The organism is Corallincola platygyrae (assembly GCF_039544265.1).
In the GTDB taxonomy this organism is placed as follows: Bacteria; Pseudomonadota; Gammaproteobacteria; order Enterobacterales; family Neiellaceae; genus Corallincola; species Corallincola platygyrae.
In genome coordinates, this window is the sequence record NZ_BAABLI010000006.1 from 1 (window position 1) to 57,671 (window position 57,671).

At 48.5% G+C, this 57,671-nt stretch carries 45 protein-coding genes; 25 read left to right on the forward strand and 20 right to left on the reverse strand.

Annotated features, from left to right (window positions below; all coding sequences use genetic code 11):
- Window positions 1-272, forward strand: a 272-nt coding sequence (tnpA, locus tag ABEA14_RS03750) for an IS200/IS605 family transposase (protein ID WP_345338519.1), incomplete at its 5' end; no start/stop codon positions are given.
- A 139-nt stretch (window positions 273-411) separates the two neighbouring features.
- On the opposite strand, the gene astB is transcribed toward tnpA, so the two are convergent.
- The gene (gene astB, locus ABEA14_RS03755; RefSeq protein WP_345338520.1) at window positions 412-1,749 is read right to left on the reverse strand and encodes an N-succinylarginine dihydrolase; all 1,338 of its coding nucleotides are present in this window, start codon (window positions 1,747-1,749) and stop codon (window positions 412-414) included.
- A 198-nt stretch (window positions 1,750-1,947) separates the two neighbouring features.
- Here astB and topA point away from each other — a divergent pair, with 198 nt between their 5' ends.
- The gene (gene topA / locus ABEA14_RS03760) at window positions 1,948-4,578 is read left to right on the forward strand and encodes a type I DNA topoisomerase (RefSeq protein ID WP_345338522.1); all 2,631 of its coding nucleotides are present in this window, start codon (window positions 1,948-1,950) and stop codon (window positions 4,576-4,578) included.
- Window positions 4,579-4,709: 131 nt separating this feature from the next.
- Here topA and ABEA14_RS03765 read toward each other — a convergent pair whose 3' ends face one another.
- Genes ABEA14_RS03765 through ABEA14_RS03775 form a run of 3 tightly spaced genes read right to left on the reverse strand, consistent with a single transcriptional unit; the run spans window position 4,710 to window position 7,807 of the window.
- Window positions 4,710-5,477 (reverse strand): DNA repair protein, encoded by a 768-nt coding sequence (locus tag ABEA14_RS03765; protein WP_345338523.1) that lies wholly within the window; start codon window positions 5,475-5,477, stop codon window positions 4,710-4,712.
- Window positions 5,478-5,537: 60 nt separating this feature from the next.
- Window positions 5,538-6,236, reverse strand: a complete 699-nt coding sequence (locus tag ABEA14_RS03770; protein WP_345338524.1) for a sensor histidine kinase — start codon at window positions 6,234-6,236, stop codon at window positions 5,538-5,540.
- Complete coding sequence (locus ABEA14_RS03775) at window positions 6,233-7,807, reverse strand: response regulator (RefSeq protein WP_345338525.1); 1,575 nt, start codon at window positions 7,805-7,807, stop codon at window positions 6,233-6,235. The genes ABEA14_RS03770 and ABEA14_RS03775 overlap by 4 nt, the downstream gene beginning before the upstream one ends.
- 194 nt (window positions 7,808-8,001) lie before the next feature.
- On the opposite strand from ABEA14_RS03775, the gene cysB reads away from it, so the two are divergent.
- The gene (gene cysB, locus ABEA14_RS03780; protein ID WP_345338526.1) at window positions 8,002-8,976 is read left to right on the forward strand and encodes an HTH-type transcriptional regulator CysB; all 975 of its coding nucleotides are present in this window, start codon (window positions 8,002-8,004) and stop codon (window positions 8,974-8,976) included.
- On the opposite strand, the gene ABEA14_RS03785 is transcribed toward cysB, so the two are convergent.
- Both ABEA14_RS03785 and pabB read right to left on the reverse strand, forming a co-directional pair.
- The gene (locus ABEA14_RS03785) at window positions 8,973-9,551 is read right to left on the reverse strand and encodes an NUDIX hydrolase (protein ID WP_345338527.1); all 579 of its coding nucleotides are present in this window, start codon (window positions 9,549-9,551) and stop codon (window positions 8,973-8,975) included. The two genes, cysB and ABEA14_RS03785, sit on opposite strands and share 4 nt — an antisense overlap.
- Before the next feature lie 4 nt (window positions 9,552-9,555).
- Window positions 9,556-10,932: an aminodeoxychorismate synthase component I gene (pabB, locus tag ABEA14_RS03790; RefSeq protein WP_345338529.1), complete on the reverse strand. Its 1,377-nt coding sequence runs from the start codon at window positions 10,930-10,932 to the stop codon at window positions 9,556-9,558.
- Window positions 10,933-11,307: 375 nt separating this feature from the next.
- Here pabB and ABEA14_RS03795 point away from each other — a divergent pair, with 375 nt between their 5' ends.
- The 8 genes from ABEA14_RS03795 to ABEA14_RS03830 all read left to right on the forward strand — a co-directional run bounded on the left by ABEA14_RS03795 (window position 11,308) and on the right by ABEA14_RS03830 (window position 23,944).
- A complete protein-coding gene (locus ABEA14_RS03795) occupies window positions 11,308-12,819 on the forward strand; it encodes a fumarate hydratase (protein ID WP_345338651.1) in 1,512 nt (503 codons plus the stop codon).
- Between the two features lie 178 nt (window positions 12,820-12,997).
- On the forward strand, window positions 12,998-14,089 hold the full coding sequence (locus ABEA14_RS03800) for an efflux RND transporter periplasmic adaptor subunit (protein ID WP_345338530.1): 1,092 nt from the start codon (window positions 12,998-13,000) through the stop codon (window positions 14,087-14,089).
- A 19-nt stretch (window positions 14,090-14,108) separates the two neighbouring features.
- Window positions 14,109-15,221 carry an efflux RND transporter periplasmic adaptor subunit gene (locus ABEA14_RS03805; protein WP_345338531.1) on the forward strand — a complete coding sequence of 371 codons (1,113 nt, stop codon included), beginning with the start codon at window positions 14,109-14,111 and terminating at the stop codon, window positions 15,219-15,221.
- A complete protein-coding gene (locus ABEA14_RS03810; protein ID WP_345338532.1) occupies window positions 15,218-18,295 on the forward strand; it encodes an efflux RND transporter permease subunit in 3,078 nt (1,025 codons plus the stop codon). Before ABEA14_RS03805 ends, ABEA14_RS03810 begins: the two co-directional genes overlap by 4 nt.
- Before the next feature lie 105 nt (window positions 18,296-18,400).
- The gene (locus ABEA14_RS03815) at window positions 18,401-18,877 is read left to right on the forward strand and encodes a SixA phosphatase family protein (protein WP_345338533.1); all 477 of its coding nucleotides are present in this window, start codon (window positions 18,401-18,403) and stop codon (window positions 18,875-18,877) included.
- A gap of 63 nt (window positions 18,878-18,940) precedes the next feature.
- Window positions 18,941-20,218 (forward strand): CinA family nicotinamide mononucleotide deamidase-related protein, encoded by a 1,278-nt coding sequence (locus ABEA14_RS03820; protein ID WP_345338534.1) that lies wholly within the window; start codon window positions 18,941-18,943, stop codon window positions 20,216-20,218.
- 725 nt (window positions 20,219-20,943) lie between these two features.
- The gene (gene psrA / locus ABEA14_RS03825; RefSeq protein WP_345338535.1) at window positions 20,944-21,618 is read left to right on the forward strand and encodes a TetR family transcriptional repressor PsrA; all 675 of its coding nucleotides are present in this window, start codon (window positions 20,944-20,946) and stop codon (window positions 21,616-21,618) included.
- A gap of 4 nt (window positions 21,619-21,622) precedes the next feature.
- On the forward strand, window positions 21,623-23,944 hold the full coding sequence (locus ABEA14_RS03830) for an acyl-CoA dehydrogenase (protein WP_345338536.1): 2,322 nt from the start codon (window positions 21,623-21,625) through the stop codon (window positions 23,942-23,944).
- Between the two features lie 91 nt (window positions 23,945-24,035).
- Here ABEA14_RS03830 and pyk read toward each other — a convergent pair whose 3' ends face one another.
- Entirely contained in the window at window positions 24,036-25,469 is a 1,434-nt protein-coding gene (pyk, locus tag ABEA14_RS03835; RefSeq protein WP_345338537.1) for a pyruvate kinase, read from the reverse strand.
- 134 nt (window positions 25,470-25,603) lie between these two features.
- Window positions 25,604-26,458: a MurR/RpiR family transcriptional regulator gene (locus tag ABEA14_RS03840; RefSeq protein WP_345338538.1), complete on the reverse strand. Its 855-nt coding sequence runs from the start codon at window positions 26,456-26,458 to the stop codon at window positions 25,604-25,606.
- Between the two features lie 312 nt (window positions 26,459-26,770).
- Here ABEA14_RS03840 and zwf point away from each other — a divergent pair, with 312 nt between their 5' ends.
- The 3 genes from zwf (at window position 26,771) to ABEA14_RS03855 (ending at window position 30,118) form a co-directional block, all read left to right on the forward strand.
- On the forward strand, window positions 26,771-28,237 hold the full coding sequence (gene zwf, locus ABEA14_RS03845) for a glucose-6-phosphate dehydrogenase (protein ID WP_345338539.1): 1,467 nt from the start codon (window positions 26,771-26,773) through the stop codon (window positions 28,235-28,237).
- A gap of 121 nt (window positions 28,238-28,358) precedes the next feature.
- Complete coding sequence (locus tag ABEA14_RS03850) at window positions 28,359-29,321, forward strand: glucokinase (protein ID WP_345338540.1); 963 nt, start codon at window positions 28,359-28,361, stop codon at window positions 29,319-29,321.
- Window positions 29,322-29,467: 146 nt separating this feature from the next.
- Window positions 29,468-30,118 (forward strand): bifunctional 4-hydroxy-2-oxoglutarate aldolase/2-dehydro-3-deoxy-phosphogluconate aldolase, encoded by a 651-nt coding sequence (locus ABEA14_RS03855; RefSeq protein WP_345338541.1) that lies wholly within the window; start codon window positions 29,468-29,470, stop codon window positions 30,116-30,118.
- 90 nt (window positions 30,119-30,208) lie between these two features.
- Here the strand turns inward: ABEA14_RS03855 and gap are convergent, their stop codons facing one another.
- Entirely contained in the window at window positions 30,209-31,204 is a 996-nt protein-coding gene (gene gap / locus ABEA14_RS03860) for a type I glyceraldehyde-3-phosphate dehydrogenase (RefSeq protein WP_345338542.1), read from the reverse strand.
- Between the two features lie 312 nt (window positions 31,205-31,516).
- Between gap and malQ the strand changes: the two genes are divergently transcribed.
- From malQ to msrB, 7 genes are all read left to right on the forward strand, one after another.
- Entirely contained in the window at window positions 31,517-33,718 is a 2,202-nt protein-coding gene (gene malQ / locus ABEA14_RS03865) for a 4-alpha-glucanotransferase (protein ID WP_345338543.1), read from the forward strand.
- A gap of 14 nt (window positions 33,719-33,732) precedes the next feature.
- A complete protein-coding gene (locus ABEA14_RS03870) occupies window positions 33,733-34,926 on the forward strand; it encodes a DUF4032 domain-containing protein (RefSeq protein WP_345338544.1) in 1,194 nt (397 codons plus the stop codon).
- Window positions 34,927-34,962: 36 nt separating this feature from the next.
- Window positions 34,963-37,155 (forward strand): 1,4-alpha-glucan branching protein GlgB, encoded by a 2,193-nt coding sequence (gene glgB, locus ABEA14_RS03875; protein ID WP_345338545.1) that lies wholly within the window; start codon window positions 34,963-34,965, stop codon window positions 37,153-37,155.
- Window positions 37,156-37,221: 66 nt separating this feature from the next.
- Window positions 37,222-39,336: a glycogen debranching protein GlgX gene (gene glgX, locus ABEA14_RS03880; protein WP_345338546.1), complete on the forward strand. Its 2,115-nt coding sequence runs from the start codon at window positions 37,222-37,224 to the stop codon at window positions 39,334-39,336.
- Window positions 39,337-39,390: 54 nt separating this feature from the next.
- Window positions 39,391-40,920, forward strand: a complete 1,530-nt coding sequence (gndA, locus tag ABEA14_RS03885) for an NADP-dependent phosphogluconate dehydrogenase (RefSeq protein ID WP_345338547.1) — start codon at window positions 39,391-39,393, stop codon at window positions 40,918-40,920.
- 141 nt (window positions 40,921-41,061) lie between these two features.
- Entirely contained in the window at window positions 41,062-41,757 is a 696-nt protein-coding gene (locus tag ABEA14_RS03890) for a pyrimidine dimer DNA glycosylase/endonuclease V (RefSeq protein WP_345338548.1), read from the forward strand.
- Entirely contained in the window at window positions 41,757-42,146 is a 390-nt protein-coding gene (gene msrB, locus ABEA14_RS03895; RefSeq protein WP_345338549.1) for a peptide-methionine (R)-S-oxide reductase MsrB, read from the forward strand. Before ABEA14_RS03890 ends, msrB begins: the two co-directional genes overlap by 1 nt.
- 265 nt (window positions 42,147-42,411) lie before the next feature.
- On the opposite strand, the gene ABEA14_RS03900 is transcribed toward msrB, so the two are convergent.
- Window positions 42,412-43,218: a DUF2989 domain-containing protein gene (locus ABEA14_RS03900; protein ID WP_345338550.1), complete on the reverse strand. Its 807-nt coding sequence runs from the start codon at window positions 43,216-43,218 to the stop codon at window positions 42,412-42,414.
- A 329-nt stretch (window positions 43,219-43,547) separates the two neighbouring features.
- Between ABEA14_RS03900 and ABEA14_RS03905 the strand changes: the two genes are divergently transcribed.
- From ABEA14_RS03905 to kdsB, 3 genes are all read left to right on the forward strand, one after another.
- Complete coding sequence (locus tag ABEA14_RS03905; RefSeq protein WP_345338551.1) at window positions 43,548-44,735, forward strand: DegT/DnrJ/EryC1/StrS family aminotransferase; 1,188 nt, start codon at window positions 43,548-43,550, stop codon at window positions 44,733-44,735.
- Between the two features lie 19 nt (window positions 44,736-44,754).
- Complete coding sequence (kdnB, locus tag ABEA14_RS03910; protein WP_345338552.1) at window positions 44,755-45,825, forward strand: 3-deoxy-alpha-D-manno-octulosonate 8-oxidase KdnB; 1,071 nt, start codon at window positions 44,755-44,757, stop codon at window positions 45,823-45,825.
- Window positions 45,826-45,894: 69 nt separating this feature from the next.
- Window positions 45,895-46,641: a 3-deoxy-manno-octulosonate cytidylyltransferase gene (kdsB, locus tag ABEA14_RS03915; protein WP_345338553.1), complete on the forward strand. Its 747-nt coding sequence runs from the start codon at window positions 45,895-45,897 to the stop codon at window positions 46,639-46,641.
- Between the two features lie 95 nt (window positions 46,642-46,736).
- On the opposite strand, the gene glnS is transcribed toward kdsB, so the two are convergent.
- From glnS to fur, 6 genes are all read right to left on the reverse strand, one after another.
- On the reverse strand, window positions 46,737-48,404 hold the full coding sequence (glnS, locus tag ABEA14_RS03920; protein WP_345338554.1) for a glutamine--tRNA ligase: 1,668 nt from the start codon (window positions 48,402-48,404) through the stop codon (window positions 46,737-46,739).
- Between the two features lie 146 nt (window positions 48,405-48,550).
- Window positions 48,551-50,251: a GH3 auxin-responsive promoter family protein gene (locus ABEA14_RS03925; protein WP_345338555.1), complete on the reverse strand. Its 1,701-nt coding sequence runs from the start codon at window positions 50,249-50,251 to the stop codon at window positions 48,551-48,553.
- A 25-nt stretch (window positions 50,252-50,276) separates the two neighbouring features.
- The gene (locus ABEA14_RS03930; protein ID WP_345338556.1) at window positions 50,277-51,395 is read right to left on the reverse strand and encodes a mandelate racemase/muconate lactonizing enzyme family protein; all 1,119 of its coding nucleotides are present in this window, start codon (window positions 51,393-51,395) and stop codon (window positions 50,277-50,279) included.
- Window positions 51,385-52,356, reverse strand: a complete 972-nt coding sequence (locus ABEA14_RS03935; RefSeq protein WP_345338557.1) for an alpha/beta fold hydrolase — start codon at window positions 52,354-52,356, stop codon at window positions 51,385-51,387. Before ABEA14_RS03935 ends, ABEA14_RS03930 begins: the two co-directional genes overlap by 11 nt.
- Window positions 52,349-54,409 carry a serine/threonine-protein kinase gene (locus ABEA14_RS03940; RefSeq protein WP_345338558.1) on the reverse strand — a complete coding sequence of 687 codons (2,061 nt, stop codon included), beginning with the start codon at window positions 54,407-54,409 and terminating at the stop codon, window positions 52,349-52,351. Before ABEA14_RS03940 ends, ABEA14_RS03935 begins: the two co-directional genes overlap by 8 nt.
- A gap of 99 nt (window positions 54,410-54,508) precedes the next feature.
- Window positions 54,509-54,940, reverse strand: a complete 432-nt coding sequence (fur, locus tag ABEA14_RS03945; protein ID WP_345338559.1) for a ferric iron uptake transcriptional regulator — start codon at window positions 54,938-54,940, stop codon at window positions 54,509-54,511.
- Window positions 54,941-55,153: 213 nt separating this feature from the next.
- On the opposite strand from fur, the gene ABEA14_RS03950 reads away from it, so the two are divergent.
- On the forward strand, window positions 55,154-55,597 hold the full coding sequence (locus tag ABEA14_RS03950; protein WP_345338560.1) for a DUF4442 domain-containing protein: 444 nt from the start codon (window positions 55,154-55,156) through the stop codon (window positions 55,595-55,597).
- Window positions 55,598-55,625: 28 nt separating this feature from the next.
- Here the strand turns inward: ABEA14_RS03950 and fldA are convergent, their stop codons facing one another.
- The 4 genes from fldA to ABEA14_RS03970 form a co-directional block, all read right to left on the reverse strand.
- Window positions 55,626-56,150 carry a flavodoxin FldA gene (gene fldA, locus ABEA14_RS03955; protein WP_345338561.1) on the reverse strand — a complete coding sequence of 175 codons (525 nt, stop codon included), beginning with the start codon at window positions 56,148-56,150 and terminating at the stop codon, window positions 55,626-55,628.
- A 63-nt stretch (window positions 56,151-56,213) separates the two neighbouring features.
- Window positions 56,214-56,486 carry a LexA regulated protein gene (ybfE, locus tag ABEA14_RS03960; RefSeq protein WP_345338562.1) on the reverse strand — a complete coding sequence of 91 codons (273 nt, stop codon included), beginning with the start codon at window positions 56,484-56,486 and terminating at the stop codon, window positions 56,214-56,216.
- Between the two features lie 2 nt (window positions 56,487-56,488).
- Window positions 56,489-56,713 (reverse strand): DUF2788 domain-containing protein, encoded by a 225-nt coding sequence (locus tag ABEA14_RS03965; RefSeq protein WP_345338563.1) that lies wholly within the window; start codon window positions 56,711-56,713, stop codon window positions 56,489-56,491.
- Window positions 56,714-56,778: 65 nt separating this feature from the next.
- Window positions 56,779-57,543: an alpha/beta fold hydrolase gene (locus ABEA14_RS03970; protein WP_345338564.1), complete on the reverse strand. Its 765-nt coding sequence runs from the start codon at window positions 57,541-57,543 to the stop codon at window positions 56,779-56,781.
- Between the last annotated feature and the right edge of the window lie 128 nt (window positions 57,544-57,671).

Here is a 57,671-nt window from a genome sequence, read left to right on the forward strand (position 1 = left end):
AAATAGATCATGTGCATTTGGTTGTGAGGATCCCTCCGAGCCTGAGTGTGTCTGAACTGATGGGAACACTCAAAGGAAGAACAACGATAAGGTTATTTAACAAGTTTCCGTATTTAAGAAAGAAGAAACTGTGGGGTAATCACTTTTGGCAACGAGGCTACTTTGTCGATTCAGTAGGTGTAAACGAAGATATCATTCGACGGTATGTTCGATACCAGGATAAACAATCGAAAGAAGAAGAGCAGCGCCAATTACAGTTGGGAGTTAGTTAAAGCAGAAAGGCACCCTTATAGGGTGCCCAAAAGCAAAGCCACCTGCTATGCAGGTGGCTTATTTACTTAAGAATGTCCCGTCCTGAAATAGATCTCCAATGTGTAAACTCATTTTAGGACGGCACAAATGGCTTCAGCTTTAACGCTGAAACTGATAAACGCTACCCAGCTGCAAATGTTGCGTCAGTGCATCCAGCGCCTCGCGGCTTTCTAGCAGCAGGCTAGGGTCAGCTAAATCGGCAAAGCTCACCTCATCCCGATAGTACTTATCAGCCCAATTGTTTAGCGTTTGGAACAACGCATCATCTATCAGGCATGACTGGTTTACTGCCGCTAGTTCTTGTTCGCTCAGGGCTACTCTAAGGCGCAAACAGGCTGGGCCACCACCGTTCTGCATGCTTTGTTTAACATCGAAATAGTGAACCTGTTTAACTGGTGTGTTTCTTGTTACCAACTCATTCAGGTAGGCGTATACCCCTTCGTGCTCCTGGCATTCCGAAGGTGCAATAATAGCCATTTCGCCGCTTGGCTTAGTGATTACCTGGGTGTTAAACAGGTAGGTTTTAATCGCATCTTGAACAGATACTTCGTTGCGTTTAACTTCAATGAAATGGAGCTCATTGTCGCCAAATTTGGTTCTAATTTCGCTTAAAGCTGCTTCTGTGTCGGCAAATGCATCCTGATGATAAAAGAGCACGTTTCCATTGCCGACAGCGATAACGTCGTTATGGAATACGCCTTGATCAATCACATCAGGGTTTTGTTGAATATACACAGCATTGTTTTCACCCAATTCGTGCAGGCGGGCTACTGCCTGGCAGGCTTCAAGCGTATGTCTTGCGGGAAACTTTGTAGGCGCAGGCTGAGATCTGTCAAATGCATGCTTACCGTAAACAAATAATTCAACACCAGCGGTTCCATAATCACTGCACAATCGTGTATGGTTTGCCGCGCCTTCATCGCCGAAAGCGTCATTATCTGGCAAGTGTTGGTGATGCTTAAAGTGCTTGTCTGAGGCAAACACACTTTTTAAGATGCGGCCGGTTGTTTCTGGCTCTAGTGATCGATGGAACTTATTGGCCAGGTTCGCCGGTGTAAAGTGCACTTTTTGATTTGCTGTATCAGCACTCGGAGATACCGTGGCTGCATTTGCAGTCCACATGCTTGATGCTGAACAGCACGCACTGAGAATGGCTGGAGCCTGTTTTGCCGCTTTGGCAAGAACTTCGGCATCAGTGCCAGTAAAACCCAAGCGGCGAAGGGTGTAGATATCAGGGCGCTCTTGCGGGGCCAGAATGCCCTGAGTCATGCCCATGTCATGCAAAGCCTTCATTTTGGCTAGACCTTGCTTCACCGCAGCTCTGGGGTTTGATTTTGCACTGGCATTGGATAGCGAGGCTACATTGCCGACTGAGAGACCTGCGTAGTTATGTGTTGGCCCAACCAGGCCATCAAAATTAGCTTCAAGGTGTTTCATCTATGCTCCGGAGTGGGGCTTTATAGTTATGTGTTAATAGCTGAGCGAACGAGTATAAATAAAAGAAGTGGCTAAACCTATGGTGATGTACGCATCAATCTCACCTATTTGTCATGTTTGATGTTGACAGAAATGTGTAACACAGGTTAACCCTCTATATATAGAAGTCCACAAGCGGACGATTGACGACAGGAAAGTATGTCTAAATCACTGGTTATTGTAGAGTCGCCAGCCAAGGCGAAAACGATTAATAAATATCTGGGCAGCCAGTTCGTGGTGAAGTCCAGTGTTGGTCATATTCGGGATCTTCCCACCAGCAGCAAAGGCAAGGCGGCGTCAGAACGTCAGTCTACAAAAGGCCTGTCTGCTGAAGAGAAGGCAGAGCTCAAGCGAAAGAAAGATTACGCATCCTTGGTTTCCAGAATGGGGATTGACCCAGAAAAGGACTGGGACGCGCATTACGAAGTACTTCCCGGTAAAGAGAAAGTTGTAAACGAACTCAGAAAGATTGCTAACAGCGCCGATCAAATCTATCTCGCAACGGATTTGGACCGCGAAGGAGAAGCGATCGCGTGGCATCTTCAGGAAATCATTGGTGGGGATCCTAACCGCTACAAGCGAGTGGTATTTAATGAGATCACTAAAAACGCCATCCAAGATGCATTTTCTCAACCGGGTGAGCTCAACATTGACCGCGTCAATGCCCAGCAGGCGCGACGTTTTCTCGATCGTGTTGTTGGCTTTATGGTTTCGCCTCTGCTGTGGAAAAAGATTTCCAGAGGCTTGTCTGCAGGCCGAGTGCAATCGGTTGCCGTGCGATTGGTTGTTGAGCGAGAGCGAGAAATTAAAGCTTTTGTTCCTGAAGAGTACTGGAACATACAAGCGGATACTTTGACCGGCAAAGGGCAGTCGTTGCTGCTGGATGCGGTAAAAGTAAGCGGTGAAAAGCTAAAGTTAACCAACAAAGCAGAAGCTGATGCTGCTCTGTCTTATCTCACTAGTGCAACGTATTCTGTTGCTGAACGAGAAGACAAGCCAACAAGCTCTCGACCGTCAGCACCATTCATTACTTCGACATTGCAGCAAGCTGCAAGTACGCGGCTAGGTTTTGGTGTGAAAAAGACCATGACACTGGCACAGCGCCTTTATGAAGCGGGCCACATCACCTATATGCGTACTGACTCAACAAATTTGAGTCAGGAGGCTGTGTCAGCTGCAAGAGAGTTTATTGCTGAGAGCTATGGTGACGCTTACCTACCTGGTAAACCAAACAGCTATGGCAGCAAAGAGGGCGCACAAGAGGCTCACGAGGCAATACGCCCTTCTGACGTGAATAAGCCTGCTGCCGCTCTGGCTGATATGGAGAAAGACGCTGTACGCCTTTATGAGCTGATTTGGCGCCAATTTGTTGCCTGTCAGATGGTGCCGGCGAAGTACGATGCTTCAACAATCAAAGTGACGGCCGGTAATTATGAGTTAACAGCCAAAGGTCGCACCTTACGTTTTGATGGTTGGACGAAAGTGCAACCGCCAAAGGGTAAGAAAGAAGATATCGTGCTACCTGACGTTGCAGTTGGCGAGACCTTGTCACTGCAGAAACTCGATCCGTCACAACACTTCACTAAGCCACCCGCTCGCTACAGTGAGGCGTCTTTGGTCAAAGAGCTGGAGAAGCGGGGGATAGGTCGTCCTTCTACCTACGCATCGATTATTTCGACCATTCAGGATCGAGGTTATGTGCGTGTTGAGCAGCGTCGTTTCTATGCCGAGAAAATGGGAGAAGTGGTCAATGATCGCTTAGTCGAAAACTTCAAAGATCTGCTGAATTACAGCTTTACTGCTGAGATGGAAGGCCGCCTTGATGAAATTGCATCAGGCGAACAAAGCTGGAAGCAAGTACTGGATACCTTCTACGACGAATTTAAGCAGCAGTTGGATAAAGCGGAGCTTCCACCCGAAGAAGGGGGAATGCGTCGCAATGCCATGGTGATGACCGATATCGACTGCCCGACCTGCTCGCGAAAGATGGGTATCCGAACCGCGTCAACAGGCGTATTTTTGGGTTGTGAAGGTTACAACCTGCCGCCTAAAGAACGTTGTACAACAACAATGAACCTAGTGTCTGGGGATGAAGCTGTTGCCATCGAGAGTGATGATGAAGCTGAAGCTCAAGCGCTGGTTCATCGTAAGCGCTGTCCGAAGTGCGGCACTTCAATGGATAGCTACCTCATCGACGAACAACGCAAGCTTCATGTTTGCGGTAATTCGCCGATCTGTGATGGCCACGAGATTGAGCTTGGTCAGTTTAAGATTAAGGGCTATGACGGCCCTGTATTGGACTGTGACAAGTGCGGTTCTGAGATGCAACTGAAGTCAGGTCGCTTCGGTAAATACTTCGGTTGTACAAATAGCGAGTGTAAGAACACACGTAAGCTTCTTAATAGTGGCGAGCCTGCGCCACCAAAAGAGGATCCGGTGCATTTGCCTGAGCTGCCTTGTGAGAAGTCTGATGCTCACTTTGTACTCAGAGACGGGGCGGCAGGTATTTTCCTGGCTGCCAGCACTTTCCCTAAGTCCAGAGAGACACGTGCACCGTTTGTTGACGAGTTGCGTCGATTCCGAGACCGCATCTCGCCTAAGTTCCATTATCTGGCGGATGCGCCGGCAACGGATGACAAAGGAAATCGGTCATTAGTGAGATTTAGCCGCAAAACTAAGACCCAGTATGTAACCAGTGAAGTCAATGGTAAACAAACGGGTTGGATGGCTGTCTATGAAGATGGTAAGTGGCGAGAGCAGAAGCGTTCTGCAACCAAGAAGAAAAAGTAATGGATAGGGCAGGGTTTCCTGCCCTTTCTTTTTTACTGTACGGGACTGAATTAAAGAATCAAAGTTTTCAGCTAACTGAAGCCATTAAAAAAGCCAGCATCTGCTGGCTTTTTACTTCTTGAAGGAGAGGGTTACCACTTTTTCTTGGGTTGGAACAAAACGTCCAAGTCGTCGTGTTCTTTCTCTTTTCTCTTCGAGATCTGTTTATCGCTCTCTTGTTTCACAGAGCTTGCTATCTCTTCCGAAAGCCTCTCTACTTCAGCGATTTTCTCTTGGATATATTGGTCCTGGCCTGTTTGGTTGTGCAGCAAGCGCTCGGCTTTATCTAACAGTTCGCGTGCAGAGCCAAACTGACGCATAGCTCTGGCTGCCAATGCACGCTTAATTGCATTTTCCAGGCTCACTTTCAACTGAATGCGATCCAGGAATTTCTCTTCTCTGGCAAACGTGCTTGGATCGACACGACCTTTGGTATGCTCGGAACGCAATACCAAGCGAAGCTTTTTCAGCGCCTGCACATATTGCACTGCGACTTTTTCGCTATCGGGATAGTTGAAGGAGGCTTCATCTGGCTCGGAGAATTCCTTATTGATTTGTTCAATAGTGATTTCCATCGCCCTAATGCGTTTGCTTATCTCAATGCTCTCCGTTGAAACCTCTAGCAGCGCATTGAGCGCCTCGATGTTTCGCTTGTAGAGCATTAGCGTGACGCTCTTTGTCAAAGGAAGTTTCGATGCATAACTCAGCATCTCTTCTGTCTCATCAATGATCGCCTTTTGGCGGGCCAGCTCGGCACGTCGCTCAGCTTCAACTTTCTCTTTGTGCTGTTGAATGACGTTAACGCCAATCACCAGCAGTAAGAGGATCCCTATTAAACCAAAAACTATATAGAGCGTCATGATCCAGCCCGATTAAAATGAGAGGGTAGTAGCCCCTCTACTTTAACTAAATTCAAATAATTAGGGTAGTCTCAGGGTGAAAACACTACCACCAAGACTACTACTGTTTTTCAATTCTATGGTTCCCGTCAAATCATTGCGTCGATGTGCCGACGCAATGATCTGAGCAAAGAACAAACCCAAGCCTGTGCGGCCGGATTGCATGTTTAAATTGTCCTGCATTGAAGTATGCATCGAGAGCATCTCTTTCGGGTAACCATTGCCGTTGTCACAGATCTCAATTTCTAAAAAACCTTCGCGCTCTCTTGCGGTTATTTGAATCTGGTTCTGTGTATAGCGCATTGCGTTGACCAAAACATCATTGAGTAGTGAGGTGACAAGGTCTTGATCCACGTACCAGCAAAGATCTGGCTCGATGTCTGTTTCTACCTGAATACCGCGAGATTGAATGTAGAGTTGGTTACGCGCGACCAACTCATCGACCAGGTCTTCAATAAAAAACTCTTCAATATGCAGCGGCAGTTGTTGCCTGTCTGCGCGGTAAAGCGCGAGCAGATGTAACAGGTCACCATTCAGACGAGAAGCTTCATAGTGAAGGTTTGCCAGTTCAGGTCCGTACTTGGGGTTCTCATCGGTAATCTGCATTGCCAGCGTATCAAGCGACTGAATAAGCATACACAGGCTATTTTTCATGTCATGGACACTGGTTGCCAGGACAGAGGAGAAGTCGATCGACAGTGGCTGTTTTTTACTGCTCATTTGGGCTCTCTTAATGCAACAAAGCGTTTGACCAATTGCTGCACTCTAGCATGACGGTTGTCATCCTCTGGCAACTTAAGGCTTAAGTTGAGACATGCTTTGCACGCTTGTGTTTCTGTTTTAGATAAGGGCTGAAATTCAGCCTGCTTTAACAGGGCCTGCGCTAGGTTGATAGCGATTGCTAAACTAGTAGGGTGCTGTTGGCGCGCCGCGGCAAAACACTTTACAGCCTCTTTGATATGACCGTCAGAATAAAGCTTAAGCCCTAGTCTGTTGTCTGTGCAGCGCTCCTCTTCATGTTCGGTATTCTCAAGCTGTTTATTAACAGCTAACAAGGCTTCTTCATCGGACATGGCTTTGCACAACGACTGAAACTGCGTAAGTAGCGCATCCTCCTGGACACAGTCCATATTGGAAACCAGCTCCTTTTTGAGTCGCAGATACATCTCTTTAGCGGCTTCCTTTTTGCCTTCAGCCAAAGCTGCTTCAGCTCTAACCGCCATGGTTTCCCATTGCATAAAATGACTTGCGCTGTAGAGCTTTTGGTCCTCTTTGAGCAGGCTTTGCAGTTCGTTAGCTATTTTAACTTTGGCCATGCCCTGACTGGCGTTCATCTTTTCCAGCATGGCTTTTTGCCTGAGAATGAAGTCTTCAGGGGTCTTTAAAGACGAGTTTTTAGCCTGCTTGGTCAACTGTTTCAGATAGCGCACTTTACTATCTAAATCTTGGTTTTTATCAGCGACCAATGCTGCATGACGCAGTCGTTCCAAGCTGCGAGGGCTAACATTTATCGCTTGTTGCAATGCGTCTTGAGCAGCTTGATAGTCCCCAAGATTTTCATGGGCCAAGGCTTTAAGATCCCATGCCTGAACGGCTCTGGTATTTTCCGCTAGTATTGGCTCAACCAGTTTCAGTGCACTTTCTCCGCCTTCAGTTTCCAGTGCCACTTTAACTAGCCCCAATCTTGCCCATAGGATCGGTCTGGCTTGAACTGCAGCATCAAAGATGGTTTTCGCTTTGTCCCATTTTTCCTGGGCAATGTATATTTCTGACAGATACCTGAGTGCAGTGGCTCTCGCTTTGGGCTCTTGTTGTAACTTGAGGGCGATCGCTTCGGCTTTGGCGTAGTTAGATTCATCCAATGCTTTGAGAAGCGGGGTCAGCAACTGCTTCTTTGCCAGCAGTCTATCGATTCGGGTATGTAACGTATTCTTGGTAAACGGTTTGGTCAGATAGTCGTCAGGCCGACACTCTAATGCCCCCATTACCATATGCAGCGAGTTTTCAGCTGATGCCATTAAATAGAGGGTGTCGTGCCTGAGGATGCCTAGTTGACTGAGTTCCTCAAGCAGCTGTTGACCATCTTTACCGTCACCCAGGTTGAAATCGGAGATGACAACGTCATGACGAAATTCACTGTAGAGCGCAAACGCATCTTCGGCATTGCTGGCCAAATCGATCTGCTTTGCTCCAAACTCTTCCAGCATTTTTCTTACGGTCAGACGAAATTCTGAGAAGTCATCAATGACTAAGAATCTGCGTTTGGCATAGCGCTGAAAATGATCGGTCATTGAGTTGGCTGTAGCCAACGGCGTCTCTCCAATCTTCTTTCTCAGCCCAAAGAATTGGCCAAACCATTGAATTGGTAAAGCAAATTCACCATTAAATGCGTGCGAGGTAACGCTTTTTCGTTAAATTAAACTGCTATTGCATATTTTATAGCTTAGAATTTTATGCAAGTGGTAACCAACAGCATCGGTGGGTGATGAAACTACAGCAACTGCGATACATAGTCGAAGTGGTTAACCATAACCTAAACGTTTCCGCGACGGCGGAAAGCCTATATACCTCTCAACCCGGTATCAGCAAGCAGGTTCGAATGCTTGAGGATGAGCTGGGGATCCAGATTTTCGGCCGGAGTGGCAAACACCTGACCCATGTGACGCCTGCAGGTCAAGAGGTGATAAATATTGCCACCAGCATTCTCTCTAAAGTTGAGAGTATCAAAGCGGTTGCCCAAGAGCACACGCAACCTGATCAAGGTGTGCTGAACATTGCTACCACTCATACCCAGGCGCGTTATGCCTTACCCAAGGTGATTAAAGGTTTTATGGACCGGTACCCTAAGGTGTCGCTGCATATGCATCAAGGTACGCCCAGCCAGATCAGTGAAGCGGCAGCGAAAGGGGAGGCGGATTTTGCTATCGCCACGGAAGCGCTGCACCTCTACCACGACCTAGTGATGTTGCCTTGTTATCACTGGACCAGGAGTCTGGTGGTAAGGGCCGATCATCCGCTGGCGCAATGTGACAACCTTACGATAGAAGAACTGGCCAAGTACCCATTGGTCACTTACGTGTTTGGTTTCACCGGGCGTTCTGAGTTAGATACAGCATTTAATCAAGCCGGTATTTCTCCTCGAATTGTGTTTACAGCAACGGATGCTGATGTAATCAAGACCTATGTGCGCTTGGGACTGGGTGTTGGTGTCATCGCTACGATGGCGGTTGATGAAAATGATGACAAGGACTTGGTGGCCCTCGACGCCAGTCATTTGTTTGAGCGCAGCACAACAATGATTGGATTCAGGAAAGGCACTTTTTTGCGAACCTATATGTATGACTTCATCGAGCGGTTTGCGCCGCATTTGACCCGGGATGCAGTGGAGCATGCCATGTTGATGCGAAGTGCTGAGGAAGTTGAAAAGCTATTTGCAGACGCAGACCTGCCGGTACTCTAGGAGCTGGTCTTTGTTTGCTCGGTAGCAAGTTGACCAATCAGGTTGATGAGAACCTGTGCGGTCATTCCCCAGATAAGCCCTTTACTTGATTGCGTGCCAAACACTTCGATATGTCTGCCTTGCAGATTAATCTGTTCGGCACGGTATCTATCAGCGCTTAACACTTCATGAACTGGGAGAGAGAACAAATCGGCAACTTCCCGTTGGTCGGGGTTCATAGAGATGGTGTTTAAAATTGCCAGATAAGGTTGTACGTAAAATCCAGTGCGTGTTTTCAGAGCTGGCAAGCTTCCAATGATGGACAAGTCCTCTCTTGAAAGACCGAACTCTTCCTCTGTTTCACGGATAGCCGTTTCCATCAGATCGATATCTCTTGCTTCTCGTTTTCCTCCAGGAAAGCAGATCTGGTCAGGATGATGTTTCGCCTCTCGGGGCCTGCGCATAAAGAACATCTCTAAATGCTGTTCACCTTGCCACAGTGGAACCAATACGGCAGCCTCTGTTTCATCACCTTTGGCTTGAGATGCTTGTGATTGGTGTAAGTGAAAGCGTGAGAGCAGGGTGTTGAGTTGCATCAGTTCAATCTCCCGACGCCAATATAGGGAGAATCTTCGCGATTTTGTCCTTTGTCTCCTGGTATTCCTCGTCTGCAATTGAGTCATACACCAGACCACCGCCGCCCCAGCAGTGGATCTTACTCTCTTCACAGATGAGGGTACGGATAGCAATGTTGGAATCCAGTTTACCGCAGGCACTGATATAGCCAATCGACCCACAGTAAACGCTGCGGCGGTGAGGCTCCAATTCTTCAATGATCTCCATCGCCCTCACTTTGGGGGCGCCCGTTATTGAGCCTCCTGGAAAAACGGCTCTGAGCAACTCGTAGGCATCTGTACTTCCGGCGAGTTCGCACTCAATGGTACTAACCAGGTGGTGAACGGCTGGGAAGCTTTCAATATCAAACAGCTTGGGAACGACTACCGTTCCGGGTTTGGCAACTTTACTCAGATCGTTTCTTAACAAATCAACAATCATCAAGTTTTCTGCTTTGTCTTTTTCGGCATTTTGTAATGCGAGCCGGGCTTGTTCATCTCGCTCTGGTGAGTTCGAGCGTGGCCTTGTGCCTTTAATTGGCTTGGTTTGGACCTTCTTGTCATCGACACTCAGTAAGCGCTCAGGAGAAACACTTATTATTGCGCCACCGCCTGTTTTGATAAAAGCAGCGAAGGGCGATTGGTTTGCCTTTTGGAGCTTTATGTAGGCATCCCATTCGTTACCTTCATAATCCGCGGTGTAGCGTTGAGCTAGGTTAATTTGATAGCAGTCACCTTGGCGCAGGTAGTGTTTTATACGGCCAAATTTTTCTTTGTACGCCTGTTCGGTCATATTTGATTGCCACTGGGAGACGAGCATAAAAGGTGCATCAGTGGCGCAGCACTCGACATTTTTGTCTAACAACGGCTTTAGACTATCCAAAGCCTGCCTTGTCCAGCCAAACAGGGTCACTTTGCCACTTTCTTGGCAGCGAATGATCCCCTTGTCATAGAGCCCCATAGCCAATTGAGGGAGGGTAATGTCGCTTTCTGCTAGCGTTGGTAGTGTCTCAATGGCCCTGCCCAAATCGTAGCTCAAATAGCCGAGCCATCCTCCGCAGAAAGGGAGCTGATTTGGAGCAATCGCAGGCATCCATTTTTCAGCCTGCGCTCTTAGCAACTCAAATGGATCTTGCTCTATTCGTTCTATATTGCCGTTTCTATGTGTTATCAGGCTTGAGTCACCTTCAAATGTAACCGTGAGCAATGGGTCAAACACCATGATGTCGTAGTGCGCATCCATATGTTGACTGTTTCCAGAATCTAACAGAATCGACCATGGCAAGTCGGAAACCTCTGAAAACAGTTCATGAAGCGTATCTAATTGATCATCAAGTTGATGAAGGTGAAGCGAATTTCTCATATTGGAAGTGTTAAAACGTGCGCTGAGCAGGGTAGTTTGGGTTTGATTACGAGAGTATCATAAGTCGCAATTACAGTGCGCTTCGCTTGAAGGTGTTCAGCCTAGAAATCTGTAAATAATGCCAATCGGAATAAGAGTATGATCTACCAGCGTGAGTTTGAATCACTATAGGCAAGGCAGGTGGTTGAAGGCATAGTTGTTCTACGCCGAAGTTAGCTAACGTGGCATAAAGTGATTTAAAACCCACCCAGGCTTCCTGGTTGACCATATATTTATGCGGATTGATATAAAAGGTTCCCAGTTAAAAACAACAAGGCGGCAGCTTGGAAATAATGACCGCCCTAAATGATCGCAAAAGAAAAAGGTAGCTATGTCATGACTGTCATTCGTCAGCAAGACTTCATTCAAAGCATTGAAGATTCCCTGCAGTTTATCTCTTACTATCATCCGCTCGATTTTGTTCAGGCGATGGAGAAGGCTTACCACGCAGAGGAGAGCCAGGCAGCGAAAGATGCGATCGCCCAAATACTGATTAATTCCCGCATGTCGGCAGAAGGCCACCGGCCTATCTGTCAGGACACAGGGATTGTGACCTGTTTTGTCAAAATCGGCATGAAGGTTCAGTTTGAAGGTGATCTGACGGTTCAGGAACTGGTAGATGAAGGGGTACGTCGTGCCTACAACAACCCTGATAATCCACTACGTGCGTCTATCGTTGCTAACCCAGTTGGCAAGCGCACGAACACCAAAGACAACACGCCAGCGGTTGTGCATGTAGAGATGGTTAAAGGTGACAAGGTTGAGGTTATGGTGGCTGCCAAGGGCGGTGGCTCAGAGAATAAATCGAAGTTTGTCATGCTGAATCCCAACGATTCTGTTGCTGATTGGGTCGTTAAAACCTTACCAGGCATGGGCGCTGGCTGGTGTCCGCCAGGCATGTTGGGACTGGGTATTGGGGGGACCGCAGAAAAAGCGGCTGTACTGGCAAAAGAGTCTTTGATGGATCCAGTTGATATTCATGAGTTGCAGGACCGGGGGCCGCAGAATGATGAAGAAGCGCTGCGCCTGGAAATCTACGAAAAAGCCAACAAGTTGGGTATTGGTGCTCAGGGACTGGGCGGGGTTACCACGGTGCTTGACGTAAAAATAAAAACAGCACCGACTCATGCTGCTAGCCTGCCTGTCGCCATGATCCCTAACTGTGCGGCGACACGCCACGCACACTTCACGCTGGATGGCACTGGTCCAGCGGAGCTAACGCCACCATCCGTCGCTGATTGGCCGGATATCACTTGGGAAGTGGGCGATAATGTTCGCCGTGTAAATGTTGATGAAGTAACGAAAGAAGAGATCCAGACTTGGCGCACTGGAGAGACGGTCCTTTTATCGGGCAAGATCTTAACGGGTAGAGATGCGGCGCATAAACGCATTAAAGATATGCTCGATAAGGGTGAAGGATTGCCTGATGGTGTCGATTTTGAAAATCGCTTTATCTATTACGTTGGTCCAGTAGATGCGGTTGGAGACGAAGTCGTTGGTCCAGCAGGACCTACGACGTCAACTCGCATGGATAAGTATACGGATCTGATGCTGGGACAAACCGGTCTGGTCGGCATGATCGGAAAAGCTGAGCGAGGACCAGCGACAGTCGATTCAATCAAGCAGCACAAAGCTGTTTATCTGATGGCGGTAGGCGGTGCGGCCTATTTAGTTGCCAAAGCGATTAAAAAGTCACGTGTTGTTGCGTTCGAAGATCTCGGAATGGAAGCCATTTATGAGTTTGAAGTTGAGAACATGCCCGTGACTGTAGCTGTTGACTCTACTGGTTCATCGGCCCACGTGAACGGACCTGCGGAGTGGAAAGTTAAACTTCAGGATATTTCTTAATCAATAACTTACCTATTTTTGAGCATTTTGAATGAAAACGCGGCGCTTGCCGCGTTTTTTTGATCCTTATTGGCACTTTATTGGATAAAACTACTCGAAGATCGCAAACATATTGACTAACCTTTCAACTAGTTATGCGAACCCTCTTCGCAGATTTTTAATCACGGTAGGTAAACACATGGCATCTCCCAGCTGGAAACTTGTGGCTGCAGCACTGGTCGGGGCGTTAGCTCTGGCTAATGTCAACGCTATTGCCGATGAAACCACGTCGGCAGCAAAAGACGTCATTCACCCAGTGAAAATTTTCAGGCTTACATCACCCGGCGAGCGCAATATGCGTACTTTCCAGGGGCAAACCGAGGCGAGTGACAGAACAACACTGGCCTTTAGGGTTCCCGGCCAGCTTATCGAGTTTCCGGCACTCGCAGGACAGGAAGTGAAGCAGGGCGAATTACTGGCAAGGCTTGACCCTATCGAATATGAGCTCACGAGAGACAAGGCTGCCGCCAATCACCAGTTGGCACTGGTCGAGTTTAAGCGGACTGAGCGCCTGGTTAAGGACCAGTTGGTCAGTCAGCAGATGCATGACCAGAATCGTACGAATTTGGCGAGAGCTGAAGCGATTTTGGACCAGGCCAAGGCGAATGTGGGTTACACCTATCTAAGAGCGCCATTTGATGGTGTCATCTCTCGTACAGAAGTAGAAAATTGGGATTACGTCAGAGCGAAAGCCTCCATTTTGAATATTCAAGCGGAAGGCATGACCGATGTCATGATCCAAGTTCCTCAAAACGTGGTTACTCAGCTGAGCAGGGAATTTGTGCTCGATTTGAGAGCCTTGGTCAGGTTTGTTGCTCAGCCTAACTACAGTTACTTCGCGGCTGTGACTGAAGTGGATACCGAAGCGGATCCCTCTACGCTGAGTTATGAAGTGACCCTGTCATTACCAACGCCACAGGACTTCAATGTGTCGACAGGCATGACTGTTCAGGTAGAAATTGATATGTCACCTCTTGACCCATTGGCGTCGGACTATTATGTGCTGCCTGAAACTGCGGTTCGAGAGACGGATGGCGAAGCGATTGTTTGGAAAGTGGCGCCTGAGACTATGCAGGTTTCTGCTGTAGCGGTAGAGGTGCTTGGTAAGTCTGGTCGAGATTTGAAAGTAAAGGGTGATCTTTCCAGTGGTGACATGCTAGCCCTTACAGGTACTCATCTACTTGTTGACGGCGCGAGAGTCCGAGAGTGGGTGAGAGAACGTGGATTGTAATGAGATGATAGGTGAACAAATGAAAACCCATTGTGTTACGAAGCGCTCATTACCAACCGCGCTTTTATCTTTGGCTGGGGCTGTTTTACTGAGCGCATGTTCTGAAGCGCCGATAGAACCTAAACTGCCACAAAATGTTCAGGTGTTGCGAGTGGGTGCTGAGCTTCATGGCACCGAGCGAGATTTTCCTGCAGTTATTCAGGCCAATAATCTCAGCACGCTGAGCTTCAGAGTCAGTGGCGAGTTGATTGAGCTGCCGGTGACCTCCGGTATGCAAGTCAAAAAAGGTGACCTGCTTGCCAAGATAGACCCGGCTGATTTTCGACGCCAGGTGACGGATACCGAAGCAACGTTCAAATTGGCTGAGCTGAACTTTGGGCGTGCACAGAAGCTGATTAAAACGGGAGCGATTTCTGCATCAGAACATGACAAGTTGCAGGCCGAATTCCTGATTGCCAAGGCAAACTATGAGATCGCAAAAACGGACCTTGGATTCACTGAGTTAAGGGCGCCCAAAGACGGCACTGTAGGTAGTGTGATCGTCGATAACTATGAGAATCTTCAAGTAGGTCAGGAAGTGCTGTCCCTTCACGACTCGGGCCACTTCGAAGTCCAGGTGAATGTCTCTGAGCAGCTTCTGGCATTAGCTAGAAGAGATACCCCTCAAGACCTTGAGCATCAAGTCACGTTTGAAAGCCTGCCTGGAAAGACTTTCGTAGCACGTAGTTACGAAATGGAAACTGAGAAGGACCCTAATACCAAGTCCTATCGCGCAAAACTCTTGATGGAAAACCCCACTGATGTGCCGATTTTACCGGGCATGAGTGCCGTGGTGACCGTTGATATGAGCAAGATTGAGAGAAACACCTTTGAGGGACTGGTGCTGCCCAGCTCTGCGGTTGTTTTTCAGCCCGATAGTAATGTCGATGGACAGAATGCATTTGTATGGAAATTGGCAGACGATGAAAAAACGGTTGTCATGCAACCAGTTCAAACTGGCCAGCTAAGTAAGGTCGGTATTGAACTGAAAGGTGGCGTCAAACCAGGTGATGTCATTGTCGTTTATGGACAGCAACAGCTGTTTGAAGGTGCCCCGGTAAATGTTGTGTCTGAGAAGGAGATTAATGGATGACCATCGCTGAGTATTCCATTAAAAATAAGGTTATCAGCTGGTTATTGACGCTGATCTTCGCATTGGGTGGCATGGGCGCTTATCTCGGCTTGGGCCAGCTCGAGGACCCTGAGTATACGATTAAAGATGCTGTGGTTGTGACTGCCTATCCCGGCGCATCTCCGCAACAGGTAGAAGAAGAAGTGACCTATAAGCTGGAAATGGCTATCCAGCAGCTTTCCTACGTAGATGAAATAACCTCAATTTCAACTGCTGGCCTGTCTCAGATTACCGTGACCATGCAGAACAAGTACGATAAACATGCTCTGCCACAGATTTGGGATGAGTTGCGTCGAAAAGTCGGTGACATTGCACCTCAGCTACCTCCAGGTGCAGGCACGCCCCTCGTCAATGACGACTTTGGTGATGTTTACGGGGTAATGCTGGCTGTTACAGGCGAGGGGTACACCTACAAAGAACTGAGCAACTATGTAGATTTTCTGAAACGCGAAATCGAAGTTGTTCCTGGTGTCGGTAAAGTGAGTCTGGCAGGTGTTCAGGACGAACAGGTATTTGTCGAAATCTCATACAAAAAGCTATCAGCTTTGGGGATTGCTCCTGACACCATCTTTAATCTGTTAAACGCTCAAAACCTAGTTGCCCCAGCGGGATCGGTGAAACATGAAGATGAGTACATCCGTATCCATTCCACGGGTGAATTTACCAATGTTAAAGAGCTTGAAGATCTGATTATCGCCGGAGCCGGTTCAGATAAGCTGGTTTATCTGCGAGATGTCGCCACGGTTTATCGTGGCTATGAAGAGATCCCTTCAAATATCTACAACTTCAACGGCCAGCAGGCGATTAGTATCGGTATTTCTTTTGCCTCTGGTGTCAACGTGGTGGATGTTGGACGTGCGGTAAAAGCGCGCATGGACGAACTGGATTACACCAAGCCGCTCGGTATGGAAGTTTCATATATCTATGACCAGCCGGGTTCGGTGGCTGTTTCTGTTAAGGGCTTCATACTCAACCTGGTCGCGGCCGTTGCCATCGTTGTTATCGTTTTGCTGTTCTTTATGGGCGTCAAGAGCGGCGTATTGATTGGTCTGATCCTGGCTTTGACCGTATTCGGCAGTTTTATCTTTATGAAGCAGATGGCTATCGATCTGCAGCGTATCTCATTGGGCGCGCTGATTATTGCGCTCGGGATGCTGGTGGATAATGCCATCGTGGTGGTCGAAGGGATATTGATCGGGGTCCAGAAGGGCAAGACCAAACTTCAAGCCGCGGTTGAGATTGTTGAGCAAACCAAGTGGCCTCTGCTCGGCGCGACAGTCATTGCGATTGTAGCTTTTGCTCCGATTGGGTTATCAGAGGACTCTACTGGTGAATTTGCTGGCAGTCTGTTCTGGGTACTGATGATTTCACTGCTGATGTCATGGTTTACAGCTATCACCCTGACACCTTTCTTTGCTGATATGTTCTTCAAGGAAGCTGAGCCAAAAGCTGAAGGGGAGTCAGAAGAAGAGACTGATCCCTATAAAGGTGCGGTATTTACTATTTACAAGAAGCTGCTCGACACCTGCATGAAGTTCAAGTGGGTCACCATTGGAGTTTTGGTTGTGTGTCTGGCTGTGGCCATTGTTGGTTTCGGTAAAGTTCGCCAGGCGTTCTTCCCGCCAGCGACAACCCCTATCTTCCTGGTAGATGTCTGGTTGCCTCAAGGCAGTGATATCCGATACACCCATGAGATCGCCAGTGAAATGGAAATGTGGGCGTTGGAACAAGATGAAGTGAAGCAGGTTACTGTCACCACTGGGCAGGGCGCGCAACGCTTTATGCTGACCTATGAGCCGGAGAAGAGCTATTCCGCATACGCTCAGATATTGGTGAATACCAATACGTCAGAAGAGCTGCGGCCGATGATGAAAAAGCTTCGGGAAGAGTTTGCGGTTAAGTATCCTCAGGTAATGCTAAAACTGCGTAATCTGGAAATTGGTCCTTCGCCTGCAGGTAAAATTGAAGCCAGGTTTATTGGGGCAGATCCAGAAGTCCTCAGAAGTCTTGGTGAACAGGCGAAGCAGATCTTGCGTGAAGATCCTGTCGCAACCAATATTCGTGATGACTGGCGTCAGCGCTCTAAACTAATTCGTCCTGTTTTTGACGAATCATTGGCGCGTCGCGCAGGTGTGAGCCGAAGCGATTTAGACAATACCCTCAACATGAGCTTCGCGGGTCGTAGTGTTGGACTCTACCGTGATGGTACCGACTTGCTGCCAATTGTTGCGCGCTTGCCGGACGAAGAGCGTGTTGATATCACCAACTACGAATCGCTACAGATTTGGAGCCCAACGCTGCAGCAGTACATACCTATTCAACAGGTCGCTCCTCAGTACCAGTTGGTTTGGGAAGACCCCATCATTCAACGTAAAGATCGTAAACGTACACTGACCGTGATTGCTGACCATGATCTGCTTGGCCATCAAACAGCTGCTCAGGTGTTTGAACGAGTACGTGGACCGATTGAAGCGATTGAATTACCGCCGGGTTACTACCTGGAGTGGGGTGGTGAGTATGAGGCTTCTACAGATGCTTCGGTAGCTGTGTTTGGCTCTCTGCCAATGGGCTTCCTGATCATGTTCCTGATCACCGTGTTCCTGTTTAATTCGTTCAAGAAGCCACTGGTTATCTGGTGTTGTGTGCCGCTTGCGATTATCGGTATTACCTTTGGTCTGCTCGCGTTGGATGCCGCGTTTGGCTTTATGGCTCTGCTTGGTGCGCTCAGCTTGGTGGGGATGCTACTGAAAAACGGTATCGTGTTACTCGACCAGATTAACCTTGAGTTAAATAGCGGTGTTGAACCCTACAAAGCAGTGTTCATGTCAGGCGTCAGTCGTGTGCGTCCCGTCTCGATGGCGGCGATCACTACCATCCTGGGTATGCTACCGCTGCTGGGTGATGCCTTCTTCGTTGATATGGCGGTGACCATTATGTTTGGTCTCGGTTTCGCGACAGTACTGACCTTATTGGTTGTTCCTGTGCTGTTTGTCGTTTTCCACGGCTACAAGTATCGTCCGCTGAACGAGCTGTAACCACTCCTCGTTTGTTTAAAGCCCGGCTAATATGCCGGGCTTTTTTGTATCTCAGCTGCTTATCTGCTTCGATTAGTTATGTCTCAGTTCTGATAAGGAGAGCAAATGAAACTCCTATTGATTAGGCACGCCAAGTCATCATGGGACTTGCCTTTTATTGAAGATCTTATGCGGCCTCTAAATGAGAGAGGCTATAAAAGTATTGAGGTGATGTCTCGGCGTAGCTTGCTGACAGTCAACCTTGCCGAGCGAGTTTATGTTAGCCCTGCTGTCAGAGCTTATTCAACTGCTACAGGTTTGCTGCGAACACTGGGAATATCACTATCAACCATGGTGATAGAATCTCGATTGTATGAAGACACCGCATCAGAACTGTCATATTGGCTCAGTCAGTTGGATGCCTGGTCTGGAACATATTGGATTGTGGGTCACAATCCAACATTAGAGCGATTAGCTGAGAAGTTGTCAGGCGAGAAGAACTTAGTTTTACCAACGTTAGGCTGCGTGTTGCTAACGAAAGTTAAGTCGGAAAATCGATGGAACTTGGTCGAACTTGATTACCCAAAAAACCGTAATGGTTAGAACTTCCGGGTAAATTAACGCATTATTGTCAGCCTATATGGGTACAGGTTTAAGGATTATCGTTTGACTCGCATAGTAATGATCAGCACTGGGGATGAGGTGTTACAGGGGGACATTGTTGATACCAATGCCGCTTGGTTGAGCCAACAACTCAACGAGAACGGTCTCCAGATGAGTTGGCGATTGACAGTAGCCGATGAGTTGAGTGATTTGAGTCGAGCTTTTTCGGAAGCGAGTCAGTATGCAGACTGGATTATTGTAAACGGGGGGTTAGGGCCAACCTCCGATGACCTCAGTGCTGAAGCTGCAGCTAACGCTTTGGGTGAACCTCTCAAGGAGTTTACTTCCTGGATTGACGTGCTTCTCGAACGATACCAGTCTCGTGGCCGAGTTATGCCTGAAAGCAATCGTAAACAGGCGCTATTACCTGTTTCTGCTGTGTTGATTGATAACCCAGTAGGCAGTGCCTGCGGATTCGTTATCGAATTGAATGGCGCAAGACTTCTGTTCACGCCTGGTGTGCCGTCGGAGTTTAAGTTGATGGTGAAGGAGCAGATACTGCCGCGTATTTTGGACGCGGTTGAAGTCACTCCTCCCGCCATGTACCGATGGCTCACGTTCGGTTTGAGCGAATCACGTCTGAATGATTTTCTGGGAAAGATTGAACTGCTTGAAGGGATGACCTTGGGGTATCGCTCAGCCATGCCTTCGATTGAGGTAAAACTAAAAGTCGTCCAAGGTATTGAACAACAAACGGTTGAGCATGTGATCTCGCAGATTGTTGATGCGCTGGGAGACAATCTGTTTTGTCATCACAACAAAGGATTTGCGGCTGAAATTCAAAGTCTGATGCTGTCCAGAGAGGCCAGCCTTGCGCTTGCAGAATCCTGTACTGGCGGCATGTTGGCGTCTGAGCTAGTGGCTCTGGCCGGAAGTTCTGCTTACTTTCAACGTGGCTATGTGACCTATTCTAATGAGGCCAAACAACAGGATATCAATGTTCCTGCACAGATATTAGAGCAGTATGGCGCTGTTTCTGAACAGGTTGCGATTGCGATGGCTGAGGGAGCCAGAGCTAAGGCCGGTACCGACTATGCGCTGTCTATCACTGGGATTGCAGGCCCGGACGGCGGTACTGAAGAAAAGCCTGTTGGCACGGTAGGTTTTGCTTTGGCGACGCCAGATAGAACTTACAGCCAACTCTTGAGATTGCCAAACAGGGGAAGAGGGCTAGTGAGAAGCGTGGCTGCCGCCATGGCGATGGATATGTTGCGAAGATACCTGATTGGTAAACCGGTGTTTGGTGAATACGAGTTTATCAAGCGAGTAAGTAGTGCCTGATAGAAAAGTGGCCCAAGGGTCGCTTTTTTGTTTTATGAAGGTAGCTGGTTCAGTTGCGAAGCAATTCAAAATAACGACCTAGATTGACAGGCGAATATGGCGCTAGAAACAGCGCTACCCACCTCATTTATTTGGCCTGAGTTTTGTCAGTTGCAGATTCTGGATAAAAAAAGACCCAGCACTAAGCGACAGAACAGTTTGCTGGGTCCAGGGAGAGATTTCGTACGCAAAAACTTTACGCACTCTTGTTGGATAACCCGTTCTGGGGTTAGTTCCCATCATTTCAAAAAAATGTAATAGGGCTGCGATGCGCTATAACTGATTAGGTTTTCTCTAGGGTCTGTTGACCTTTGCTGTTTGTTTTTGCAGCAAATGTTGGTGATTTAGGCGAGGCAGAGGCTGTGAAGTTGAGTCGCCCTCAACAAATGGCCGATAACGAAGGATAAATCCCCAACAAATGCTGCCCCTTCTTTTGAAGGAAATGGGGTTCGTTGAAACACGTTCTGCGCTGCGTCATTTACTACTTTCTTAGATCTCTAAGCTACGCAGCTCACTTCTTGCTCAAAACGTGTTTCATTCGAATAAAATCCATACACGAAAGGTCAACAGACCCTAGAAACTGCTGGAATGCTCTCAGTTAACGTGATCTGGTCTGATCAGTTTCTTGACACGTACACTTGTTAAACATACATTTGAAACAGTCGTTTGAATTGGGGGTTTGCAAGGTGCGCCTTGATACAAAAACTAGAATATTAGATGAGGCTGAAATCCTGTTTGCTGAACGTGGTTTCTCTGACACCTCGTTGAGACTGATCACCAGCCGTGCTGAAGTAAACCTGGCTTCGGTTAATTACCATTTTGGCTCGAAGAAAGAGCTAATAAGAGCCGTGTTAGAGCGCTACCTGGAAACATTTATGCCCGCGCTGGATCAAGCGCTCACGCACCTGTTGCGAACATACCAAAGGCCGGAAATGACGCAAGTCTTTGAGGCCTTTGTTGAGCCACTGCTCAAGCTAAACGGTATCAGAGAGCAGGGCACAACGCTGTTTATGCAGTTACTTGGCAGAGGTTACAGCGATACACAGGGCCATCTGCGTTGGTACCTGATAACCAATTATGGTCCCGCGATTGCCAAAATCGGTGATGCGGTACGTGCTGCATATCCTGAGTTGCCGCCAAGTGAACTGTTTTGGCGACTGCATTTCACACTAGGAACAGTCATTTTCACCATGGCGTCTCAACGAGCCCTGGGCGAGATATCAGATGCTGACTTCAATGAGTCCGTTGACATTGAAGCAGTGATAAGGCGAGTGATTCCCTACATTGCGTCAGGGGTCAGTGCTCCCATACCAGAAAACCTGCGTATGAATACGCAAAAGGTTCAAGCTTTAAAGGTCTAACCATATGTCTATCCTGCTAATAATTGTTATCGCCATAGCCGTTGTGCTTGGTGTCCCTGATTTCAGGCGTCAGCTTGTGACGCGTCCTGTATTTAAAGTATTTAAGCGGATCTTGCCGCCGATGTCGGTTACTGAACGTGAAGCGATGGAAGCCGGCGATGTGTGGTGGGATGCAGAGTTGTTTCGTGGTAAACCGGATTGGCGTCAACTCCACAACTATCCTAAACCCGGCCTGAATGATGAAGAGCGAGCGTTCTTGGACAACCAGGTGGAAACGGTATTGGCGATGCTGGACGACTACAGCATTGTTCATGAACAAAAAGATCTGCCGCAAGAGGTATGGGATTATCTCAAAAAAGAAGGCTTCTTTGCGCTGATTATCCCGAAAGCCTATGGCGGTCGAGAGTTTTCTGCGATTGCTAATTCGACCATTGTATCGAAGATAGCTTCTCGCAGCCTGAGTGCCGCGGTTTCCGTGATGGTACCGAACTCGCTTGGTCCTGGCGAACTGCTGATGCACTACGGCACTGAAGATCAAAAGCAGCGCTGGCTGCCGACACTCGCGGACGGGCGAGACGTGCCTTGTTTTGCGCTGACAGGCCCGGAAGCAGGCTCTGATGCCGGTTCAATTCCAGATTTGGGTATTGTGTGTAAGGGCGAGTTTGAGGGCAAAGAAACGCTTGGTATTCGTCTTAACTGGAACAAGCGGTACATTACATTGGCACCAGTAGCCACGGTATTGGGTCTTGCGTTCAAGCTTCGAGATCCTGAGGGTTTGCTTGGTGACAAAGAAGATATCGGTATCACCTGTGCGTTGATCCCCACCAGCCACCCTGGTGTTGAAACTGGACGCCGTCACAGTCCGCTGTCACTTGCATTCATGAATGGCCCCACCACTGGCCAGGATGTTTTTATTCCAATTGACTGGATCATTGGTGGTCCTGATTACGCTGGTAAAGGCTGGCGTATGCTGGTTGAGTGCCTGTCGGCAGGCCGCGGTATTTCTCTACCAGCGTTAAGTGCGGCCTCTGGCCATCTGGCTGCCAGAATGACCAGTGCTTATGCTTATGTGCGCCGTCAGTTTGGATTGCCTATTGGTCGTTTCGAAGGTATTCAGGAGCCTATGGCACGAATCGGTGCTTATGCATACAGCCTTGAAGCCCACCGCCGCATGACCGCCGGTGCTATCGATTTGAATATGAGCCCATCTGTGATCACTGCTATCTCCAAATACCATATGACTGAGATGGCTCGTAAGGTGGTCGATGATGCCATGGATATTCATGCAGGTAAGGGGATCCAACTCGGGCCGTTGAACTATCTGGGTAATGCTTATATGGGCATACCCATCTCTATTACGGTTGAAGGCGCGAACATTCTTACTCGTAACCTGATGATCTTTGGTCAGGGTGCGACTCGCTGCCACCCCTATGTGTTTGCCGAAATGGAAGCTGCGGCGAATCCAGATGAAGAGAAGGGTTTACAGGCGTTTGATGGTTTGTTGGTCAAACATGTTGGTTACGCCGTTGGTAATTTCAGTCGTGCGCTTTGGCAGGGTTTAACCGGAGCTAAGTTTAATCGAGCGCCAGTATCCGGAGAAACCGGTCGCTATTATCGAGATCTGACTCGCATGAGTACGGGCCTGGCTGTTGTCGCAGATATGTCTATGCTGGTGCTGGGTGGCGATCTCAAGCGCAGAGAGATGATATCCGCCAGGTTGGGTGACGTGCTGAGCCATCTCTACATGGCGTCTGCAACCCTCAAGCGATTCGAAGAAGATGGTCATCAGGTGAGTGACTTACCTTATGTCCATTACCTGCTGCAGTATCACTTACACGCCATTGGCGTAGCGTTTGACGGCTTCTTTGATAACTTTGGTCATCCAATTCTGGCCGCTACGCTCAAGCGAATTATCTTCCCGTGGGGTATTCGTTATAAGGCACCGAAAGACGACACAGCACAGAAGATCTGTTCATCAATGTTGGTTCCAGGTGTGCTTCGCGAGCGCCTATCTCATCTTTGTTATATCGGCGAAGGAGAGAACGATCCAACAGGCTTAATGGAAAGTGCATTCGTTGCAATGTATGAAGCGCAGGCGCTGGAAAAACGTCTCGCAAAAGCGCAGGCAACAGGGCGACTACCGAAACGTATTCCATTTGCAGACTTGATTGAAAAAGGTCTCGAAGCAGAAGTCATCAGTGAAAGCGAAGCGGCACAACTCCGCAAGGCTGAGCGACTCCGCTATCATGCTATTCAGGTGGATAGTTTCAGTGAGATGTCCGCTGTGCCTTCAAGCGTGGTGCCGTTTAAGGAAGATGCCGCTTAGAGGCTGACCCAAAAACAAAAAAGGCCGGTTTTTACTGTATAGACAGATTATCCGGCCTTTTTTAATCCTGTTTAAACTCAGCTTGTGAAAGCTACGCTGTCAGGATCTTCATGGTATTGGTGGTGCCTGAGGTGTTGGCAATATCACCTTTGGTCATAATAACCAGGTCTCCGGGCTGGATCAGTCCTCTTTCCAACAGGGTATCCAATGCGCCACGTACCAGCGTATTTTCATCATGCTGGCCCATATCAAACGCGACCGGTTTAACACCTCTGTATAGCGCCATTCTCGCCAAAGCCGCTTCATGGCGACTCATGCCGTAGATAGGCAGGTTAGAGGTAATACGAGACATCATCAGCGGTGTACGACCAGAATCGGTTAGCGCGATAATCGCTTTCACACCCTGCATGTGGTTAGCCGCGTACATGGCCGACATCGCCGCGGTTTCCTGCGCATTGGTAAAGATTGTATTCAGTCGGTGGCGACTGACGGTTACACGTGGATGTTTCTCCGCCCCAATACAGACGTTAGACATTGCAATCACAGTCTCTTCCGGATACTTACCGGCGGCAGTTTCTGCTGACAGCATTACCGCATCAGTTCCGTCTAGCACTGCGTTGGCAACATCCATAACCTCGGCGCGCGTCGGCATTGGGTTCTCGATCATCGATTCCATCATCTGGGTCGCAGTGATGACAGAGCGGTCTAGTGCGCGAGCGCGTGAAATCATGGTCTTCTGACAGCCGACCAATTCTGGGTCGCCAATCTCTACACCCAAGTCACCACGAGCGACCATGACGCCATCAGATGCAAGGATCACATCATCTAACGCTTCATCCGTTGCAACGACTTCCGCACGCTCTACCTTAGCGACCAGGTGGGCATCAAGACCGGCATCCTTAGCCAACTGACGCGCATAGCGCATATCTTCGCCGCTTCGCGGGAAGGATACTGCCAAGTAATCCACTCCAATTTTGGCTGCGGTTAAGATGTCTGCTTTATCTTTGTCAGTTAGTGCTGCCGCCGATAAACCGCCACCTTTTTTATTGATGCCTTTGTTATTTGAAAGGGGACCGGCAACGGTCACGCGAGTGTGAACTTTGTTGCCCTCAACTTCGGTGACTTCCAACTGCACGCGGCCATCGTCAAGCAATAGAAGGTCGCCCGAAGATACATCTTGTGGCAGCTCTTTGTAGTCCAAGCCAACTGCTTTACTGTCACCTTCGCCTTTTGGCAAATCACTATCCAGCGTGAAGTTATCACCGATTGCCAGGTGAACTTTACCCTCTTTAAAAGTAGATACACGGATTTTTGGGCCTTGCAGATCACCAAGAATAGCAACATATCTGCCTAGCTTTTTCGCGATAGCTCGTACTTCTTCGGCACGCTGCATATGGTCTTCTGCACTGCCATGGGAGAAATTCATTCGTACAACGTTGGCGCCGGCTCGGATAACTTTTTCGAGATTGCCGTCGCGATCTGTAGCAGGGCCGAGCGTGGTGACTATTTTGGTTCGTCTAAGCATGAATGGCTCCGGTGTAAGAATTGATGAGACTGGCTGGCAAAGAACTGTCCGTGGTATCAGACAGCTCCTTGCATAAGTATAGGTGTAAAAAAATTACAATTTTGTGCAGTTGATAGAAAAAGCTTTTGGCGCGATTAATCGTATTCAGCTTTGTTAAAGCGCGACTGTTTCAGGCTCTCTTTCACTTTTCTCAGGTTGTCTCTGAAGCGTGGTCCACGACGCAGTGTGAAACCGGTCGCGAGCACATCAACCAGGCATAGCTGCGCAAGGCGCGATGCCATTGGCATGTAGATATCGGTGTCTTCAGGCACGTCCATTCCCAGCACCAGGTTTGCTTCTTGAGCAAGTGGCGAGTCTTTACTCGTAATTGCAATAACTGTTGCGTCGCTTTCTCTTGCCAAACGGGCGAGTTCGACCAAGCTCTTCGTGCGGCCGGTGTGAGAGATCAACACGACAACATCGCCCTCTGTACTGTTTATACAGCTCATTCGCTGCATCAATACATCTTCAAAGAATACCACTGGCACATTGAAGCGAAAGAACTTGTTGGTGGCGTCATGTGCGACAGAAGCTGATGCACCTAAGCCAAAGAATGAGATTTTGTTCGCCTGGGTCAGGATGTCGACGGCGCGATTTATCTGTGTCGAGTCCAGACTATTTCTTGCCGTATCCAGACTGGCCATCGCTGTTTCAAAGATCTTCGACGTGTATGCGTCTGGACCATCGCTCTCTTCAACGTGGCGATTCACATATGGCGTGCCGTTGGCAAGGCTTTGCGCCAAATGCAGTTTGAAATCGGGAAAGCCTTTGGTGTCAAGGCGCCGACAGAAGCGGTTCACTGTCGGCTCACTGACATCTGCCATTTTGGCAAGGGCGGCAATGCTCGAGTGTATAGCTGTCTGAGGCGATGCCAGAATAACTTCGGCAACCTTACGCTCAGACTTACTGAAGCCATTGAGGTTCTTGGAGATTTTTTCAAGCGTGTTCATAAATATTAGCCAGTGTTGAGACAGTGTCGCTGCGTATTCTATTTTTATTTCGTCAAATGCAGTCGATCATAAAAGTTTCTTAAACTTACAAAAATGAAACTCTTTGTAAGTGCCCCACTATAGGAAGTTAACCTACTTTTTGGCCACTTAAAGGGGCTTGTTGTTTGATCGCTGTCAAACAACTTTGACTGTTGACAGTAATTTTACGACAACAAAATTTTAATTTTACTCAGAAAAAGTGGGATTCCGAATGGCAAATTAATCTAAAATACGCCGTCGAAATGCCTATAAGAATAATCGTGAGGAGCTTTAATGACCTTAGCCCAACCCGAGCAGCCAGTTGATTTAGTGCTGTTTGGAGCCCGAGGAGACTTAGTTCGTCGTAAACTCTTGCCCGCGCTTTACCAGCTCGAGAAAGCTAACGCGATTGCAACTGATACCCGCATTGTCGGTGTGACGCGAGGTGAGTACAGTCGCGAAGAGTATGTTTCTTTGGTTCATGACTCATTATCTGAGTTTATGAAAGAGGTCATAGATGAGGAGGTTTGGCGTCGCTTTAGCTCCCGTTTGCACCATATCCGTATCGATCTGTCTATTCTATCGGACTACGACCAGTTTAAAGATTTCCTGGATCATGAGCGTCGTATCATGGTCAATTACCTGGCTGTACCCCCTTCTGTGTTTGGGGATATCAGCCACGGGTTACATGCATCAGGTTCAATAACATCAACTACGCGTGTGGTGGTGGAGAAGCCCATTGGACACGATTTAGAGTCATCGCGAATCACCAACGATGCGGTAGCCCAGTTTTTTGATGAGTCGCAAATCTATCGAATCGACCATTATCTGGGTAAAGAAACCGTTCTTAATCTATTGTCTCTGCGTTTCGCAAACTCTTTACTGACGACCAACTGGGACCACAATACCATCGACCACGTTCAGATAACTGTGGCCGAAGAGGTAGGTATCGAAGGGCGATGGGGCTACTTCGACCAAGCGGGTCAAATGCGCGACATGATCCAAAACCACCTGTTACAGGTGTTGTCTCTGATCGCAATGGAGCCTCCTGCAGATTTGGACGCTGCCAGCATCCGTACAGAAAAGTTGAAAGTTCTGAAGGCGCTTAGGCCAATCACAGCACGCGACGCCAGTGATAAAACGGTTCGCGGCCAGTATGGTAGAGGCTTTCTCCGTGGTCAGGCTGTGCCTGGATACCTTGAAGAAGAAGGTGCCAACGAGAATTCAGATACCGAAACTTTCGTTGCGATAAGAGCCGATATCGATAACTGGCGCTGGTCTGGTGTGCCTTTCTATCTCCGCACTGGAAAACGCATGCCGGGTAAACTGAGCGAGATCGTGATCCAGTTTAAAGAGTTGCCACACCACATCTTCAGCAACTATGAAAATGTGCCAGCAAATAAGCTGACTATTCGCTTGCAGCCTGATGAAGGGGTTGAACTGAAGATGATGAATAAGGTGCCAGGCCTGGATGCTCGTATGAAGCTACAACAAACCACCTTGGATTTGTCCTTTTCTGAGACCTTCAAAGACGAACGCATCGCTGACGCGTATGAGCGACTGCTGCTCGAAGCGATGATGGGTAACCAGACGCTGTTTGTGTGTCGAGAAGAGGTCGAAGAGGCCTGGAAGTGGGTCGATGGCATTATCGATGCGTGGCAGTTAAACAATGAAGGTCCAAAAAGTTATCAGGCCGGATCGTGGGGCCCATGTGCCGCCATCGGTTTGATAACGAAAGATGGACGTTCTTGGAACGAATAGTAGCTAGACTGGTCTGTTTGTTGATACAGGTCGGTCTTTTTTCGCTACAGATAAGGTTTGATCTCAAGATTAATTCGCTAGCGCTAAGCGAGCGCTTATTTGAACAGGGGAACACTGCAACATGGCAGAGCAACAACTTGGACTAATCGCTGATGTCGGCGGCACAAATATTCGTTTAGAACTGGTCGATATGGCGAGCGGTGAGCGTCGTGAACTGCGTAAATATCTTTGCGCTAACTATCCAACTATTGTTGACGCTATCAAGCAGTACCTCAGCGATGCCGGCCAACCAGCAGTGACTCACGGTTGTATTGCTATTGCGTGTCCTACAAACGATGACTGGATTGCGATGACCAACCACAGCTGGGCGTTTTCTGTGAAAGAAACTCAGGCTGCATTGGGTTGGACTGCACTTCACCTTATCAATGATTACACTGCCATCAGCATGTCTTTGCCTCACCTTAAGGCTGGCCAAAAAGTGCAAATCGGTGGTGGCGAAGTAAAAGACGGCGCACCTATTGCTGTGTTTGGTCCTGGAACGGGGTTGGGCGTGGCTCACCTTGCCAACCATGCTGGCTTCTGGATGAGTCTACCGGGCGAGGGCGGTCATGTGGACTTTGCGCCAATTGATGAAGTGGATGAGCATATTCTTGCGTTCCTGTCGAAGAAATACGATCACGTGTCAGTAGAGCAGCTACTTTCGGGCCCTGGTATCGTACAGATGTATCAGGCTATCGCGGACATGAAAGGCGAAGAAGCAAAGTTCACTGATGCTGCGGATATCAGTACCGCGGGAATTGATGGGACCTGTCCGGTTGCCAGTGCAACTATGGTTCAGTTCTGTAAGGTGATGGGTAGCTTTGGCGGTAACCTGTCGCTAACTCTTGGTACCTTTGGCGGCGTATATATTGCTGGTGGGATCGTGCCTCGCTTTATCGATTACCTCAAGCAGAGCGATTTCCGTGAACGCTTCGAAGCGAAAGGACGATTCAGAGGCTTTAATGAGAAAGTGCCAGTGTTTGTGGTGACAGAGCCACAACCCGGCTTGGTTGGAGCCGCAGCTTATCTGATGCAAACCGTATAAGCTGAACTTGAGAAAAACCTCGCATTAGCGAGGTTTTTTTATGCCTGAAAGCGCTACGCTTGCTAAGTGAAAAAGCATTCGTGGACAACTCCTAAACACAGGAGTGGTCGTTTGAATAACTGTTGAACTCATGCAAAAGGATAATCATGACAGCATTCTTAAATTGGTCGTTAAAGCCTGAGCAATTATTGTCATTGTCGCCTGTTGTTCCGGTGATCGTGATTGAGCGTGAGGAAGATGCATTGCCTATGGCTGAGGCTCTGCTGGCTGGTGGTATATCTCTAATGGAGATCACGCTACGAACAGCTGCTGCATTGCCCGCTATCGAGACGATTGCGCGCAAGTTACCGGAGGTCACTGTCGGGGCGGGTACTGTTTACAGTAAGGGGCATCTTCAGCAAGTGAGTGATGCTGGTGGACAGTTTGCAATTAGCCCTGGTGGTACGCCCGCCCTGCTGACTGCCGCTGCAAATGGCAAGATACCTTTATTGCCCGGCATCTCTACGGTTTCGGAATTAATGCAGGGAATAGAGTTGGGTTATAGTCACTTTAAGTTTTTCCCTGCAGAAGCCTGTGGTGGTGTAAAGGCATTAAAAGCGATCTCTGGGCCTTTTCCTGATATTAAATTCTGCCCAACCGGTGGCATCTCTCAGGAAAACTATCGTGACTACCTTGCTCTTAAAACAGTTGCTTGTGTGGGAGGTTCTTGGCTAGTGCCGGGAGAAGCTGTGCGTCAGGGGGACTTTTCTTTAATTACGCGTCTGGCCAAAGAGGCTCTGGCGGCATTTAAGTCCTAAAGGGGCGTATATTGATATTACTTTTTCATTGAAATGTGAAAACAAAAAACCGCGCTTAATAGCGCGGTTTTTTCTGGTCAGGAGGGAAGCTTACTTAGAGATGTGAGCTACCAGATCCAGAACCTTGTTTGAGTAACCGATTTCGTTGTCGTACCAAGATACAACTTTAACGAACTTGTCGGTCAGAGCAACACCAGCGTCTGCGTCGAATACTGAAGTCTGAACTTCACCGATGAAGTCTTGAGAAACAACTGCGTCTTCGGTGTAACCCAGAACGCCAGCCATTTCGCCTTCAGAAGCTTCTTTCATAGCAGCACAGATCTGCTCGTAAGTAGCAGCTTCTTTCAGGTTAACTGTCAGGTCAACAACAGAAACGTTAGCAGTTGGTACGCGGAATGCCATACCAGTCAGCTTGCCGTTCAGTTCAGGCAGTACAACACCTACAGCTTTAGCAGCACCAGTTGAAGATGGGATGATGTTCTGAGAAGCACCACGACCACCGCGCCAGTCTTTAGCAGAAGGACCGTCAACAGTTTTCTGAGTAGCAGTAGTAGCGTGAACAGTAGTCATCAGACCGCTTTCGATGCCCCACTTGTCATTCAGAACTTTAGCGATAGGCGCCAGACAGTTAGTAGTACAAGAAGCGTTAGAAACGATATCTTGACCAGCGTAAGTGTCTTGGTTAACGCCCATAACGAACATAGGAGTTGCGTCCTTAGAAGGACCAGTCAGTACAACTTTCTTCGCGCCAGCTTCAATGTGCTTGCGAGCAGTTTCGTCAGTCAGGAAGATACCTGTTGCTTCTGCTACTACGTCAACACCGATTTCGTCCCACTTAAGGTCAGCTGGGTTGCGCTCAGCAGTTACACGAACTGTTTTGCCATTTACGATCAGGTTGCCGTCTTTTACTTCTACGGTACCGTTGAAACGACCGTGAGTTGAATCGTACTTCAGCATGTAAGCCATGTAGTCAACATCGATCAAGTCGTTGATACCAACAACTTCAATGTCACTACGCTCTACAGAAGCGCGAAATACGAAACGACCGATACGTCCAAAACCATTAATACCGACTTTGATAGTCATAGCCATCTTCCTAGCATTTTCAGGGGGATTAAAAATTTGCGTAGTAAAATTACAAAAAGTGGTGTCATCGTCAAGTAAATCAGCGGTTTTTGTTGCGCTGAGTCAAGTTTGACAATGAAAAATAATTACACCTTTCACCTTGAGTGATTAATATAGCGCACTAACTATAGACCAATGAATTTTATTGGCTAGGGCCCGTGAGACTAAATGGCTAATGTTTTTCCATTGGCACATAGGCAGAAGCCGATTTAGACTTACCCCTACATTTTTAACCGTCCGTTCGGTTCGACAATCAACAAAAAGGTTTGTTCGATGAATCAAGAACTTATAGAAAAGCTCTCGGAACTAAGAGGGATTGAGTCCAATTACGTCGATGCTTGGGGCAATCCAGCAACTGTAGACGCAAGCAGCAAAGCAGCTCTATTAGCTGCTATGGGCTTTGCTACAGACGATGATGCAAAGCTGGCTGAACAGTACCAGGAAGCCCTGGCTGCAAGCTGGAAAACGATGCTGCCTAAAGTATTGGTTGTAAGAAAGGCCGAGAGCTATCCAGTCGAGCTGCATTTACCTTTAGATGATCTGAAAGTGCCTGTTCACTGGACACTGGAGCTGGAAGAGGGCGAAAACCTCAAAGGTTCATTCACGCCACTGGATGGTCAGCTGGTTGGATCGGAGACTATTGACGGTGTTGAATACAAAGCGCTGAAAGTATTTTTGCAGTTAGAAGCGCCGATTGGTTACCACACTCTGGTGCTGCGCAACGCCAAGCGTAAAAAGTTGGCAACGACGCGCTTTATCATTGCACCAAAAGCATGTTTCATCCCTAACGAGATTGCTGGCGGTAAAAAGGTTTGGGGCCCAAGCGTGCAAATGTACTGCTTGCGCAGTGAGCGTAACTGGGGCATCGGTGACTTCACCGATCTGACATACCTGGTTGAGAATGTAGCGAAGGGCGGTGGTGATTTCGTAGGTCTTAACCCAATTCATGCCCTTTATCCTAACAACCCTGAAAGTGCCAGCCCATATAGCCCGTCATCTCGTCGTTGGCTGAACATTGTCTACATTGATGTTGAGTCAGTGCCTGAGTATGCGAAGAGCAGTGAAGCGCAGGCTCTTGTGAACAGTAATGATTTCCAATGGCGCTTAGGTGAACTTCGCGGCAAAGACTGGGTGGATTACGCTGGCGTTACTCAAGAGAAACTGCGTGCGTTGCGCCTGGTCTTTAAAGAGTTCAACGAAAACGTTCTTGGTAGCGGCAGTGCCCGCGACAAAGCTTTTAACGCATTTGTTGAAGCGGGTGGCGAAAACCTTCGCGAACAAGCACTTTACGATGCGCTGCAAGAGCACTTCTACGCTGATGGTATTAACGCCTGGGGTTGGCCAAGCTGGCCTGAAGAGTTCAACGAATACCACAAGCCTGCCGTAAACAAGTGGGCGAAAGCTAACCCTGAAGAGCTGAACTTCTATCTCTACCTTCAGTTCCTGTCAGATGAGCAGCTGGCTGCAGTTGATCAAAAGGCTAAAGATCTAGGTATGGCCATGGGCCTGTACCGCGACCTTGCTGTAGGTGTGAGTGAAGGCAGTACTGAGATTTGGGCGAATCGTGATCTCTACATTGCCGGTGCCGCTGTGGGCGCGCCACCAGATATCCTGGGTCCTCTGGGACAGAACTGGGGCTTGCCTCCGATGGATCCAGCCAAGCTGATCGAAGCGGAATATCAGCCTATGATCGAGCTGTTCCGTTCTAACATGCGCTCTTGTGGTGCTCTGCGTATTGACCACGTGATGGCATTGCTGCGTTTGTGGATGATCCCAGCAGGTAAAGACGCCAAAGGTGGCGCTTACGTTTACTACAACATCAACGATTTGCTAGGTCTGCTGGCATTGGAAAGTCATCGCAACAAGTGCGCGATCATTGGTGAAGACTTGGGTACAGTGCCTGACGGTATCAGTGAGACACTTCAGGAAAATGGTGTTCACTCTTATCGCGTGTTCTTTTTCGAGCAAGCTGAAGATGGTGGCTTTATCTCACCAGCACATTATCCAGTACAGGCAATGGCGACATTGACTACTCACGATATGCCTACACTGATCGGTTTCTGGCACTGTGATGACCTGAAATTAGGTAAAGAGCTTGGCTTGTACCCGGATGAGAATGTTCTCCAGACGCTTTATAACGATCGTCACGAGAGCAAGCAGAAGATTTTGGATAGCCTGAAAGGTCACCAGTCGCTGCCTGACTATATCTCCAGTGATGTAAACTGGGTGGGTATGACTCGTGACTTAAACTATGGAATGCAGGTACACATGGCCCGTGGTTGTTCAGCTCTACTGAGTCTTCAGCTGGAGGACTGGCTGGAAATGGACAAGCCAGTAAACGTGCCAGGAACCAGCACCGAGTATCCAAACTGGCGTCGTAAGCTGAGCAAGAACCTTAGCGAACTGTTTGCCGACCAGGATGTTCAGAGCTTGATGCGCCGTCTGTCTGATGCGCGCAAAGGAGCCAGCAACTAAGGAAATATAATCGCTTGCGATTACAACAAGTAGAACCCCAGGAATATCCTCTGGACCTGGGGTTGCCATGGGACCAGCCCCTCGAGGGCTGGCCTGATCATCTCCTTGTCGAGATGGCCAGAGGTATATCTCGGAACGTTGTACGCTTTATTCGCTGTAGGGACCGAGTCTATGCAGTGAAAGAGATCAACGAAAAGCTGGCTCGTCATGAGTTTCAGTTCCTTCGAAACCTTCAAGAACTAGATGCCCCTTCTGTTAAACCTGTGGCCCTGGTCACCGAACGAAGTGGTAAACCCAACTACGCTTTACTTGTTACCCACTATCTCGATTTTTCTCAGCCTTACCGCATTATGATGGCGGAGCAGCCATGGAATATCAGCTACGAAGTACTGATTGATGCCATGGCCGAATTATTTGTATGGCTTCACCTGCAAGGGATTTATTGGGGAGATTGCTCACTTTCAAACACGTTGTTTCGTCGTGATGCGGGCCGCTTAGCTGCCTATTTTGTTGATGCGGAAACAGCACAGGCTTATGACAAGATCTCTGATGGTCAGCGAGAGTTGGATCTGATGATCGCCCAAACCAATGTGGCGGGAGAATTGATGGATCTTGAGGCCGGTTTTGGTCTTCCCGATGGTATCGATCCGATCCAGGTCACAGAAGATATTTTGGCTAAATATCATCAGCTTTGGTCAGAAGTTAACCAGCAAGTCGAGTTTGGAACAGAAGAGCAGTACATCGTCGAGCGCAGAATCCAAAGATTGCATGATCTTGGTTACGATGTTGAAGAAATTGAGTTTGTTACCAGTGGCGAAAACGATAGGCTAAGATTACTCACAAAAGTTGTTGAGCCGGGTCACCACATCCGAAAACTTGAATCACTGGTGGGGATCCGAGTACAGGCAAACCAAGCCAGACGATTGCTGCATGAACTTACGCGTTTTGCGCAGCAATATAACCATCGCCGAGAAGAGCGTGGTAAAGACAAAGTGTCTGAAATGGTAGCTGCGCACATATGGTATGAAGAAGAATATCTTTATACGTTAGATATGTTCCCAGCAGAGCATCGGACCAGATTTGATGATCCTGAGTTGTATCATCAGTTGCTCGAGCATCGTTGGTACGAGTCAGAAAATAGAAAACAAGACATTGGCATGAGGGAGGCAGTTAGATCTTTCATCGACAATGTTCTTGAGAAAAGTTAGGAAATTACACTCTATAAAAGGGGAACCGGTTTACAGATGCTTATTCAACAGCTACAGCAAGCCCGCTGCGCGAATCCTTTCGAAGAACTTGGTTTGATGCCTGACCCTGATGGGAAAGGAATGTTGCTGAGAGTGTGGTTACCAAATGCCGTGAAGGTGGTAGCGAAGGAGTTCGGGAGCGAAAAATCGTTAGGCGAAATGGAAGTAGTGCATGAGGACGGCTTGTTTGAGCTAGCTCTGCCGCGCCGCAAGAAATTTTTCTACTATCAGTTGGAAGTCACAACTGAATCTGGAGAATTTACTTCTGTTTACCCTTATCAATTCCAAGAAGTAGCCAATGCTGAGATAGGCGAAGCGTATTCCACGCCTGAGAATCACTATCAGCGCATGGGCGCACACCCCATGGATGTGGATATTGGCGGCGGTAAGTACATCCGCGGCGTTCGTTTCGCGGTGTATGCACCCAATGCGTCCAGTGTTTCACTGATTGGTGAATTCAACTATTGGGACGGTCGGTGCCATCCAATGCAGAGAACAACCAACGGCTGTTGGGTGCTCTTCATCCCCGGTATCGATGCGGGCTACAAATACAAGTACGAAATTAAAGATCCTCTGGGTAACCGCCTGCCTCACAAAGCTGACCCGGTTGGTTTCTATGCCGAGCAGTATCCTTCTCATTCGTCTGTTGTTTACGATCACGATGCGTATCAGTGGAATGACCAGGACTGGCGAGAGAAGAACCTGGACGATAAGCGCTTCCGTCCGCTGTCGGTTTACGAAGTACATCTGGGTTCTTGGCGTCAGAAAATTGAAGCAGATGGCCGTGCTCGCTCGTTAACGTATCGTGAATTAGCCGATTACCTGATCCCGTACGTTAAGGACTTGGGCTTCACTCATATCGAGATCCTGCCGGTTTCTGAGCATCCATTCTCTGGTTCTTGGGGTTACCAGCCTGTAGGGTTGTTTGCGCCGACCTCTCGCTTTGGTACGCCTGATGACTTTAAGTTCTTTGTCGACCAGTGCCACCAGAATGATATAGGTGTCATTGTCGACTGGGTGCCTGCGCACTTCCCAGAAGACAGCCACGGCCTGGCTCGTTTCGACGGTACTCACTTATATGAGTATGCTGATCCGCGTAAAGGTTGGCACCCAGATTGGAACTCCTGCATTTACGATTTTGGTCGTGACCATGTACGTCAGTTCCTGATCTCTAATGCTCTGTTCTGGCTGGAAAAATTCCACGTTGATGGTCTTCGAGTTGATGCTGTTGCGTCTATGCTCTACCTCGACTATTCGCGTAACGCTGGAGAGTGGATCCCGAACGTTGATGGCGGTAACCATAACTACGAAGCAATCAGCCTTCTGAAGTGGTTTAACGAAGAGGTTTACAAAAAGTATCCTCACGCCATGACTATCGCTGAAGAATCAACGGCGTTTGCCGGTGTATCTCGTCCTACTTTCGATGGTGGCTTGGGCTTTGGCTTTAAGTGGAACATGGGATGGATGCATGACAGCTTGCATTACATCAGCAAAGATCCTGCGTACCGTAAATACCACCACGGTGAACTGACGTTCTCCATGGTTTATGCCTACGATGAGAATTTCGTGTTGCCACTTTCTCACGATGAAGTGGTTCACGGAAAGGGCAGTATTTTGCGCAAGATGCCAGGTGATGAATGGCAGGCTGCAGCAAACATGCGTGCTTATATGGCATTTATGTATGCTCATCCAGGTAAGAAGCTCAACTTCATGGGTAACGAAATAGGCCAGTCAGAAGAGTGGAACCATGATAGTTCTGTTCAATGGCACCTGTTGGATTACCCTAAGCACAGTGGCATTCAAAACCTGTTCCGTGATTTGAACAACTGTTATCGCAATACACCCGCCATGTATGAGCTGGATACCAGCCACGAAGGCTTCGAGTGGATCGACCACGAAGATGCTGACAACAGCGTGGTATCTTTTGTGCGTAAAGCGAAGACGGTAGATGAAGATGTCATCGTTATCTCTAACTTCACGCCTATCCCCCGTGATGACTACCGCCTGGGCGTAAATAAACCAGGTGTATATCAGGTGATAGTAAATAGTGACAGCGAGTACTACTGGGGTGGAAACTACGAATGTGGTGAAACATTCGACAGTGAAGAGACACCTTGGCATGGCCGAGAGCAATCAGTTGTGCTCAATCTGCCATCCCTGTCTACAATTTACCTGAAAAGGGTGAAGTAAAAATAACGTCTAATGCTTCAAGGCCACCCTCGGGTGGCCTTTTTTTTGTCTTCTAGGGAGCCGAATATGGATATGACCTCAGCTCGTTCTACTACCCGTGTTAAAAGCATGACGACCATTGCCGTTGGGCAACCAGAACCTCAAGGCTGCCAGGTTACTGAGCAAGGCTGTAACTTTTCTATTTATGTACCAGATGCGCAGCGAGTAGAAATCTGCTTGTTTAATGAAGCTGAAGAGGAATTGTGTTGTTTACCTTTGCCAGGAAAGACCGGTCCTTTTTGGCATGGCTTTATTCCAGGTTTGTTACCTGGCGCTCTGTATGGCTATCGAGTTCATGGACCAGAAAAAGTTTTGCCGGGCACCGAGTTTGACCCAACCAAACTGTTAATTGATCCCTACGCTCGCCGATTGAATCGCCCCTTGTTATGGCATCCCGACCTCTATCAGGGGGATAGCCAGTTTATGATCCCAAAAGCGGTGGTTACTGATGAATCCTTTGATTGGCAGGGGACAGAAAAACCAGAGATAGGCGCCCACGAACGTGTTTTGTATGAACTTCACGTAAAAGGCTTTACTCGGCTTAAAGAGAAACTGCCTCAGCTCCAGCGCGGTACCTACATGGGCCTGGCCCACAAAGAAACGATTAAGTACCTTAAAACGTTAGGAGTTTCATCACTTCAGTTGATGCCCATCTGCAGCTTTATGAGTGAGCCCAGATTGCAGGAGATGGGGCTGAGTAATTATTGGGGCTACAACACCATTAACTTCTTCTCTCCCGATGCGCGTTATGCCGTGGAAGATCCAGTTACGGAATTTAAAACCATGGTGAGAGAGCTACATAAAGCGGGAATTGAAGTGGTATTGGATGTGGTATTTAACCACACCGCGGAAGGCGGCGTGGGCGGTCCCGTTATCTCATTCCGTGGTATCGACAACCGCAATTTCTACCTGTTTGAGAAGCACGACGGTGTCACCGACTACGGACGCAGTGTCAACAATACTGGTTGTGGCAATAGCGTTAACTTTGATGATCCCCAGACACTAAAAATGGTGCTGGATTCTTTGCGTTATTGGGCGACAGAGATGCAGGTTGATGGCTTCCGCTTTGATTTAGCGGTGAGTTTGGCTAGAGAGCGTGGCCAATACCAACGTTGTTCCGCATTTTTTAAGGCCGTTTATCAGGATCCCGTATTGCGAAAATGTGTGTTGATTGCAGAGCCATGGGATATAGGTGAGGGGGGATACCAGTTAGGGCAGTTCCCTGAGCCCTGGTTGGAGTGCAATGACAGATACAGAGACACATTGCGCGCATTTTGGCGAGGTGATGCTGGATATATTGGTGATTTTGCTACGCGTGTAGCCGGCTCCAGAGATATCTTTTGCAAAGGCCATCGACCAATCGCAGCGTCGGTGAACTTCATTACCTACCATGACGGCTTTACGCTCGAAGATATGGTTTCTTATTCAGAGCGACACAACCTGGCCAATGGCGAAAACAACCGAGATGGGCACAGTCACAATCTGTCCTGTAACCACGGTGTTGAAGGGCCAACGGACAAAGCCGAGGTGATAGCCATCCGTGAGCAGCATAAACGCAATTTGCTAGCGTCTCTGCTGTTGAGCGTTGGTACACCTCATCTGCTGGCGGGAGATGAGATCGCCAGGACACAGCAGGGCAACAATAATGCTTACTGTCAGGATAATGGTATTAACTGGCTGGACTGGCGACTTGTCGATGAACAGTCGAACCTTCTGCGTTATACCCGCAAGCTGATCCAACTGAGAAAGTCGCTCCCCATTATCACCGCGCTTAACCTCCATGATGACCACTACCATCATGACAGCTATGGGCATGAGCTGCACTGGCATAAACCAGAAGGGGGGATGCTGCAGGAAGCTGACTGGCATGATCACGCCAATTGTGTCCTCGGTTTGGAGGTGTTTGACCATGGCCACACCCACCATCCAGATACACAGCGGATCTTCCTGATGTTTAATGGTAGCCAGTATCCAATCAGCTTCTTGCTTATTGAGTTGCCTCAAGGCCAATGCTGGCACCGGTTACTTGATACCGCGGTTGATGATGGCCTGGCGAAAAACCGTCGTATCCGTACCCAGCGCTATCTTTTACAGCCACACTCTATCGCATTGTTAGAAAGGAGATTTATCAATGCGGGGTGACGCTATATAATCGCGGCCTGCGGTAAATCAAGAACGCTAACGAGGAATCTGTTAATGAGCGAACAACAACCACTTTGCGATATCGGCTTCATTGGCCTAGGTGTGATGGGTAAAAACCTGGTGCTTAACCTGGCTGATAATGGCTACAAAGTGGCTGCATTTGACCTGGATGTCGATAAGGTCAACGCGGTTATCGCTGCTGATCAGGAGGAGCAGGCAGAAGGCGCTGCTGCGCGCATCTTTGGCTGCAGTCAGATTAGCGATCTTGTCACCATGGTGAAGAAGCCTAACCTTTACATCTTATCTGTGCCTGCTGGTGATCCGGTAGATAAAGTTTGCGCAGCCCTGATGGAAGCAGGCATTGGACCAAAAGATGTTGTTATCGATACGGGCAACAGTCTGTGGACTGATACCGTGCGCCGTGAAGCCGGTTACCGCGGCAAATTCGTCTTCTTCAGTACTGCCGTGTCAGGTGGGGAAGTTGGTGCACGTTTCGGACCCTCATTGATGCCTAGTGGTGACCAGTCTGCTTGGGATGTGATTGAGCCGGTGCTGGCTGCGATTTCTGCCAAGGTTGACCCGGAAACTGGGCTACCAATCGAGCGCACTAAGCCCGGAGAGGTTGTTAATGAAGGCGAGCCTTGTACCACCTACATAGGTCCAGCAGGTGCGGGGCACTACGTTAAGATGGTACACAATGGTATCGAATATGCTGATATGCAGCTTATTTGTGAGGCTTATCATCTGCTGCGTGATGCGGTAGGCATGTCCGCAAAAGAGATTGGCCAAATTTTCCAGCAATGGAACCAGGGTGTTCTCAATAGTTACCTGATGGAAATCAGCGCCGAAGTATTGTTGCAGGATGATCCTGAGACAGGTAAGCCTTTGGTTGAGATGATTCTTGATAAAGCGGGCCAGAAAGGCACTGGCTTGTGGACTGCGGTGAGTAGTCTTGAAGCCGGTACACCCGCGCCAACGATTACCCAGGCGGTATTTGCGAGAGCATTAAGCACATTGAAGAGTGAGCGTGTAGAAGCAGCAAAAGTTTTGACCGGTCCGGCGCTCGAAACGGTGGCCGCAGACGAGCGTGAAGCTTTTATCGAGTCACTGCATGATGCGCTCTACTGCTCAAAGATCTGCGCATATGCTCAGGGCTTTGCTCTGATGGCGTCAGCGTCTAAACAGCATGGTTGGGCGTTGGATTTTGCTGCCATTGCTAAGATATGGCGTGCTGGCTGTATTATTCGAGCAGTCTTCCTGCAGTCCATCACTCAGGCATATTTGGCGAAACCTGACCTGGCGAACCTGATGCTGGATCCATTCTTCCAAGCACAATTGCTGGACAAACAGGCCAACTGGCGAAAGGCTGTCGCGAAAGCAACCCTGCTGGGTATTCCATGTCCGGCATTCAGCTCATCAATTAACTACTTTGATTCATACCGAACTGAGGTACTACCCGCTAACTTGTTGCAGGGGCAGCGCGATTTCTTTGGCGCACATACCTTTGAGCGGACTGATAAACCTGCGGGTGAGAAGTATCACCTCAATTGGTCATCATCGGATCGCGATCTGACCAAGGTTTAAGCGAGTTTGTGTTGAAACAAGGGCTGGGGTCTAAACTCTGGCCCTTTTTATTGGCGTGGATAGCACTAACGGCTAACATTCTGCTGAGAAGTAATACCGATCCGCATATCTTTATGCGGATCGGTATAGAGGGCCGTGAATATGAAAATTTGGGATGTTAATCCTGGCTACTTAAGCCGCCAACTGCTGCTTGCAGAACACACTGAGCTTCATTCCATTCACCAATTGATCGAAACTCAACTAGATGGCGTTAATCAAATGAAACCGTCATTGTTGCGCTGGATATACCATCCGGCGGCCTTGGCGTTGAGGCACGCTGCCGTAGTGGAAGAGATGAGGCTGCGGGGTATCGAGCACAAAACTGCGATGCCGGTGCCAACAACGGCATCCGAGTGGCCATCTCAGGAAGGTGATTGGAATGCCGCGACTCAATATGCTGAGCTGGCAGATAAGGGGCAGGAAGGGCGTATCCCTCTCCCCGTGTCACTCGAAATCCTTTGGGAACAACATGCCTATTCGGTAATGGCCAGAGATGCCAAACTGTTTAAGCGGCTGCAAATTCAGGTTGCCTCAAAAGAAATCGAGTTTGATAGTTTGGCTAACCTACTTGTGGATACATTAAGGCGCCCGTGCCATCAGCATCACTGGGATATGGTGGTTGAGGGGATGTGGGAACCGTGTAAGCAGGCAGATGAGGCAATGGATTACAGCTCCAGCTACCAACGTCCGAATCGATTGATTCGGGGGATCCAATATTTGGCTTCGGAGTACAAATGGCCCGAGCTATGGCATGCGACGGCGCTCTGTGAACTGTCCGCCGCAGTAAGAGTGAATTAATGACTAATAAAAACAAATACAAAGATAAATTAACGCCTGAGCAATATGCGGTATGTTGGGAAAAGGCCACAGAACGTCCTTTTAGCGGCGAGCTATTGCACAATAAGGAAACTGGCAGTTACCACTGCGTATGCTGCCATGCTGAATTATTCTCTTCAGAGACTAAGTTTGATGCTGGCTGTGGTTGGCCAAGTTTTTATGACGCGGCTATCGAGGGGGCGATCCTCTACGAAAAAGATCTGACCCATGGCATGGTGAGAACGGAAATCATGTGTGCGAAGTGTGGTTCACACTTGGGTCATGTGTTTGATGATGGCCCGGAACCAACCGGTCAAAGGTATTGTGTGAACTCCTTGTCGCTGACGTTTGAGCCGACATCAGATAGTTAGGGTCTGTTGACCTTTGCTGTTTGTTTTTGCAGCAATGTGTTGGCGATTTAGGCGAGGCAGAGGGTGTGAAGTTGAGTGGCCCTCAATAAATGGCCGATAACGAAGCATAAATCGCCAACAAATGCTGCCCGAAGGGTTCGTTGAAACACGTCCTGAGCTGCGTCATTCATTACTTACTTAGATCGCTAAGCTACGTAGCTCACTTCTCGCTCAAAACGTGTTTCATTCGAACAAAATCCATACACGAAAGGTCAACAGACCCTAGTTACTCTATCTTCGGTTCAGGCAGGCTGAAGGTGCCATCTTCAATACTTTGATAGACCTCTTCAGCCTTCTTATCTAGTTGCTCTCGCTGCTCGGTATTGACTCTCAGATAGCGGCTATTTGCTTCAATATCAATTGACTTCAATTCTGCAAGTTCCCCAACTTTGAGCCATAGGTAAGCCAGCTCACCTTTGCGGTGCTGAGTAAAGATAGTGGCCAACATTGTAATAATGCTTGAGTCGTAATGCGTTGGGCCTTCAGCTAGATAGAGCGCCTTATAGAGTTTGTTTACTGCTTGTTGAGGATCACTTTTTATCTTTGCACCAGCCAGGCGAAACTGCATATCGGTCCGTTCAAGCAGACCTTGATCATCCATGGCAACCAGCTTGTCGTAAGCTTCCAGACTGCCATGACGGCTCCAGTGGTAATAGAGTAAGTCTGGTGTGTTATCGCCTTCGGTTTCCTTACTTACTTGCTCAATTTGAGCCAAGGCTGCGAGGTAGCCATTAACGCGCTGTGTGGTTTGCTCTTTGTTATTGGTATGCTGTATCTGGGACGCACGTTCGATGCAGTCCCTGTAGTCTTCCAGATGCATCAACAGTTCATACTTGCCGATCCCGGTTGATTGCTTCTGCAGTTGGTAGCGTTGCTTAATCAGGTCTGCACGCTCATAACGACACCAACCGTCGCTGTTCAGGTCTGAGCAATGTTCAGGATACGCTTTGCAGATCTCTCGAACATTGCCGGGCTCTCCACATGCAACCAGGAGGGTTAGGCTAATAGCGAGAATGAACTGTTTGCGAACCATTGAAACTCCGAACTTAACGTTGACGCGGCATTATGACACAAGCCAACTAACTCTTTGTTAAGCTTTTAATTGTTAACGTGATATCGAAACTTAACTTATGTCATGGATAGTGGACTTATGTACTGTTTTTGACCTGAACCTGACTCACTAATTGTGGTCAGATCTAGGCTATCAATCTTCCATTTAGTGATATCATAGAGTTATTAAAAAAAGCGTAGACCTATTTGGTCGACTTATTGAGCAAATACAGCCTGTATTTTGTCTCGCGCCCAGTTTAAGTGCTGAAGTCAGCACGTGTTCATAGACGTCTTATCGAGGAGATGGCCGGCATGCCTGGTTTTGAGTTATTTGGCCCTGAAGAACAACAAGAAGTTAAAGAAGTAATGGAGCAGGGCTTCACCTTCCGTTACAACTTTGATGCGATGCGAAATGATCATTGGAAAGCGCGCGACATGGAACAGATGTTGTGTGAAAAGTTCGATGTGAAACATGCGCACCTGCTCTCTTCTGGTACAGCAGCGCTGCAGACCGCCTTGGCGGCGTCTGGTATTGGTGCCGGTGACGAAGTGATTGTGCCGCCATTTACTTTTGTTGCTTCTGTTGAAGCGGTTGTGATGGCTGGCGCGGTTCCTGTGTTTGCTGAAATCGACGAGACGCTGTGTATCTCTCCTGAAGGTCTCAAAGCGGCGATTACGCCTCGCACCAAAGCCGTTAACTTAGTACACATGTGTGGTTCGATGGCTAAGATGGACGAGATCCGTGCGATCTGTGAAGAATACAATATCGTACTGATGGAGGATGCCTGTCAGGCTATCGGTGGTTCATACAAAGGCAAAATGCTGGGCACCATTGGTGATGTGGGTTGTTTCTCATTCGATTCAGTGAAAACCATCACCTGCGGTGAAGGTGGTGCGGTGATCACCAACAACCCTGAAATCTATAATCACGCCCATATGTTTACTGACCATGGCCACGACCATGTAGGTAATGACCGCGGTGCTGAGAGCCACCCAATCATGGGACTTAACTTCCGTATTTCAGAAATGAATGCTGCTGTGGGTGTGGCGCAACTTCGCAAGTTAGACAAGATTGTTGAGATCCAACGTCGTAACAAGAAGCTTATTAAAGATGCTATGGCGTCAATCGAAGAAGTTTCATTCCGCGAAATCCCTGATGAAGCGGGCGATTCTGCTGGCTTCCTGAGCTTCATGTTGCCGTCGGAAACTCGCACCGTTGAGATTAACAAAAAGCTGGCTGAACACGGTGTAGATGGTTGTTTTTATTGGTACGTTAACAACTGGCACTACCTGAAGAACTGGGACCACATCAAACAGATGAAATCTGCAGCCAAGTTGCCGATTGAGCTGGTTCAGGAGCGTCCTGATTACAGCCAGGTTCAGACGCCTAAGTCTGACGATATCATGAGCCGTACTATTTCCATGCTGATCAAACTTTCCTGGAGCGAAGAAGAGATCCAGCAGCGTATTGAAAATATTAAGAAAGCCTTTGCAGCATAAGCTGATGGAGCAATAAAAGATGAGTTTCAAAAACTTCAAAGTTGTACCAAAAATGATTTTTGGCCGCGGTTCGTTCGCTCAACTGGACGAAGTGCTGGCAGAAGAGCGTAAGCGTGACGATGACTTCGTTGTTTTTCTGGTAGACGATGTACATCAGGGCAAGCCGCTGGAAGGCCGCGTGCCTTTAAAGGCACAGGATCAGCTCATTTGGGTCAACGTCGATGAAGAACCAACAACCAAACAGGTAGACAGCCTGACTGAACAGGTTCAGGCCCATGCAGGCAAGACGCCGGTAAGTGTTGTTGGCCTGGGTGGCGGGTCAACCATGGACCTGGCCAAAGCGGTATCCCTGATGCTTACCAACCCTGGCGGTTCAGCCATGTATCAGGGCTGGGATTTGATTAAGAATCCTGCTGTTCACCACATTGGAATTCCAACACTGTCTGGTACCGGTGCAGAGGCTTCTCGTACCGCAGTTCTCTGCGGCCCAGAGCGCAAGCTGGGTCTCAACTCCGACTACACGGTGTTCGACCAGATCATTATGGATCCTGAGCTGATCAAAGATGTACCTACCGACCAATGGTTCTATACCGGTATGGATTGTTACATCCACTGCATCGAATCTCTGGAAGGAACTTACCTGAACGAGTTCTCTAAAGCTTACGGCGAGAAATCATTAGACCTTTGTCGTGAAGTTTATATTGATGACCACCCTGAAAAAGACGACAAGTTGATGATGGCGTCCTTTATGGGTGGTATGTCTATCGCCTACAGTCAGGTAGGTGCGTGTCATGCGCTTTCTTACGGCCTTTCCTACGTATTGGGCTACCATCATGGTATTGGCAACTGTATTGCCTTTGATGTGCTGGAAGAGTTCTACCCTGAGGGTGTGAAAGAATTCCGTCAGATGATGGACAAGCACAACATTACGTTGCCAAAAGGTATCTGTAAGGACCTGCCAGATGAAACCATTGCTAAGATGGTGAAAGTAGCTAAGAGCTTAGGTCCACTGTGGCACAACGTATATGGCGACGGTTGGGAAGATAAAGTGACTGATGAGTTACTGACAGGACTTTATCGTCGTATCTAACCTTTAAGCGTGCGATTTGAGCCACTTCATGCCGAATGAAGTGGCTCTATTTATATCAGGTGTATGAAAATGAGTGTGACTGTATTGATCCCTGCGCGTTATGGCTCCAGCCGTTTTCCTGGCAAGCCATTGGCGATGATCCACCATAAACCAATGATCCAGCACGTTTACGAACGGGCCCGTCAGGCTAAGCTGGTTGATGAGGTTTATGTGGCGACTGACGACGAGCTTATCCGTGATACCGTGGAAGGGTTTGGTGGCAAAGTGGTAATGACCAGTGCTGAAGCTGCCTCGGGCACCGACAGAATTGACGATGCGGCTGACCGTTTGGGTTTGGCTAAAACGGATCTCATTATTAATGTGCAAGGTGATCAGCCGTTGATTGATCCCGCGTCCATTGATCAGGTGGTGTCGCTGTTTAAAGATGCCCCCGGTGAGTTTGAAATGGCAACGCTCGCTTATCGTATTACCAATGAAGCTGAGCTTGACGATCCCATGCACGTAAAAATGGTGTTTGATCGTAATTTCAATGCGCTTTATTTCTCACGCTCCCGCATACCGTTTAACCGAGATGGCGAGGAAGACTATCCCGTCTATAAACACTTAGGCGTGTATGGTTACACCCGCCGTTTTGTGGGCGCATTCGGCAAGTGGCCTGTTACTGAGCTTGAAAACCTGGAAAAACTTGAGCAGCTAAGAGCGCTGGAGTTTGGGGAGAAAATTAAGGTTGCAGTCACTACCTCTGATTCACCAGAAGTCGATACGCTCGAGGATATTCGCAAGTGTGAAGATGCGCTTCAGGGGCAGCCATACTAAGCTTCTACTGACCCGAACAGTAAAAAAGCCGAGCATAAATGCTCGGCTTTTTTAGTCCCTGCAGACGGGGTTATAGAGTAGGGCGGTGAATCGCCTTATCCACCCCAGGTGTCACGCAGTGCAACGGTGCGATTGAATACCAGGCTGTCAGCGCTGGAATCGACACTATCCGCACAGAAGTATCCTTCGCGTTCGAACTGATACGCTTTTTCAGCTTCTGCAGAAGCCAGTGAAGGCTCAACAAAGCCTTTCTTGATCACCAAAGATTCTGGATTCAGAACCGAGTGAAAGTCTTCCGCGGCGCCCGGATTTGCTTCGGTGAAAAGACGATCATAGATACGGAATTCAGCAGGCTTGGAGTGCGTTGCTGAAACCCAGTGGATCACACCTTTTACCTTGCGGCCATCTGCTGGGTTCTTGCCCAGTGTTTCAGGGTCGTAACTGCAACGGATCTCAGTGATCTCGCCATCGGCATCTTTAATTACTTCGTCTGCTCGAACGACATAGGCATTGCGCAGGCGAACCTCTTTGCCCAGTACCAAACGCTTGTACTTCTTGTTTGCTTCCTCGCGGAAGTCAGCACGGTCGATATAGATTTCACGCGTAAACGGAAGCTCACGTTCACCCATAGACTCATCTTTAGGGTGCGCAGGCGCTTTCAGAAGCTCCTGATGACCTTCGTCCAGATTAGTGATAACCAGTTTAACCGGGTCGATGACGGCCATAGCGCGCGGCGCATTGTGCTCCAGATCTTCACGGATCACTGCTTCCAGCATGCCGATTTCGACCATGTTCTCCTGCTTGGTCACGCCAATGCGCTTACAGAACTCACGGATGGATGCTGGGGTGTAGCCACGACGACGCAAACCGGCGATGGTAGGCATGCGTGGGTCATTCCAACCTGACACCAAACCCTCTGTCACCAGGGAGTTCAGCTTACGCTTGGACATTACTGTGTATTCCAGATTCAGGCGAGAGAACTCGTACTGACGAGGCTGGCAGTCGATAGTGATGTTATCCAGCACCCAATCATACAGCTGACGGTTATCCTGGAATTCCAGTGTACATAGCGAGTGAGTGATCCCCTCAAGCGCATCAGAGATACAGTGAGTGAAATCGTACATCGGATAGATGCACCACTTATCACCTGTCTGGTGGTGATGAGCGAATTTAACCCGGTAGATTACTGGATCGCGCATGCACATAACGGGCGATGACATGTCGATTTTTGCGCGCAGGCAGCAGCTGCCTTCGGCCATCTCGCCATTTTTCATTTGCTCGAACAGCGCGAGATTTTCTTCAACTGGCGTGTCTCGATATGGGCTGTTTTTCCCAGGCTCTTTAAGCGTGCCTCGATATTCGCGGATCTCGTCAGGTGAGAGCTTGTCGACGTACGCCAGACCTTTTTTGATCAGTTCTACAGCGTAATCATACAGCGTGTCGAAGTAGTTCGAGGAGTAACAAACGTCACCATCCCACGTAAAGCCAAGCCAGTTAACGTCTTGCTTGATTGAGTTTACGTAGTCGATATCTTCTCTTTCTGGATTGGTATCGTCAAAGCGCAAGTTACATTGGCCTTGGTAGTCCAATGCAATTCCAAAGTTCAGGCAGATCGACTTTGCGTGGCCGATGTGAAGGTAGCCATTAGGCTCTGGTGGAAAACGCGTGTGAACCGAAGTGTGCTTTCCTTCTGCCAGATCTTTATCGATGATCTGACGAATAAAGTTGCTCGGTGTGGGCGTGACGGTAGCCGCCTCAGACATGAAAAAACCTCTACGAGTCAAACAGACAATAATTCGAGGCTATGATCCATGATTGTAGGGCTTAACTCAATACAATTAGTGCGGGAAACGGGTGTTTTAATGTGTAAAGGGTGTGAGGCAGTCGATATGCCTCACACCTTTCAGATTTAAGACTGTTCAACGTCCAGTGTTTTCACCAACTCAGGTTTAATCACTGTGGTTTCTGCCTTAATCGGGCTTAACAGCTCGGTTTTTGCCTGGAACATGCGTTTACCTTCCGCAACCTGCGCTTTTCTAGCCCGTTCATACCAACCATCGCGCATCACGTGCAGCAATGGGGCGTGCAGACGCTGAGATTTACGCTTGGCTTCGTACTCGACGTTAATTTCGCGCAGAGCCTGGTCAAATGCCTCGATAAACTGGATTAGAGCGTCATCGTCATAATGACCGACAGGCTCCAATCGCAAAAGATAACGACTCTCTTCGGTGTAAGCTTCTGCCTTAAAGTGATCTGCCAGTACACCGCTGGCTACGCTGGCTTTCTGAATGGCATCAATCACCTGGTTCACACTCAGTTTTTCACCGGTGATATTAGTCATGCCACGTCCTTTGCGCAGGAAGCGGATTTTCGGCGAGCTCTTGTAGAAGCCCTCGACAGTTATGACATCATTAATGTCGTAGCGGTACAGACCGCCCGTCGTCGTGAGGAAGATGTAGTACTCGCCGCCGGTTTTCAGTTTTTCTATGGTCAGGAAGTTCCATTGGCTGGGATCATTGGGCGCGTTAAGCACATCGTCAGCCTGCACAAACTCGTAAAAATTTACATCCAGGGCGAGGGGACCGGCGCAACCTTTATCCGATAGGGGCACCGAACAGCGCGCTTCGCTCGAAAGAAAGCCCCAATCGCGTACCTGTTTCGGACTGTTGCCGTCAGGGTCAAACCATGCCGGGAACTTCTCTAGATAATGACCAACCGTGCCGCCTTTCCAGCAACCAATGAGCGCCAGCTCTGGCCAATAGTCGCCGGGCAGTAAACGGCCGTCTCGTTTGTTTTGCTGCTTCTGCAAAAAGTCTGCACGTGCAGGGTCTGGCGACAGGCCGCTCTCTAGTGCCTGACGTAATTCAGGTTCGATACTGAACCTTGTACTAAGCGTACCCTGGCGAATATCTTCAATCAGAGGAGTGCCGTATTCATCGGCTTTCTCACACATCTTGAGAATGGAAGAGGGGTTGGCAGTGGCGAGCAAAGAAACTTTTTCCGACAGGGCAAACCGCATCAATGCATAGTATTTTGCTTCGTAATCCTCAATCTCAAACACTTCATATGGGATGGCATAGATTTTCTGCACTATACTCGGCATCTGTTTGTAGATATGACCCGAAGTGGAGCCATAGCTCAAACCAGACTCTGTATAGCCTTCTACAGCAGGGGATACCAATGAAACGATTTTGCCTTTATACAGATTTGGGTGAGCGCGTTTTGCATGATACATCCACGCTCGCATCATGTCTGACGAAGCATTTCGCTGGCAGCTGGGAGTGACGGGAATAAACTTGGCCTTACCCGTCGTGCCGCTGGTTTGGGCAAACATCACCGGCTGTTCTGCGGTGAGAATATTGCTTTCTCCCGCCGTCATTCGCTCGATTTCAGGCCGAATGTCTTCGTAGCTGACTAAGGGCGCGGCGGCTTGATAATCTTCAATGGTTTTTATATTGGCAAAGCCATAACGTTTGCCGTATTCGGTATCAGCGTTTTGTTTAATGATTCTGAGCAGCAGGGCACGCTGGGTATCTAATCCGCCGATGGCGGTTTTGCTGAATCGGCTGGCAGAGATCTTAGCTAGAAAATGAATGATGTATCCGATCATAGTGTTACGTCTCCTTCAAACTCGATTATTCCGCATACTTCTGCCAGTTTGATGTATCTGGTGAAATACCGAAGCCAGGGTTTTCCGAAAGGTTTGCGATGCCGCCCGGTCCCAATTGCACCACGGGGCTAAAGGGGTCACCTTCCAGCAATAAAGTGCCGAAACAGCCCTCACGCCATTTCAGGGCGGGCGTTAAATTGGCCAGTGTTAAACCTGCGGAGCTAAGCAAACTGGTCTCACCTACCTGAGCGCCGAGTTGGCAACCAATACCATGCTCTGCTGCCAGTTTAGTCAGCGCAATACTGTTGGTGAGACCACCACATTTTGAGATGCGAATATTGAACAGGTCGCAGGCTTTCTGTTCTATAAGCTGGTGAGCGTCAGCTCGACTGCAGATAGACTCATCCACCATCACTGGCGTAATTTTCGCCGCAGTGAGTTGAGTGAGGCCTGGCAGGTCTTCAGAAGCCAAGGGTTGCTCGATCGAGGCCAATTCAAAAGGTGTTAACGTGGAAAGTTGCGATTCTGCTTCGTCAGCATCAGCCCAAGCCGCATTAGCATCGCCTCTAAGTGAAACTTCGGTACCTAGCACCTCTCTGACTGCGGTCAGAATTTTTTGGTTATGTTCAAGATCTGAGACCAACTTGACCTTGCACATCTTGATACCAAACTTTTTCACCATGTGAGCATTGGCGACAACGTTTTCTATTTTTTCACTGGCAATGACGGCGCTATACAACTGGGGCTTAAAATGTTGGTCGGTAAATAGCCGTAATACAGGTGTCTGTTTGCTTCGGGCAAACAAATCCAGAAGTGCGAGTTCCAATGCGCAAAATGCTGCATGCTGATCCCGGGGAAGTTGCTGCAGAGCCTCTTCGACCCAACGCTGGAGTTCGCCAAAACTATGGAACTCAGCGCCTTCAATTTTGCTGAACCAGTGCTGTGTTAGTGCCTTGATAACCGAATCTACGCTTTCACCGCTGACATATTCACGGGGGCAAGACTCGCCAAACCCTTTGTGGCCTTGATCATCTTCAAGCGTGACTATGACATTCCGAGCGGTAGAGCGTGAAGCAAGGGCATGCTGCACTTCGTAGTTCATGGGGATGGAAACGATAGAAACCGAGGCCTGCTTAATTCGCATTGCGCTCTCCTTGTTGAATCAACCATTGGCCGATTAGACGGCTAAGTTGGTCCGGGGTTTCAAACTGCAGTGAGTGAATTTGATCTGGATAGTCTGTTTGGTCAATATTTGAGCGTGAACGGCGCAAAAGTGACACGATCCCATCGTTATCAACGATTTCATCATGCTCAGCCAGGTGAAGTGAAATGGGTAAATCGAAGCTTTCGATGCCCTTATTTATAGCCTTATCTATTCTATTCGTTGCCCAAAGGAAGCTTGCGCTGGCGGTAGTATTGCGCAATGAGTCGTTGCGGATAAAACTCAAAAAGAGTGGGTCATCGGTAAACATGGGTGCCTGAATAGGTACTGGAAATGCCGCTTCAGAACAGAGTAAGGCGCAGAAACCTATGCCGAGTTTTTGCCATAACGAGTAATCGACCTTGGCAACTAAACCTGGGGTTATCAGTATAACGCCGTCAATTTTTTCTGGATATTGCATGCTGTAATGCATAGCCAGTTTTCCACCCCAAGAAAGCCCAATCAGATATCGCTTCTTGTAGTTGGGCGTAACCTGGTCAATTAACTGATTCAGATCCTCTGTTAACTGATCTGCAGAATCTGCATGGCCGGGTTCTAATCCCATTTCTGCGCGATTTGTGCCACTGCCTCGGCGGTCGGGTAGGTAGACGTCGTACCCTTGACCAGCCAACCGTGAAGCAACCAAATGAAACCAGCCACTATGGCTTTCTATGCCGTGCAGGTAGATAAGCGCGATATCAGATTCTGTTGCGGCAAGATGGGAAAAATAGTTGAGCGGTTGTTGTCCTTCTCCCTGGAACTGTTGCGGCTGCCTTTGTTGTAACCATTGCTGCAGCTCCAATTCCAACTGTTTGCTCGAAGTTTGATCGGCAGATGCCACACTGGCTGCGCCTGAAAGAAAAACAACAATAAAACAGGTGGCAAGACACCGCAGACTAAGCATCTTCAGTTTCCTCGGGTTCGTGTTTTAGCAATGGCTCTGCATATTGCGACCACCAGCCAAAAGCGTCAGTTTGTTGCCACGGGTAGAGTGCTTGAAGTCGATCTAGTTCCTCTAAAATCTCGAAAACGTCACGAGGGCGCTGTTCAGGTTGCTTGCTGATACATCGCATGACTAAAGAGGCCAATCGCGCTTCGATAGGGGCGGACACAGCATCAGAAATAGGTACAGGCGACTCCTTCAACGCTGATAGCGCGATCTGTAGTGCATTTGTGCCTGTGAACAGGTCTTTGCCACTGAGCATGTTGTACGCTACTGCACCTAGGGCATAGATATCTGTTCGGGCGTCACACAGACTCGGATTCTGTAGTCGCTCCGGTGCAATGTAAGCAGGCGTTCCAGCAATGGATTGGGTTTGCGTCAGTTGGGTAGATTCAGGATCTGAGATATCTTTGACCAAGCCAAAATCAAGTACTTTGACATGATCGTAAATACCACCCTGGTTACACAACATGATATTGGGCGGCTTGATATCTCGATGAATCAGGCCGCGGCTATGTGCTTCCGCCAGGGACCCGCACACTTGTCGCAGAATATGGATGACTCTGGCCTGAGGCATGGGGCCAAATTGCTCAATGTAGTCGCCGAGGTTAAACCCGCGAATAAACTCCATGGCATAGTAAAAAGTCCCATCAGGGCTCAGACCATAGTCATACACCTGGATTGTGTTAGGGTGACTGAGCAGTGCCGTTTGCTGTACTTCCAGTTCGAAGCGGTCGATGATCTCTTCTGTCAGCATGCTTTTCTTCAGCACTTTCAATGCCGTTGGACGCCGGAGCAATGCATGTTTGGCGCGATAAACTGTACCTATGCCTCCTTCACCTATCTTTTCTTTCAGTCGATATTGCCCCAGTTGCTCAAATGCGTTGACCTGGTCATCTAGTCGTCGCATTCGTACCTGATAAATCACCATGGCGACACCGCTGAACGCCAGCAGGGCAAACATTAGTATTTCGGTGTAGAGCAGGGGAGAGATAAGGTCCAGCATTTCTGAACGGTTAACTTCGACAGCAAAGCCTATTTGTAGCTCAGGAACCCAGAACCATACGCCCATAACTTCTTCGTTACGATAACTGCGATAACCGTCAAAATTGCTGCCACTGCCCAAGGTCAGGGCGCGCTGAATAGGAAGTACTGGTAACCCTTCTTTGCTGGAGGGATCTGTAAGGCGCACATTAAGTACCGTACTCTTTCGCTCAGAATCAATGAGAAGACCCGCGCGCTTAACATCGTTCAAGAGTGGGCTTTCAGAAATCATCATCCCTTCTGCATTGAAGTAATACATCTCAATGCGCTCATCACTTCGATACAGTTCAGTAATAAGGTTAAATTCGAGCGATGCGTTCAATAGTTCAACCAGATAGAAATCCTGGGGTAGTGCATCCACTTCAATACGCGTGGCGATCAGCATGACGGGGGGAAGTTTGGTATCTGGCACCAGTCGGTCGGCAAACATCACGCTACTCAACCTGACATTTCGCTCGACAACGCTCTCAATCAGTCGAATATTTGCTCTGGATAGCATTGAACCCAGGGCATGCTGTTTAGTCGAGGCAATGATCTCTCCAGCCTGATTCAAGATCATAAAGCCCATCGAGTCTGAAGAGGATAGGCCTTGTTCGACTTCGAGGCTAAGCTCGTCCTGGATCTTGCGCATCTGTTCTGACGAGGCCGACTGATAACGCTTGAGCAGGGTATGAACCTGATGTCGGGTCGCCACACTATCAGCCAGGCCCATTTCAGTTTTTGCCCAAAACTGGACTGCAGCGACTTGGGAATCTAATTGTTGCTGGATTTTTGCCGCGAAAAGGTCTTCGGCGGCTTCAATAATGTGAAACCTCAGGAATACGCCCAGTGCAATCAGTATCAGGCTGGTGATGGCGACGTGCCGATACACAGCCATGCGCCGGGGACGGCGATAGTGAGTGTTATCTATCTTCGCGTAGGTGCGAACGAGTCTTTGTTGTAGTTGTTTTGGAAGTGGTGATTTCGCCAAGCCATTTTCCCTATTAAAAATAGAAAGTTAGCTAACAAAATCAGAGTGTAGCCGAAAGTCTGAACGAATGTGTGACTTTCGGCTTGATATGGATAGGTATTACTTATCTTTGTTACAGCAGTCTTCTTTGGTGCAATGACCGTAGAGGTAGAGGCTGTGAGCTGCCAGGTCGATGTTGTTCGCTTTGGCGATTTCACTCTGACGCTTCTCAATGGTGTCATCAACAAATTCAACCACAGCACCGCAGTCTAAACATACCAAGTGATCGTGGTGATGGCTTGTGGCGAGTTCGAAAACCGATTTGCCGCCTTCGAAATGGTGACGGGTAACAATACCGGCATCATCAAATTGGTTAAGCACCCGGTAGACGGTAGCCAGACCGATCTCTTCACCGTGGTCGATGAGTTTTTTGTAGAGATCTTCTGCACTGACGTGCTGGTTGCCTGGTTGCTGTAGTAACTCAAGAATTTTTACGCGTGGCAAAGTGACTTTCAGGCCAGCTTTCTTGAGCGCTTGATTTTCATCCGTCATCCGATTTCCCGTTTTACTTTGCGCTTTTATGGGGCTTTTTGTTTGTCCAATTATAGGGTTATCGGCACCAAAATAAACCACAAATCGGAATACTTGAGTAGTTAACCTTGAATTGTGACCCAAGCTTGTACTAATGTTTGGTGGTCAGACCAGTAGAGGGTGAATATGCGCGCAGTTTTTGAGCGACCACGACTATTAAGGCGAATCTTAAATTTGTGGCCGCCGTTTTTGTTTACCGGGATCCGGATAGAGCATCTCAGTGAGGATTATTTGAAGTGTCGTGTTGGATTGCGATTAAGGCCTTGGAATCGTAACGCCAATGGTACTCACTTTGGCGGCAGTTTATTCGCCATGTCCGATCCTATTTATCCCTTGATGCTGATGGGTGTATTGGGCCACCGATACCTTATTTGCGACCGAGCCGCGGATATCAACTTCCTTAAACCGGGGAAGGGGCGGGTTTACGCGGAGTTTGAACTGACGAACCAACGCATAGATGAAATCCGCAATGCCACTGCAGGTGGAGAGAAGTATCTGCCAGAATTTATTATCAACGTGGTGGATGAAGAGGGCGATATCGTTGCTACTCTCAGGCGTACCGTATATGTCCGCCATAAGCCATGGGCGCGCAAAGACCCATTAAAAAAGGCCGCATAAGCGGCCTTTTAACTATTAACTCGTACTTTTAAGCAAAGCTGTCCAGGGACATCTCTTCGCGAATCTGGTTGCACCAGGCTTCCACACGCTCTTTGGTCAGCTCCGGTTGGCGATCTTCATCGATACCCAAGCCAACAAAATGGTTTTCATCAGCCAGTGCTTTAGAAGCTTCGAAGTCGTAACCCTCTGTGCTCCAAAGGCCTACCAGAGTTGCACCTTTAGCTTCGACTATGTCGCGGATGGTGCCCATAGCATCAAGAAAATACTCTGCATAATCTTCCTGATCGCCACAGCCAAAGATGCCAACGATTTTGTCGCTGAAGTCGATTTGCTCAAGATCAGGGAAGAAGTCATCCCAGTCACACTGGCTTTCACCGTAGTACCAGGTTGGGATGCCGAGCAGCAGGAAGTTATATTTGTCGATATCCTCAGGGGTCGCTTTTGCGATGTCATAAAGATCAGAGATCTTCTTGCCCAAGTTTTTTTGGATCATCTCTGCAACGGCTTCGGTGTTGCCTGTATCACTTCCAAAAAAGATACCTACAATCGACATGAATGTTTCCTGTTCACTAGATAAATGGATGACTCACAGCAGACTATTTTGACGCAAAGTCCCTTAGTCTGACAATGCTGCTTCTAATATAGAAGCAATTAACGCGCTGCGGTTGACTGAATGCTCTGCGCATTTTTCATCAAGTTGGTCGAGCAATGACTGATGCAGCTTTACTTCAACCCGCTTCAAACCATTCGCTTTATCGCGTTTTAACTGATTCCGCTTATTAACCTTTAATTGAACTTCTCTCGGCAGTGGGTTGGTTTTGGGTCTACCCGGTCGCTTCTGATGTTCAAAAAGGTCAATCGTCGTGCGGTCTGTATGTTCTTTTGCCATGGTTAGCTACCAATACCGCCACTTTCCATGAAAAACTGAATAACACCTTTGGCTATAAAGCCTGCGCAACCGAAGAAAAGCACCAACCAGACAATAACTCGCCCAAACTTCGGCACATCTCCTCGCTTCAACACGTCATTGATAGCAAGACCAATCAGCAGAAATATAGCGGCAAAAAACAGATTCAGGCCTATCGCTTCAATCTGTTCGAAATTTTCTGCCAGCATATTTATCTCCGGGTGGTTGCGCGGCGCGCACTATACCACAGCCGATAAGGCTGCTTCACCCCTAATTAGCTGGTTAAAAATTGACTCACCATACGGTTAAAAATGCCCGGCTTTTCGGCATGTAACCAATGGCCAGTCCCTTGAATAACCTTCGCCTTGGCATTGGGGAAGCGTAAGGCGATAGCCTCTCGGTGCTCTGTGAGAATGTATTCTGATTCGCTGCCCTTTATAAAGAGTGTGGGCGAATTGAACGGGACCGCAGCGCTGGTGGGTTTAAGAATATCCTCATAGCTATTGAGAATGCCTTGATAGTTAAACTGCCACTGGAAACCTATCTCTGTCTTGGTCAGGTTTTTTAGCAAAAACTGCCTGACGCCGAGATCCGTAAGGTGTCTGGCAAGAATTTCATCGGCTTGTTTTCGCGTTGCGACGGGTAAGGCTTCGTTTAACTCTGCAAGCCCTTTAAGCACCAGCACATGGTGGCTTTGGTATTGTACTGGCGCGATATCAGCCACAACCAGCTTATCTATCAGCTCTGGGCGTTGCATGGCGACTTCCATTGACACCTTGCCGCCCATGGAGTGACCGACAAAATGCGCTCGCTCAATGTTTAAGGCGTCAAGAGTCTCTATGATGTCGCCCGCCATATCGGTGTAGTCAGTATGTGCGATGTGAGCTGAACGACCATGGTTGATCAGGTCGACGCTCAACACGTCGAATTGCGGCTCCAGATGTCGCGCCAGCGTACCCAGGTTATCCATATTGCCAAACAAACCGTGAATCAGAACCACGGTGGGGCCATGACCTCTGCGCTGAAAATGTAATTGCATACCAGACTCCACAATAACGATAGGCGCAGAGTTTGCCTTGTGAACCGGGCGTGGGCAAGGCTTGGGCCAACTACTTAATTAGCGAAGTAGGAATTTAAACCTCGCCATGTATAATTAGGCCCATTTTG

Bases quoted from the DNA above. Each gene is read 5' to 3' on its own strand.
- astB (WP_345338520.1), bottom strand. From the start codon at position 1,749: ATGAAACACCTTGAAGCTAATTTTGATGGCCTGGTTGGGCCAACACAT.
- topA (WP_345338522.1), top strand. From the start codon at position 1,948: ATGTCTAAATCACTGGTTATTGTAGAGTCGCCAGCCAAGGCGAAAACG.
- ABEA14_RS03765 (WP_345338523.1), bottom strand. From the start codon at position 5,477: ATGACGCTCTATATAGTTTTTGGTTTAATAGGGATCCTCTTACTGCTG.
- ABEA14_RS03770 (WP_345338524.1), bottom strand. From the start codon at position 6,236: ATGAGCAGTAAAAAACAGCCACTGTCGATCGACTTCTCCTCTGTCCTG.
- ABEA14_RS03775 (WP_345338525.1), bottom strand. From the start codon at position 7,807: ATGACCGATCATTTTCAGCGCTATGCCAAACGCAGATTCTTAGTCATT.
- cysB (WP_345338526.1), top strand. From the start codon at position 8,002: ATGAAACTACAGCAACTGCGATACATAGTCGAAGTGGTTAACCATAAC.
- ABEA14_RS03785 (WP_345338527.1), bottom strand. From the start codon at position 9,551: ATGCAACTCAACACCCTGCTCTCACGCTTTCACTTACACCAATCACAA.
- pabB (WP_345338529.1), bottom strand. From the start codon at position 10,932: ATGAGAAATTCGCTTCACCTTCATCAACTTGATGATCAATTAGATACG.
- ABEA14_RS03795 (WP_345338651.1), top strand. From the start codon at position 11,308: ATGACTGTCATTCGTCAGCAAGACTTCATTCAAAGCATTGAAGATTCC.
- ABEA14_RS03800 (WP_345338530.1), top strand. From the start codon at position 12,998: ATGGCATCTCCCAGCTGGAAACTTGTGGCTGCAGCACTGGTCGGGGCG.
- ABEA14_RS03805 (WP_345338531.1), top strand. From the start codon at position 14,109: ATGAAAACCCATTGTGTTACGAAGCGCTCATTACCAACCGCGCTTTTA.
- ABEA14_RS03810 (WP_345338532.1), top strand. From the start codon at position 15,218: ATGACCATCGCTGAGTATTCCATTAAAAATAAGGTTATCAGCTGGTTA.
- ABEA14_RS03815 (WP_345338533.1), top strand. From the start codon at position 18,401: ATGAAACTCCTATTGATTAGGCACGCCAAGTCATCATGGGACTTGCCT.
- ABEA14_RS03830 (WP_345338536.1), top strand. From the start codon at position 21,623: ATGTCTATCCTGCTAATAATTGTTATCGCCATAGCCGTTGTGCTTGGT.
- pyk (WP_345338537.1), bottom strand. From the start codon at position 25,469: ATGCTTAGACGAACCAAAATAGTCACCACGCTCGGCCCTGCTACAGAT.
- ABEA14_RS03840 (WP_345338538.1), bottom strand. From the start codon at position 26,458: ATGAACACGCTTGAAAAAATCTCCAAGAACCTCAATGGCTTCAGTAAG.
- zwf (WP_345338539.1), top strand. From the start codon at position 26,771: ATGACCTTAGCCCAACCCGAGCAGCCAGTTGATTTAGTGCTGTTTGGA.
- ABEA14_RS03850 (WP_345338540.1), top strand. From the start codon at position 28,359: ATGGCAGAGCAACAACTTGGACTAATCGCTGATGTCGGCGGCACAAAT.
- ABEA14_RS03855 (WP_345338541.1), top strand. From the start codon at position 29,468: ATGACAGCATTCTTAAATTGGTCGTTAAAGCCTGAGCAATTATTGTCA.
- gap (WP_345338542.1), bottom strand. From the start codon at position 31,204: ATGACTATCAAAGTCGGTATTAATGGTTTTGGACGTATCGGTCGTTTC.
- malQ (WP_345338543.1), top strand. From the start codon at position 31,517: ATGAATCAAGAACTTATAGAAAAGCTCTCGGAACTAAGAGGGATTGAG.
- glgB (WP_345338545.1), top strand. From the start codon at position 34,963: ATGCTTATTCAACAGCTACAGCAAGCCCGCTGCGCGAATCCTTTCGAA.
- glgX (WP_345338546.1), top strand. From the start codon at position 37,222: ATGGATATGACCTCAGCTCGTTCTACTACCCGTGTTAAAAGCATGACG.
- gndA (WP_345338547.1), top strand. From the start codon at position 39,391: ATGAGCGAACAACAACCACTTTGCGATATCGGCTTCATTGGCCTAGGT.
- ABEA14_RS03890 (WP_345338548.1), top strand. From the start codon at position 41,062: ATGAAAATTTGGGATGTTAATCCTGGCTACTTAAGCCGCCAACTGCTG.
- msrB (WP_345338549.1), top strand. From the start codon at position 41,757: ATGACTAATAAAAACAAATACAAAGATAAATTAACGCCTGAGCAATAT.
- ABEA14_RS03900 (WP_345338550.1), bottom strand. From the start codon at position 43,218: ATGGTTCGCAAACAGTTCATTCTCGCTATTAGCCTAACCCTCCTGGTT.
- ABEA14_RS03905 (WP_345338551.1), top strand. From the start codon at position 43,548: ATGCCTGGTTTTGAGTTATTTGGCCCTGAAGAACAACAAGAAGTTAAA.
- kdnB (WP_345338552.1), top strand. From the start codon at position 44,755: ATGAGTTTCAAAAACTTCAAAGTTGTACCAAAAATGATTTTTGGCCGC.
- kdsB (WP_345338553.1), top strand. From the start codon at position 45,895: ATGAGTGTGACTGTATTGATCCCTGCGCGTTATGGCTCCAGCCGTTTT.
- glnS (WP_345338554.1), bottom strand. From the start codon at position 48,404: ATGTCTGAGGCGGCTACCGTCACGCCCACACCGAGCAACTTTATTCGT.
- ABEA14_RS03925 (WP_345338555.1), bottom strand. From the start codon at position 50,251: ATGATCGGATACATCATTCATTTTCTAGCTAAGATCTCTGCCAGCCGA.
- ABEA14_RS03930 (WP_345338556.1), bottom strand. From the start codon at position 51,395: ATGCGAATTAAGCAGGCCTCGGTTTCTATCGTTTCCATCCCCATGAAC.
- ABEA14_RS03935 (WP_345338557.1), bottom strand. From the start codon at position 52,356: ATGCTTAGTCTGCGGTGTCTTGCCACCTGTTTTATTGTTGTTTTTCTT.
- fur (WP_345338559.1), bottom strand. From the start codon at position 54,940: ATGACGGATGAAAATCAAGCGCTCAAGAAAGCTGGCCTGAAAGTCACT.
- fldA (WP_345338561.1), bottom strand. From the start codon at position 56,150: ATGTCGATTGTAGGTATCTTTTTTGGAAGTGATACAGGCAACACCGAA.
- ybfE (WP_345338562.1), bottom strand. From the start codon at position 56,486: ATGGCAAAAGAACATACAGACCGCACGACGATTGACCTTTTTGAACAT.
- ABEA14_RS03965 (WP_345338563.1), bottom strand. From the start codon at position 56,713: ATGCTGGCAGAAAATTTCGAACAGATTGAAGCGATAGGCCTGAATCTG.
- ABEA14_RS03970 (WP_345338564.1), bottom strand. From the start codon at position 57,543: ATGCAATTACATTTTCAGCGCAGAGGTCATGGCCCCACCGTGGTTCTG.